Origin of the sequence: Arthrobacter sp. B1805, assembly GCF_002929745.1 — a bacterium.
In the GTDB taxonomy this organism is placed as follows: domain Bacteria; phylum Actinomycetota; class Actinomycetes; order Actinomycetales; family Micrococcaceae; genus Arthrobacter_D.
Map to the genome: position 1 here is coordinate 57344 of NZ_PJIQ01000012.1, position 55045 is coordinate 112388.

Genomic DNA, 55045 nt, shown 5'->3' on the forward strand with positions numbered 1-55045 from the left:
CGTGCCGGGAAGATCCACCGCCATGGACAACCGGTAGGCGGGGATTCGGTCGCCGAAGCCGATGGCACCCCACAGGGCGGAGACGACGACGCACTGTTCCCGCGCCTTGCGCTTCTGTGCCGCTGTCATTCCGGCGTAGTCGAGAGCGTCGTACAGGACCCCGGAGTAGACGTCGTGCGCGGGCGCGGCGGGTACCTCGTCGAGGATCACGTTGCGCCTGACATCTGCTGCAAGGGACTCGCCGACGCCGAGGATCGAATGCGCGTCGTTTGCGCTGCTGGCCTCAGCCAGAGCGGTGAGCACCGCGCGCCTGGCGCTGAGCAGTTCGGGAAAGTGCAGGTCCTCCAGCCGCAGCGGCTCGCCCTTGCGGGCTTCGGTCTTACCCTCGGACGGCGGAAGCAGGATCAGCACTGATCAACTCTATCCAACTCGGGCACCCCGCCCGAGCGCTGTGCGCCAGAAGCTCCGGGTCCGCCTAGAATGGACGACGGATGGGTCGACCAGGCGGTCGCGTTGGATGGTGTGCAAGCATCGATTCCACCGAGGAACGTCCGGGCTCCGCAGGGCAGGGTGGTGGGTAACGCCCACTCGGGGTAACCCGCAGGCCAGTGCCACAGAAAAGAAACCGCTGTCCGCAGCAGGCCTCGGCCCACGCACGGGCAGTAAGGGTGAAAAGGTGGTGTAAGAGACCACCAGCGTGCCGGGTGACCGGCATGGCTCGGTAAACCCCACCCGGAGCAAGGCCAGACAGTGCGCGTTATCAGGGCTGCCCGCCCGAGTGCACGGGTAGGCCGCTGGAGGGCGTCGGCAACGGCGTCCGTAGATGGATGGCCGCCACTCGCGCGACGGTAACGGCGCGCGATGACAGAACCCGGCGTATCGGTCGGCCCATCCCATAATCCCTGCGGCGTCATGAAGCGGCCCCCCGTACCCGGTCTCAAGAGGTAGGGGGACCGCCCGGCGTCTATAGCCGCCTCAGGAGGGCATCGACCGCGATACTGCTGGGGGAACGACCGCGGGAAACCCTCCCGGAGACTATCTTCCGCCCACCCTCGTCGCGCGGCAACGTAATAGCTGCGGCTAAGCCATCGGTGAAATCGGGAACTCCGCGGGACCAGCCGATCATTGCTGAAGCGAACAATTATCGGTGTGCGGCGTGCGTTGGTCAAGGGGCCGTGAGAAGGAGCCGATCATTGGACTGCTCGGGCCGGTCCTCCTAGTCGTGCTCGGCTAGGGTGATCGGATGAGCGCTGGGGGTACCGGGACGAAACACCTGCTGGTGCGCAACCACAACTTCCGGGCACTGATGGTCTCCAGCACGTTCGGCGTGCTGGGGAACGCAGTCGCAGCCGTAGCACTGCCTGTCATCGCTGCGGTAGAACTCGACGCCAGCAATTTCGAGGTCGCGGCCCTCGCCGGCATGACGTTCCTGCCGTGGCTCCTTTTCGGGCTTGCCATCGGCGTGTGGGTGGACAGGCTGCCGCGCAGGCCCGTGATGCTGGCGTCCCTTGCCGCGCGCGTCGTCGTTCTCGCGCTCCTGCCGCTCGGGTACTGGCTCGGTTTCCTCAGCACGCCACTGCTGTTCGCGGCGGCCTTCCTCGCCGGTATCGCGTCCGTCTTCTTCCAGTTGGCCGACGCAGCCCTCGTGCAGCAGGCCGTCACACCCGATGAGCTCATGGAGGGGAACGGCCTGATCACCGGTTCAGGAGCGGCCGCGGACGCGGCGGGCCGGTCGGTTGCAGGATGGTTGACGACGATGGCGGGAGCCTCCAACACGCTCGTCGTCCAACTGGCGACGTCGGTCGTCTCCCTCATCGCCATCCAGCGCCTCGACGTGAAGGAGATCGTGCAGCCTCACACCGAACGGCGGATCCTCCACGACATGTGGGCGGGGCTCCGCTACACCTTCAGCACGGCTCCGCTGCGGGCCATCCTCCTCAACGCCGCCCTCTGGAACCTGGGCGGCAACATCGCGGCCTCCCTGCTCGTCCTCCTCGTGCTGAGGACCCTGGGGGAGTCGGAGGTGTGGCTGGGATTCCTGTTGGCGGCTGCCTCCGCCGGCGGAGCGGTCGGTGGTATCACCGCCCACTCCATGGGGGAGCGCTTCGGATCAGGACCCCTCTGGCGGTGGTCCATGGTGCCGGGTGTCTTCGGCTATGCCTCGTTGCTGATGCTCACTCCCGGGTGGGGCATGCTCTGGGGAGTCCTCGGCATGTTCGTGATGGGCGCAAGCATCGCCTGGAACATCGTCGTCGGCTCGAGTTTCCGTCAGCGCGTGTGCCCGCCGGGGATGATGGGCAGGTTGGGGGCTGCCTCAAGGACCGTGAGCTGGGGCATGCTTGCCCTGGCCAGTTTGCTGGCAGGCGTCCTGGCAGAGACGCTCGGCATTCGTGAGGCCGTGCTGATCGGCGTACTGATCGCCTCCCTCGCCCCCCTCGTCGCCCTGGTGGGACCACTGCGGGGTGTCAGGAGACTGGAAGACCTCGTCGAGGCACCCGGGCCACACCTCGGGACTCCCGAGAAAGGCCTCGGTACGTCAGGGAGAGCATGACGGCGCTCCCGCGCCTGGTTCTGGTCGGCCTGACCTAGTGGCCGAAGGGATCCGGATCGACCCCGGGCATCCACGTCAGCCCCGGCACGCCCCACCCCTGATTCTTCATCGCCTTGCTCGCTTTCCGCGCCTGGCGATTGTTCAGCCTGTCGACGTAGAGCTTGCCGTCCAGGTGGTCGTACTCGTGCTGCATGCACCGGGCGAACCACCCTGTCGCCTCGAATCCGACCGGAGCGCCATGACCGTCGAACCCGGACACCCGGACCCATTCGGCGCGCTTGAGCGGAAAGGCTTCTCCGGGCACGGAGAGGCAGCCCTCGGACTCCTCCTCCGGATCGGGATCCGAGCCGGGGACCTTGGAGGTGACGAGCGTCGGGTTCACGAGCACGCCGCGGGGGGCGACGCCGTCGTCGTTCTCCATCGCGTAGACGAAGACGCGCAGTCCCACACCGATCTGCGGCGCGGCGAGACCGACGCCGTTGGCGACGTCCATCGTCTCGAACATGTCGGCGATCAGGCTCCGCAGCTCATCGTCGAAGGCCTCGACGAGCTGGGCACGCCGGTGCAGAACTGGTTCTCCCATGATGGTGATGGGGTGGACAGCCATGGAACTTACCTCTTCTGGGTTGAACGGTCGGCGATCGACCGCCCGATCGACTCGCGCATGATCTCGCTGGTGCCGCCGAAGATGGTCAACAGCCGTGCTGCGAGGAAGGCCTGCGATACCGGGTACTCGAGGATGTAGCCGTACCCGCCGTGCAGCTGCAGGCACCTGTCGGTGATGGATTTCGCCCGCTCACTCGCCCACAGCTTGGCCTGCGCTGCAGCCGTAGGCGTCAGTGAACCGGAGTTGAACGCGAGCACCGCGGCGTCGACGAAGGTCTCCGTCACCTCCACCTCGGTGAGGATGTCGGCGAGGACATGGCGGGTGTTCTGGAAGTCGAGCACCCGCTCACCGAAGGCGCTGCGCTCGGTCACGTACCTCAGCGTCTGCTCGTAGGTGGCGCGCGCGAGGGCGGAGGAGGCGACGGCGATTCCCAGCCGGCCCTGTGGAATCTGCTCGAGGCTGTAGCGCAGTCCCTGACCGACCTCACCGACGAGGTCACCCCCCGGGACGCGCACGTTGTCGAAGAACAGTTCGGCCGTGTCCGATGCCCGGAGTCCCATCTTGTCCAGCTGGCGGCCGGGAGTGTAGCCCTCACCTTTGCCCACCAAGAAGAGCGAGAAGGAATCGCTCGATCCACGGCCTGTGCTGCCGTCGGTACGAGCGAGCACCAGGGAGGCATCGCCGCTGATTCCATTGCCGATGAAGACCTTCTGGCCGGTGATCAACCAGTCGTCGCCGTCGCGGACGGCCCTGGTGCGGATGCCCCGCAGATCGCTGCCTGCTCCCGGTTCGGTCCAGGCGCACGACGTGACGATCTCGCCGGAGACCATACCGGGCAGCCAGCGTTCCTTGAGGTCGTCCGAGCCGTGAGCGAGCAGGTGCGGCAGGACGAGATCGTCGTGCAGGTGGAAGGCCAGTCCTACCGCGAGGTGGTTACTGCGGGCGAACTCCTCGTCGAGCACCGAACGGAAGCGGTAGTCGGGCATACCCGCGCCGCCGAACTCCTCCGGTACGGCCAACCCGAGAAGCCCCTGCTCCCCGGCGGCAGTCCAGACCGACCGGTCCATCATGTGGCGCTGGTCCCACCCCGCGTAGTGGGGAGCGACGGCGCGATCGTTGAACTCGCGGGCGACGTCGCGGAAGAGTTCGTGATCCTCTTCGAACACTGTGCGTTCCATGGCAGGGATCCTTCGTTGCAGTCAGCCGGAGGAGTTCAGACAGTGGCGGACTGTCATCCGGGCGTGGGCTTACTGGGGCCGGAAATGCGTATGCCGTCCCGGACGGTCTCCGGGACGGCATACGTGGTCAGGATTTCCCTGACGACTGAGGGTGAGTAACGGGGGTTGAACCCGCGACCTCCTGGACCACAACCAGGCGCTCTGCCAACTGAGCTATACCCACCAAGTGTCTCCGCTGTCCGGCCCGTCGGATCGCTCCGTCGAAGCTGTCTGCGGAAGGCAGCGGATACAAGTTTACACACTTTTTCGTGTGCTTCCGACCGCCCGCCGGGGTGGGTGGCAGCGGCGGTCAGGAAGCGATCGTCCGGGCTATGGCCCTGCTCGTGGCCGAGTCCGGTCCGGGAGCAGGAACGAAGACTGCTGCACGGTAGTAGCGCAGCTCCCTGATGGAGTCCTCGATATCACCCAGCGCCCTGTGTCCGCCGGTCTTCGCAGGAGCCTGGAAGTAGGCACGGGTGTACCAGCGGCGTGCGAGTTCCTTGATGGTGGACACGTCGATGATGCGGTAGTGCAGGTAGTCGACGACGAGCGGCATGTCGCGGACGAGGAAGTTGCGGTCCGTTCCTACGGAATTACCCGCGAGCTGCGCCTTTCGAGGCTCCGGGACCCACTTCCGGATGTAGCTGAGAACCTGTTCCTGCGCGTCCTCCATCGTGATGCCGCCGTCCAGTTCCTCGAGCAGGCCCGAGGTGGTGTGCATGTCCCGGACGAAGTCGCCCATCTGGGCGAGAGCTTCGGCGGTGGGTTTGATCACGACGTCCACACCGTCTCCCAGGATGTTGAGCTCGGAATCGGTCACGAGGACGGCCACCTCGATCAGGGCGTCGTTGACGAGGTCCAGTCCCGTCATCTCGCAGTCGATCCAGACGATGTGTTCATTCGATATCGGCATCAGACCAATGTACCGCTCGGCTCTGACCCCGCGGCGCCGCCCCAGGCCGTGCGCTTCCTGGTCCCGCTCCATGTCAGGGGCCGCCTGTCGATGCCGATCCCATAGCCTGCCCATACGGTGCAGGCGGAGGCCCGGTGCTAATATTCGAACAGTTCGCTCAGGGCTGCGGGGAGATCTGGGTGACCCTGCTGCTTCCGGCAAGGGTGCCGCACCGCGGACGCCCGACGTCCACCGCATGACGGTGGAAGGTCTGAGAACGAGGGCGTTCCACGCCGACTCCTGCTTGCCGAAGATTGGATTTTCCAGATGCCCGCCCAGGTCCCGCTCACCGAGATCGAGACGCAGCCGGGCCCCAACCGACCCAATGTCGCCGTCCTCCAGGGATTCATCGGGTCCCTGATGATGTGGATGGGATCGCTCGGGGTTGGTTGGCTTTCACTCGCCTCCGCCGAACTGCGCCGTCATCCGATCATCATCTGGCTCCGCTTCGAACCCGCCGGGGCCGTGCTGTCCGTCCTGGTCCTGGCGCTGGGCGGGATGCTGCTGATCCGGGCGTGGCTCCGGCTCGGTCAACGGTTGAACGGCTGGTCCGACGAGACACGCCCCTATCTCCTGAAGGCCATCGTCGCTTGGACGATCCCACTCGCAGCAGCGCTTCCGCTGTTCAGCAGGGACGTGTTCGCCTACATCGCGCAGGGCCAGGTCATGGTGGCCAAACTCAACCCCTACGTCGACGGCTATTCGCAGATCTCCAACTACCTGCAGATCGGTGCCGATGATCTGTGGGCTCAAAGCCCCACCCCCTATGGGCCGGTCTTCCTCTGGATCGAAGAGGGCATCGTCAGGATCACCGGAGGACACCCCGACACGTCGATCATCCTGTTCAGGGTCGTCGCGCTGATCGGGGTCGCGCTGTGCGTCTATTTCGTCCCGAAACTTGCCGAGCTGCACTCCATCAACGCCAACCGGGCGCTCTGGCTGACGGCAGCCAACCCACTCTTCCTGATCAACTTCGTCGCCGCGATCCACAATGACGCCCTGATGATCGGCCTGGCGCTCGCGGGTCTCTACTTCGCCGCAGCCAAACGGCCCGTGCTCGGCATCCTGCTCATCACCCTGTCCGTCGGCATCAAGCCGATCACATTGATCTTCCTGCCGTTCGTGGGGCTCATGTGGGCCGGCAGGGGGGCGTCCTGGCCGCGGCGATTCCTCTACTGGTTCCTGACGGCAGGGCTGTGCCTCGGGATCCTGTGGATCATGGGCCTCGTGAACACCTTCGGATTCGGTTGGGTCGGAGCGCTGAGTACCCCGGGAAGCGTGTGGATCTGGTACGCGCCGATCGGTTTCATCGGACTCGTCATCGCTACGCTCGGCGACGCGCTCGGCCTCCGCGGATGGGACCTCGCCAACGCGTTCCATACCCTTGCGCGGGTTGCGTCCCTCGTGATCATCGCGTTCCAGGTCCTCCGCGGCGACCACAGCCGGCTCGTGCGACGGCTGGCGTTCTCCCTCGCCGCGATCGTCATGCTGGCACCCATGATCCAGTCCTGGTACGTCGTCTGGCTCATCCCGCTCTTCGCGGTGACCGGTATCCGCGACGACTGGCAGGTCAAGTTCCTCTACGTCACCGTCGCCTTCTTCATGGTCTACGCGATCTCGGACCAGCTCGACATCTTCCCCTACTTCGACCTGAGTCTCGCGATGGCGCGCCAGCTCGCTGCTGTCGCCGCCCTCGGCTTCGCGCTGTATCTCGTCTTCCTGGACCGCAGTACGAAGGTATTGTTCCGTCGTCGTTACCAGCCCCTCGCACCGGGGCAACTGCACTGATCTCGGTCGGTCCGGTCGGCACGCAGGAGCCGGAGCCGCACAGATGCGGCATGCATGACACCCGCGGAGCGGCAATACTAAGCAGATGACTGATACTGGAACGACGACGTACAGCGGCGAGTACGAGATCACCGCCTGGGACGCGGAAGCCTATTCGGCGCCGGGCAGCACCGGGGAGCTGTCCAGGGTCAGGGCGGAGAAGGTCTTCGAGGGAGACATCAGCGGCACCAGCACCGCCGAACTCCTGATGGCGGGGAACGACGTCGGCGCCGGTTACGTGGCGTCCGAACAGTTCGTCGGGTCGGTCGGGGACCGGAGCGGAACGATGACCGTCCAGCACTGGGGGGTCGCGGAGGGGGCGGAAGCAGCGAGTTCGGGGCACATCATTCCCGGATCGGGAACCGGCGGACTCAGCGGCATCTCGGGCAAGGCCATCTACTCCCAGGACCCGGACGGCCAGCACCGCCTCGAGCTCAAAGTGGTCTTCACCGCGGACGAGTAGTGGGGTTCCGGGCGCCTCACCGAACAGTGCGCCGCTCGTGGTAACCGCGGATAGTAAACTGGGTGAGCTGCCTCCGTAGCTCAGGGGATAGAGCAGGGGCCTTCTAATCCTCTGGTCGCAGGTTCGAATCCTGCCGGGGGCACAGCACGAGGGCCGGACGCCGATGCGTCCGGCCCTTCGCATTCCTCGGCCTGGCGCCCGAGCGCAGGGTTTCAGGGACGGTTGCCTGTGTCGAAGCGTTCGTCGTAGACCCGCTCTGCCTCCTGAAGAAGTCCGTCATGCAGCTGACCGAGCGGCTTCACCTCGGCAAGTAGCGGCTCACAGTCCGGACCGCGGCCGACGCAGGACCCGGTGAGCACCCAGGGGTACCTCTCCTCGTCCTCCGCCAGATGCCGGTACTGGCAGATCTGCCGAGCCAGCCAGTCCTCGATGGGGCGGGTCCACCACTGCTCGGGTGTGAGCGGGTTGACGGACAACCCCGGCAGCGCGAGCCCGCTCTCGCCGTCCTCGCTCGCCGAATCGCGGTCTGCCTCGTAGCCGCAGGAGTAGCGGAGGTACACAGTCTCCGCGCCCTGTACGAGAGCGGCCAGTTCCTCGAGCGAGCCGATCACGCGGTCGTCGGCTCCGATGATGTCGTGACGTGATGCAGTTTCCATCCCTCCACGCTAGGGAAACGGGCGGCATCAGCTCAAGGGACTATTGCTGGGAGCCGGTTGCTTCCCCTCCGGGCTTCCGTGGCCTAGCCAGCCGGAGCGTTGTCCACATAGGGGTAAGCGGCGCCGACCGTGTCCGACGTGCGGCGAAGACTGGACCGAGGCCGGCACGTATCGCCGCCCTTCGGACCTACGGAAGGACAGAACATGACTGACATCATCACCGTGCGGGGCTACGTCGCCACGGAGGTACGGCTCTCCCTGGCTCAGAGCGGTCTTCCGATCACGGGATTCCGCATGTGCTCCACAGAACGCCGATTCGACAGGGAGACCAACGCGTGGGTGGACGGCCACACGAACTGGTACTCGGTGTCGATGTTCCGGCAGCTGGCGACCAATGCCGGAGCCAGCATCAAGAAGGGTGACCGCGTGATCGTCACCGGGCGCCTGCGGATCCGTCCCTGGATCAACGCGGACGGACGGACGGGCACCTCGGTCGAGATCGATGCGGACACCGCCGGCCACGATCTCATGTGGGGTACCGCGAACTTCAGGCGGACGACGGCGGACCGGAGCGAGGCGCTTCCCGGTGCAGGTACTGATGATCCCTCCGGCCTTCAGGCCGGCAGCGGCGTGCCGGACGGCGACGTCCCGGACACCGTGGACCCCGCAACGGGCGAGCTCTACGAGACATCGCACGGTCCAGGGCTGGGTGAAGCGCCCGCGATCGGTGAAGGTAGCAGGGATCGCGACGGCGCCCTGGACCCGGAGGCCGTACCGTTCTAGCCGGGTCGGACGGAGGAGGAACGGGAGGATCACCCAGCGCGGCAACGGCGGCAGCACGGACGCGGGGGAGCGGCGCGCGTGGCAGGATGAAACGCGTGACTAGTGCCGCTCTCCCCGAGCAGAACCCCCGAAGGCTCAGCCTGGAGAGGGTTCTGGCCGTGCTGGTGACCGGCGCCCTCCTCGCGTTGACGTCGTGCACGGCAACCCCTGGCCCCGCTCCTCTGTCTACTGCAGGCAGCGGTGCCTCCTCGGTGGCAACCCCTCCGGTCGAAGGGGCGGGCGGGTCGGAGTCGACGGCCGCGGCCGACGAGACGCCGTCGGACGCCGCAAGAATCGCCGCCGCCGTCGAAGGCGCGCTGCGGACGCTGGCAAGTGCGCAGGCCTCGGTGACGAGCGCCGAGGTACGGACAGCGATCGAGCAGGGTTTCGCTGATGCCGGATCCGTGCCCGACTCCGTGGAGGTGTCCATCGACCGCACGCCGACAGGGCTCGATGTCGACTCCATCCAGGGCGCGGGCCGTGCAGGAGAGACTTGCATCGTCGGGGAGGTCCGTGAGGGAACGGTGTCGGTGACGCTGCTACCGGCTCTGGCCACCGGTCTGTGCTTCGTCGGCGACCAACGCTAGCGGGCTCGTAGCTGCGGGCTGGGTGCTTCCGAGGAGTGCACTCCGCCTTCTGAGCATTCGTCCCGCGTGCAGCTGTTCCTGCCGGGCGGATTCCCCTGGCTGAGCTCCTGCGACCGGGGTGTCGGCCGGCCCCGCGAATGTGAGAACACGGTAGCCAACCACTAGCCTTAGAGGCATGGCGGAATTTATCTACACAATGACCAAGGCCCGCAAGGCCGTTGGCGACAAAGTTATCCTCGACGACGTCAGCATGTCGTTCTTCCCGGGCGCGAAGATCGGCGTGGTCGGACCCAATGGCGCGGGTAAGTCGACCATCCTGAAGATCATGGCGGGCATGGACACGCCCTCCAACGGCGAAGCGCGCCTGAGCCCCGGTTACACGGTCGGCATTCTCCTGCAGGAACCGCCCCTGAACGAGGAGAAGACCGTGCTCGGCAACGTCCAGGAGGGCGTGGGCGAGATCTACGGGAAGATCCAGCGGTTCAACGAGATCTCGGAAGAGATGGCCAGTCCGGACGCGGACTACGACACGCTCCTCGATGAGATGGGCAAGCTGCAGGAAGCCATCGACGCCGCCGATGCGTGGGATCTCGACTCCCAGCTCGAGCAGGCGATGGATGCGCTGCGGTGCCCGCCGCCGGACGCCGACGTCCGCGTCCTCTCCGGAGGTGAGCGTCGCCGGGTCGCCCTGTGCAAGCTCCTCCTGCAGAAACCGGACCTCCTCCTCCTCGACGAGCCCACCAACCACCTCGACGCCGAGAGCGTGCTCTGGCTCGAGCAGCATCTCAAGTCCTATGCCGGTGCAGTCCTGGCTGTCACCCACGACCGGTACTTCCTCGACCACGTCGCCGAGTGGATCGCCGAGGTCGACCGCGGCCACCTCTATCCGTACGAGGGCAACTACTCGACCTACCTCGAGAAGAAGCGCGCCCGACTCGAAGTCCAGGGCAAGAAGGACCAGAAACTCTCGAAGCGCCTGAGCGATGAACTGGAGTGGGTCCGGTCCAACGCCAAGGGACGCCAGACGAAGTCGAAGGCTCGCCTCAACCGCTACGAGGAGATGGCTGCGGAAGCCGAGCGCACCAGGAAACTCGACTTCGAGGAGATCCAGATCCCGCCGGGCCCGCGCCTCGGCAGCCAGGTCATCGAGGCACACAACCTGCGCAAGGGCTACGACGAGCGCATCCTCATCGACGGACTGTCCTTCTCGCTGCCACGCAACGGCATCGTCGGTGTCATCGGTCCCAACGGCGTCGGCAAGACCACCCTGTTCAAGACCATCGTGGGGCTCGAGCCGCTCGACGGCGGGGAGCTCCGCATCGGTGATTCGGTCAAGATCTCCTACGTGGACCAGTCGCGGGGAGGTATCGACCCGAACAAGTCGCTGTGGGAAGTCGTCTCCGACGGCCTTGACTTCATCCAGGTCGGACAGGTGGAGATGCCGTCCCGCGCCTATGTCTCGGCCTTCGGTTTCAAGGGCCCGGACCAGCAGAAAAAGGCGGGGGTTCTCTCCGGTGGAGAGCGGAACCGGCTGAATCTCGCCATGACGCTCAAGCAGGGCGGCAATCTGTTGCTGCTCGATGAGCCCACCAACGACCTCGACGTCGAGACGCTCTCGAGCCTCGAGAACGCGCTGCTCGAATTCCCGGGCTGCGCCGTTGTCGTCTCGCACGACCGGTGGTTCCTGGACCGGGTGGCGACCCACATCCTGTCCTACGAAGGCACGGAGGAAGACCCGGACAACTGGTACTGGTTCGAGGGCAACTTCGACGCCTATGAGGAGAACAAGGTGGAGCGCCTCGGCGCCGACGCCGCGAAGCCGCACCGCGTCACGCACCGTCGCCTCACACGGGACTAGCATCACCGGACGACAGGAGGGACACGGCTCGAAGCCGTGTCCCTCCTGTCGTCCTACCCTTCATCCAGCGGTACTCGCGCGCGAGGGCGAGTGCCGCGCTCCAGGCTCAGGCGGGCGGGATCCTGACCATGCCCTCCTGCGCGACACTGGCGACGAGGTCTCCGTTGCGGCTGTAGATGCGACCTGCGGCGAGCCCGCGCGCCCCGGACGCGCTCGGAGAACTCTGCACGTACAGCAGCCATTCGTCCACGCGCACCGGGCGGTGCCACCACATCGCGTGATCGAGGCTCGCGACGCTCATGCCGGGCTGGATCCAGCTCAGGCCGTGGGGACGCAGTATGGACTCCAGCAGCGTGTAGTCGCTGGCGTAGGCGAGGGCGGCGCGATGGACGTTCGGGTCATCGGGCATGGGTCCCAGGCTGCGCATCCAGACCGCGTTCCGGGGTTCCCGCGAACCTTCGTTCGAGAGATACAGCGGTGCGTCGATGTGCCGGATGTCGAAGGGGCGGTCATACGCCCAGGCGCGTGCTACCGGATGATCCAGACCGCCGAGGATATCGGCTGTCGATGGCAGGCTCTCGGGGTCGGGCACGTCGACGGGCATCGGATCCTGGTGGACGATACCGCCGTCGGGCTCCTGGAAGGAAGCGATCATCGACAGGATGGGCACACCGTTCTGGTAGGCGTGGGTCCGGCGAGCCGAGAAGGAACGCCCGTCGCGCAGGCGCTGCACGCCGAAGGTGATGGGTTGATCCGCGTCACCCGCACGCAGGAAATAGGCGTGCATGGAGTGCACGTCCCGCGTCCGGTCCACGGTTCGCATGGCCGCGATGAGTGACTGGGCGAGCACCTGACCGCCGAAGACGCGGCGGCTCGGCTGGCGCGCGGAGCCGCCGACGAAAATCTCCTCGTCGGTCTGCGCTCCCTCCGCGCTGCTGAGGTCGAGCAGGTCCAGGAGTGCTGCCGTCGGATCCTTCCTGGGCTCTCGTACCGCCGGTGCTTCAGGTGTTGGCGCTTGTTCTGCCATCGTCGGGTGTCTCCTCGTGGAACAGGTGCTGTGGAAGGGGAGGGCGAGCGTCGACCGGACCAGCCATCGCGGACACTCCAGGCACCTACTGACAGTAGACGGAGCCGTATATGCGCTCAAGGCGGGTGTACACCGGCGCACATGGCCTTGCTCACACTGCGCGCCCTGAGGGCGCCCGAATGGCACCGGCCCGACGGCGTCTGGAAGGATGGCTTCATGCCCCCGGTCCACACCATTCCCCTCCAGTTGCGATTCGGCGACGAGGATTCCTACGGACACGTGAACAACGTGCGTTTCCTGCAGTTCCTGGAGGACGCGCGGGTGCTGCTGATGAGTGAGTCGCAGCCGGGGGGATCCTTCATGGACCTCGTCGACCCTGACCACTACACCCTCGTCGGCCGGCAGGAGATCGAGTACCGGGCTCCCTTGAACTTCAGCACCACGCCTGCGGCCGTCGACCTGTGGGTCACCGACATCGGCGGATCGAGCTTCGAACTGGGCTACGCCGTGCGGGATCAGGTGGTGCTGGAAGGCAGCACCACGAGTGCGGTCGCTGCGACCACCATGGTCCTGGTCAGCCGCAGCACCGGGCGCCCGGTCCGTCTGTCGGAGAGCCAGAAGGACATCCTCTCGACCTGGCGCGGACCGGCTGTGGCCTTCCGTCGCCCGCGCGGCAGGTAGCGCGCCGTGCCGACCCCCTCGCTGCGCTTCGGAGACAAGCAGACGGTCGCCGACTTCCAGACGTTCACTGCCCGGGCGCGGGCCACCGAGGACGGCGGCATGCGGCTGCTCACGGCCGGTCCCGTCCTGGCGGCCTATGTCTGCACGCTTCGTCCCACGGTCCTCGGTGAGCCGGTTCCGGCGGTGCTCGGACTGCGGACCATGGCACTCGGCGCCGGGGCGAATGTCGACGTGACGGTGTCGCTGGGGTCGGTCCTCGACCGACTGGCCCGGATGGGGGACGACGACGTCGAATTCCCCGTGCCGACCGTGACCGCGACGGAGAACTGGGCCGGGGTCCTGCCGCCGCGGTCCGGATGGGTGCACGAAGGGATGGTGCCGTGCGATGCGCTCGAGCAGGCGGCGAAGGACGGTATCGGGGCCGTGGCACGAGGCCTTCCCGATCGGGCGGGCGCGCCCCTCGTGAGCAGCGTCCGGGCCGCGGTCTGGGGACGCCCGCTGGAAGGGGTTCCCGGATCGGTGGCGGCAGGAGCTGCTTTCGGTGCGTTCAGCCTGGGATTCCTCGAGCCGGGAGCGGACGCGACGATCCGCACGAACGGACGCTGGTCCCGCGTGAGTACCGGCCGCGGGCACATCCTCGTGCGCGCTGCTGCCATCTTCTGAGTTCTTCGAGGACCGGCGTGCATCGGCCCCGTGTGGCGTATGGCCCGGACGAAGCGCACCATCGGTGCATGCTGGTCGGACCGGTCGGTGGGCAGACCTCAATCCGCGGCGTTCACCATCGAGTGTGCAGCGCGATCGAGGTAGTCCCACAGGGTCGCCTCATGCAGGGGAGCCAGGTCCAGGGAATCGACGGCGGCACGCATGTGCAGGAGCCACCGGTCCCTCGCCTCGGGCCCGACGCGGAAGGGCATGTGCCTCATGCGGAGCCTCGGGTGTCCCCGCTGCTCCCCGTAGGTCTTCGGCCCGCCCCAGTACTGCTCGAGGAAGAGCAGCAGGCGTTCCTTCGCAGGGCCGAGGTCCTGCTCCGGATACATGGGACGGAGGACGTCGTCCCGCGCCACGCCGTCGTAGAAGGCGTCGACGAGCCTCACGAACGTCTCGTGGCCGCCCACCGTGTCGTAGAAATTGTCCGTGTACTGGGGCTGGGTGAAACCCTGGCCCGCGGCGACGAGGCGCTCGACGGGCAGCGCTGCCCGCGCTCCCGGGGGCTGCGCAAGCAGGGGCGGTTCGCCCGATGGCGCGGCGGAACCGGCGTGCTGCGCGTCCTCGCCGGAGTTCGTCTCACGGGTGGGGTGCTCGGACGAACTCATGACTGCCCCTCCGCCGCCACCTGTGCAGGTGCAGGTTCCGGCGGCGCCACGTAGTTGCCCTGCGACCTGTTGCCCACCTTGGTGATGTCCCCGTTCCGGACGTACCAGATGGCTCCGTTCTCGTCGACCATGCGGGTGATCCGCAGCCCGAGCGACTGCACGACGCCCACCGTGTCACCGACCTCGATCGTGTCGCCGATCCCGTACTGGTCCTCGATCGTGATGAAGAATCCCAGGAAGGCATCCCGGATCACCTCGCGTGCACCGAAACCGATGGCGATACCGACGATGCCGACGCTCGCGAGGATCGGACCGATGTTGAAGCCGAGGGTATCGATGGCCATGAGGGTCGCGACGATGGCGATGGTCCCGGCAGCGACGCTCGACATCAGGCCGCCGATCGTCTCCGCCCGCTGGACGCGACGAGCACTGTCGAAGGGACGGAGCACAGGCTGCGCCCACTTGAAGTGCGGCTTCTTGAAGACGCTGTAGCCGTCCTGGACGCGCTTCACGGAGCGCGCGATGAGGTAGCGGACAACGAGCCATAGGAGCACGGCGCCGATCAGGATGATCAGCGCGCCGATGACCTGGCCGCCATAACCGAGGGAGGGAAGGAATGTCATGGGGATCGCTTTCATGCAGGGGATCCGGGGGAGTCCGCCACAGGGAGCCGGAAGGCGCGGGGACGCCTTAACAGGCTACAGCGGCGGGCGCGGCCCGACGACGGGGGCGTGCTCGTCACGAGTGCTGCGGGGTGCGGCCGGATGTCGGCTCGTGGTGCACGGGGAAGTTCACGGACCGGGCGATGAAGCACAGCCGGTTCGCCTCCCCGTGCAGCGAGTCGGCCAGTGAGGCCTGGCTCTCGTCCTGCAGCTCCACGTGGGGGCGCAGCACGACGCCGGTGAACTCACCGCTGCCGTCCCGGTTGAGACGCAGCGAGCCGGTCGCCGTGTCGCGGTAGCCCGTCACGATCACACCGTTCTTCACGGCGACGTGGAGGTAGGACAGCATGTGGCACTGCGCGACGGCGGCCAGCAGCAGCTGTTCGGGATTCCAGCGCTCCTTCGTGCCGTGGAAGGTGGGATCGGCGGTCCCGAGGAGAAGCCCCGGGCCGTCGACGTCCACCTCGTGGTCACGGCTGTAGGACCGGTAGCCGGACGTGCCGGAACCGAGGTTGCCCGTCCAGCGGATCCGTGCCGAGTAGTGGTGCTCCTGCAGATTCATGGATCGACCCTAGTACGCATTCGGGACACGCCGGGACCGGCACGGAGGGGGACAGCGACGTCGTCCTCCTCCGCGCCGGTCGACCTGCTACCTGTCGGCCGCCTGCGCCCTGAGGGCGCGCTCGATTCCGTCCCGGCTTTCCAGGACCAACCGGCGGAGGGATGGCGATGCCTCCCCGAGCTCCGCGAGGAACGCGTCGGTCCGGTCCAGCGTCGCCTGGGTCGTCAGCAGCGAGGGATAGAGACCCACGATGATCTGCTGGGCGATCTCGTGCGTGCGGGTGGCCCAGACGTCCTGGATCGAGGCGAAGTACTTCTCGACGAAAGGCTCGAGGAGTGTGCGCTCGTGCACCCGCGAGAAGCCCGCGATCATGGAGCGTTGTGTCGAGTTCGGCAGGTCGGCGGAATCCACCAGTGCGGACCAGGCCGCTTCTTTGGCCTCGGGTGTCGGAACGGCCGCACGTGCTCCGGCGGCCGCGAGCTGACCCGTCGCCGTCGTATCGCGGGCGAGTTCCGCATCGATCTCGGACTGACCGTACCGGCCGCCCGCCACGAGACTGGTCAGCAGCTCCCAACGAAGGTCCTGGTCGACGCTGAGGCCGGCAGGAACGCGCTCGCCGGTCAGGAGTGCCTCGACGGTGTCGAGGTGCCGGGCGGTGCGGGCGTGGGACGAGAACGCCTTCGTGAACTGCAGTTGCGCGTCCGACCCGGCCTCGGCATCCAGCGCGAGGTCGAGGAGGCTGTCCGCGGCTGCATCGCCCATCGCCTCGCGATCGTCGGGATTGACGTAGAACGCGAGCGTCGAGGCCAGCTGACGGAGCAGGACGAGCACGACGGAGGAGTCCGATTCCGCGCCGATGTTCTGCAGCACCAGCTCCACGTAGTCACGCGCAGGCGTCTCGCCGTCGCGGGCTGCGTCCCAGGCCGATGCGAGGACGAGCGTACGCGGGAGTGACTCCCTGAAGTCCTTCACATGCCGCACCGAGGTGCGGAGCGAGGCAGGGTCGAGTCGGATCTTCGCGTAGGCGAGGTCGTCGTCGTTCAGCAGCACGAGCGCCGGCTGCCTGCGGCCTACTAGGTCCTCGACCTCCGTGCGCTCGCCGTCGACGTCGAGCTCGACCCGGTGCGTGCGCACCAGCGCGCCGTCGTCGTCGTGGTCGTAGAAACCGACGGCGAGGCGGTGCGGGCGGATCGTGGGGAAGGCCTCGATCGCGGTCTGCAGGATGGCGAACGAGGTGATGGTGCCGTCGCCGTCCGTGCTGAACTCGGGACGCAGCGTGTTGACTCCCGCGGTCTCGAGCCAGAGCGCGGACCAGGCCTTCAGGTCACGGCCGCTGGCCGCCTCGAGCTCGGACAGGAGATCGACGAGTTCGGTGTTCCTCCAGGAGTGCTTCGCGAAGTACTGGCGCACGCCCTCCATGAACTTGTCCTGTCCCACCCAGGCCACCAGCTGCTTGAGCACCGACGCGCCCTTCGCATACGTGATGCCGTCGAAGTTGACCTGCACGTCCTCGAGGTCGTTGATCTGCGCCACGATGGGGTGCGTCGAGGGAAGCTGGTCCTGCCGGTAGGCCCAGCCCTTCTCGAGGATGGCGAAGGTCGTCCATGACTGCGTGAACTCGGTCGCCTCGGCCGCGGCGAGCGTGGACATGAATTCCGCGAACGACTCGTTCAGCCAGAGGTCGTTCCACCAGCGCATCGTGACGAGATCCCCGAACCACATGTGTGCGAGCTCGTGGAGGATCGTGATGGCACGGCGCTCGATCGTCGCGTCCGGCACGCGGGAGCGGAACACGTAGGTCTCGAGGAAGGTGACGGCACCGGCGTTCTCCATCGCGCCGGCGTTGAACTCGGGGACGAAGAGCTGGTCGTACTTCGCGAAGGGGTACGGAGTGCCGAACTGTTCCTCGTAGAACTCGAAACCCTGGCGCGTCAGCGCGAAGATGTTCTCCGCGTCCATGTACTGCATCAGCGACTTGCGGGCGAAGACGCCGAGCGGGATCGTCCGGCCGTCGGAGCTCGTCAGCTCGCTGCGCACGGACTGGTACGGCCCGGCGATGAGCGCCGTCACGTAGGAGGACATGACCGGCGTGGGGTCGAAGTACCACGTCGAGTTCGCTTGGGCGTCAGCGTCGGAACCGGCCTGCACAGGTTCGGGCGTGGGCGCATTGGAGATCACATCCCAGTGCGAGGGCGCCGTCACGGCGAAGCGGAACGTCGCCTTCAGGTCCGGCTGCTCGAACACCGCGAAGACCCGGCGCGAATCGGGCACCTCGAACTGCGTGTAGAGGTAGACCTCGCCGTCCACGGGGTCGGTGAAGCGGTGGAGCCCCTCTCCGGTGTTCATGTAGAGCATGTCCGCCTCGACGACGAGGGTGTTGCTGGCGGAGAGCGCGGGGAGCTGTATCCGCACGCCGTCGGCGACCTCGGCTGCGTCGAGCTCCACCCCGTTCAGTTCGACGCGGTGCACGGTGTCGGTCACTGCGTCGATGAAGGTCGAGGCTCCCTGCCGGGCGTCGAAGGAGACGACCGTCGTCGACCGGAACGCACGGTCACCGCGCGTCAGGTCGAGGGTGACGTCGTAGGAGTGGACAGAGAGCAGTTCGGCGCGCGTGCGTGCTTCGTCGCGCGTCAGGTTCAGACCGGGCAAGGATCGCCTCCAGGGTGGGTTGCGGGTACGGCGCGTGTGATGCGGCTTACGCGCGATTCGTATTCTCTCATCCGATGCGGCGCCGTCATCCGCTTGGTCTCCATCTGGCGACGCGCACTAGGCTGGGACCGTCCTGCCGCCGGGCGGACGTCACACCCCATCGCCGGTTCGTCCGGTGCCATCCACGCCAGACAAAGGAACAGATCGCCATGCGCGTCCACCTCGCCACAGACCACGCCGGCATGGAGCTGAGCGCCCACCTGCTCTCGCATCTCACCGCAGCGGGATACGACGTCGTCGACCACGGACCGACGTCCTACGACCCCGAGGACGACTACCCCTCGTTCTGCATCAACGCGGCGGAGGCTGTCGTGGCCGACCAGGCGCAGGGCACCGAGGCACTCGGGATCGTTCTCGGCGGCTCGGGGAACGGCGAGCAGATCGCAGCGAACAAGGTGCGTGGAGTGCGGGCAGCACTCGCCTGGAACCTGGACACCGCGCGCCTCGCGCGCCAGCACAACGACGCGAACGTGATCGCCGTCGGTGGCCGCCAGCACTCGGTCGAGGAGGCGACGGCGATCATCGAGGCCTTCCTCGCCGAACCGTTCAGCGGCGCCGAGCGACACGCGCGGAGGATCGCGCAGATCGCACTGTACGAGGAATCCGGGCGCGTTGCCTGAGGGCCATTCGGTCCACCGGCTCGCGCAGCAGTTCAGCTCGGTCTTCGTCGGTGAGCGACTCGCGGTGTCGAGTCCCCAGGGCCGTTTCTCCGCTGGTGCCGCGCAACTGGATGGCGCCACGCTGCTCAGCGCCCTGGCCCACGGGAAGCAGATGTTCCTGCGGTTCGACAACGACCGCGTGCTGCGCGTGCACCTCGGCCTCTACGGCGCGTGGAGCTTCGGCGGCGACGCGACGTTCCGCGGCGCTTCGAGCATCGGTGCTCCGCGCAGGGTGGGTGAGACGGAGCAGGCCTCCGACGAGGGCGAGCCCGGCGGGACGGCGTCGTTCAGCGGCCCGCCCGCTCCCGTCGGAGCCGTCAGGGTACGCCTTGTCTCCGCTCACGGCTGGGCCGACCTGCGCGGCCCGACCGCGTGCGAGGTCATCAGTCCGGCGGAGGAAAAGGCGGCACGGGCGAAGCTCGGCCCCGATCCGCTTCAGGCCGGGTCGGACGGGTCGGTCTTCGTCCGGAAGCTGACGTCGAGCGTGACGCCGGTCGGCATCCAGCTGATGAACCAGTCGGTCGTCGCGGGGATCGGGAACGTCTACCGCGCCGAGGTGCTCTTCCTGCAGGGCATCAATCCCTGGCGGCCCGGCCGGCAGGTCCGCGAGGACGAAGCGGCCGCCATCTGGACGGACACCGTGCGGCTGATGAGGGACGGCGTGCGCGAAGGACGCATCGTGACGACGACGGCCGAGGCGAGGAACGGACGCCCGAAGCGCTCAGCGCCGCACTACGTGTACAAGCGCACCGGAGAACCGTGTCGACGCTGTGGAACCCCGATCCTGACCGGGGAGATGGCTGCGCGCAACGTGTACTGGTGCCCTCGGTGCCAGGCGGAGTGACGGGAGTGCGCACCACCCTTGGAGCAGGGGCTTAAAGCACATCACCCGGACGGCGGGTCCGGGTGACGGTGGCCTCACGGCCGGAAGAGGGGATGACGGGAATCGAACCCGCGTAATCAGTTTGGAAGACTGAGGCTTTACCATTAAGCTACATCCCCGCAGAGGGTCCTCGCGGAGCCCCTCGGAACGCATATAACTACACCACAGCTGCCACGCTATCGCCAAATGTGCGCGGCGGGCGCAAAGATGCGTAGACTGTCACTCGCACTTACGGGGTGTAGCTCAGCTTGGTAGAGCGCCTGCTTTGGGAGCAGGAAGTCGCAGGTTCAACTCCTGTCACCCCGACTCTGTCGTGTGATGAAGAAAACGCCTCCACTGCAGAACCAATCCCCATCATTTCAGGAGTCCTACGCTGTGAAGAGCGCTGTTGAAACCCTTTCCCCCACCCGGGTGAAGCTGAACGTCGAGGTTCCCTTCGAGGAGCTGAAGCCCAGCATCGACGAGGCCTACAAGACCATCGCCACCCAGGTCCAGGTTCCGGGATTCCGCAAGGGCAGGGTTCCCCAGCAGCTCATCGACCAGCGTGTCGGCCGCGGCTACGTCATCGAGACAGCCATCAATGACGGCCTGAACGGCTTCTACCAGAGCGCTGTCCAGGAGACCGGAATCCGTCCCCTGAGCCGCCCCGAGGTCGAGATCACCGAGGTCCCGGATCCCGCCAAGAAGGACGGCCAGCTCACCTTCACGGTCGAGCTCGATATCCGCCCCGAGATCGAACTGCCCGACTACAAGGGCATCGAGGTCACCGTGGATCCCGTGGCCGCCTCCGACGAGGACATCGATAAGGCGATGGACGAACTCCGTGGACGCTTCGGTACCCTCACAGCGGTCGACCGCCCTTCCCAGGACGGCGACTTCCTGACCATCGACCTCACCGCGTCGGTGGCCGGTGAAGAGGTCGACTCGGCCCAGGACCTCTCCTACCAGATCGGCTCCGGAACCATGCTGGAAGGCATGGACGAGGCTGTCACGGGCCTGTCGGTCGACGAGAGCGCCATCTTCGAGACGAAGCTGGCCGGTGGCGAGCACGCCGGCGCAGATGCGCAGGTCACCGTCGTCGTCAAGGCCGTCAAGGAGCGCGAGCTTCCCCAGGTCGACGACGAATTCGCGCAGCTCGCTTCCGAGTTCGACACCGCGGAGGAACTGCGGGCCGACCTCGCCAAGCAGGCATCGGAGTCGAAGCTGATGGACCAGGGCGTCGAGGCGCGCGACAAGGTGCTGGACAAGCTCGTCGAGCTCGTCGCGGTACCGGTTCCCGACAGCGTGATCGAGGAGCAGCTCGAGCAGCACTTCAACGGTGAGAACGCCCACAGCGCCGGTGAGGACCACGACACCGAGGAGCACCGGGCGGAGATCCGCACCAACACGGAGCGCGCCTTCCAGAACGAGGTCATCCTCGATGCCGTTGCGGAGAAGGAAGAGGTCGGCGTCAGCCAGGCCGAGCTGATCGACTACATCGTGTCCACCGCGGGCCAGTACGGCATGGAGCCCAACCAGTTCGCCCAGATGCTGGACCAGAGCGGCCAGGTCCCGATGATCGTCGGCGAGGTCCGCCGCCGGAAGGCGCTGGCCAAGGTCCTCGAATACGCAACCGTCACGGACACCAACGGTGCAGCCGTGGACCTCACCGAGTTCGTGCGGCCCGCCGGGGATGAGCCCGAGACCATCAGTGCGGACGACGTCGAGACCGAGCAGGACGTGGCAGAGGATATCCAGGCCGGTGAGCCGGAGGCCGCCGCATCGGCCGAGTCGGCAGAGGCCGCGGATGCTCCTGCAGGGCAGGAAGTCGCTGAAGCGCCGAAGAAGAAGACGACCAAGAAGAAGGCAAGCGCCGAGTAGTTCGCCCAGCCTCCACCAGCGGTGCCGCAGCCTCCGGGCAGCGGCACCGCTGGTGCGTTAACGGGCCCTCTCGGCGATCGGCAGCTCGGGAAGGACGGGCGTCGGGGACCGTTCCCGCCACCGTGCGCCGTCAGCGAACAGTTCCGCGCGTGGGAGCAATTCGGGAGCGCAGCGGGTTAGTGTCCAAGGAGAGACAAACGGACGGGTCGGCCGGAGTGGCAGCGGCCCGCCAGAGTGAGAGGTTAACGTCGATGGCAACCGAACCAAGCACCCCGAGGATGGCCGGCCCCGAAATGGGCGGCCGTGACGAGTACATCTACAACAGGCTCCTCAAGGAGCGCATCATCTGGCTCGGTTCAGAGGTCCGCGACGACAACGCGAACGTCATCTGCTCGCAGCTGCTGCTGCTCTCGGCGGAGGACCCCGAGCGGGACATCTACCTCTACATCAATTCGCCCGGCGGCTCCGTGACCGCGGGCATGGCAATCTACGACACCATGCAATTCATCCCGAACGACGTCGTGACCGTGGCGACCGGCCTCGCCGCGTCGATGGGTCAGTTCCTGCTGTCCTCCGGCACCAAGGGGAAGCGCTACGCGACTCCTCACGCCCGCATCCTGATGCACCAGCCTTCCGGCGGCATCGGCGGAACGGCGACGGACATCCGCATCCAGGCAGAGCTCATCCTGCACATGAAGCGGGTCATGGCCGAACTGACGGCGGAGCAGACGGGCCAGACCGTCGAGCAGATCCTGAAGGACAACGACCGCGACAAGTGGTTCACGGCCCAGGAAGCGCTCGAGTACGGCTTCTTCGACCACATCTCGGCGCACTCGGGGTCCGTCTCCGGTGGCGGCGGAACCGACCAGACGCCGTAGTCCGCGCCCAGCCCCTTCCTCGATCAGTCGTCCTACAGGAGACACCATGAACCACGATTTCCAGGCAGCAGCGGGATCCAAGGCGCAGAACCTCCCGACCAGCCGCTACATCCTTCCCCAGTTCGAAGAGCGCACGCCGTACGGTTTCAAGCGCCAGGACCCTTACACGAAGCTGTTCGAGGACCGCATCATCTTCCTCGGCACACAGGTCGACGACGCGTCGGCGGATGACGTCATGGCCCAGTTGCTCGTCCTCGAGTCCACGGACCCGGAGCGGGACATCACGCTGTACATCAACTCGCCCGGTGGATCCTTCACCGCCATGACGGCGATCTACGACACCATGCAGTTCATCCGTCCCGAGGTGCAGACCGTATGCCTCGGCCAGGCGGCGAGTGCCGCCGCGGTGCTGCTCGCGGCCGGTGCCCCCGGCAAGCGCCTGGCACTTCCCAACGCGCGGGTGCTCATCCACCAGCCCGCGCTGTCCGGCGGCCAGGGTGGCCAGGCCTCCGACCTGGAGATCCAGGCCAATGAGGTCATGCGCATGCGTACCTGGCTCGAGGACACGCTGGCCCTGCACTCGGGCCGCAGTTCCGAGCAGGTGAACATCGACATCGAGCGCGACAAGATCCTCACCGCTGCGGACGCAGTCGAGTACGGCCTGGTGGACGAGGTCCTGACGTCGCGCAAGATCACCCCGCCGAAGATCAACACCCCGTAGACGTGACGGCGGGTCCGGGGCCCAGACGGTCCCGGACCCGCAGCACAGCAGGGTCATCGCCCGTGGCGCCGCAAGGCACCACGGGCATTTTGATACCGGCTCCGAGGTCCTCGTGGCCTAGAGTGGACATAGCAATCGCGAAATACCTAAGGGGATTGAACCATGGCTCGCATTGGTGAGAGCACGGATCTACTCAAGTGCTCTTTCTGTGGGAAAAGCCAGAAGCAGGTCCGGAAGCTGATTGCAGGCCCCGGCGTGTACATCTGCGACGAGTGCATCGACCTGTGCAACGAGATCATCGAGGAAGAGCTCTCCGAGGTGGCTGATCTCGGAACCTTCGAGCTGCCCAAGCCCCGCGAGATCTTCGACTTCCTGCAGGAATACGTCGTGGGCCAGGAGCCTGCCAAGCGGTCCCTCGCGGTCGCCGTGTACAACCACTACAAGCGCATCCAGTCGGGCAACGGCCCGCGTGCCGCCGGTACCCTCGCCGATGCCGCCGAGACCGAAGACGTCGAGATCGCCAAGTCGAACATCCTGCTCATCGGCCCCACCGGTTGCGGCAAGACCTACCTCGCGCAGACCCTGGCCCGTCGGCTGAACGTCCCGTTCGCCGTCGCGGACGCCACTGCGCTGACGGAAGCCGGGTACGTCGGCGAGGACGTCGAGAACATCCTGCTCAAACTGATCCAGGCCGCGGACTACGACGTCAAGAAGGCCGAGCAGGGAATCATCTACATCGACGAGATCGACAAGATCTCGCGCAAGAGCGAGAACCCCTCGATCACGCGTGACGTCTCGGGTGAGGGCGTCCAGCAGGCACTCCTGAAGATCCTCGAGGGAACAGTGGCCTCCGTGCCGCCGCAGGGCGGGCGCAAGCACCCCCACCAGGAATTCATCCAGATCGACACCACGAACGTCCTCTTCATCGTCGCCGGAGCCTTCGCCGGACTCGAGGAGATCATCGGATCACGCGCCGGACGCAAGGGCATCGGTTTCGGTGCGCCGCTCAGCTCCCTCAAGAACGAGGAGGCGAGCTACGGCGACGTCATGCCCGAGGATCTGCTGAAGTTCGGTTTGATTCCCGAGTTCATCGGACGACTTCCAGTCATCACCACCGTCACGCACCTGGACCGTCCTGCTCTCATGCAGATCCTGACGGAGCCGAAGAACGCCCTGATGAAGCAGTACCAGAAGATGTTCCTGCTCGACGGCGTCGAACTCGTCTTCGAGCCCAAAGCGCTCGAAGCGATCGCGGATCTCGCCCTCGATCGCGGGACCGGTGCACGAGGCCTGCGGGCGATCATGGAGGAGGTACTCCTGCCGGTGATGTTCGATCTTCCCAGCCGGGAGGACATCGCCACGGTCGTCATCACGGACGATGTCGTCGCCAAGCGCGCCGAGCCAACGCTCATCTCGCATGAGGTGGTTGCAAAGCGTCGCAACAAGTCCGCCTGACGCGCGGATGAGGAGGGGCCCGGCCGTCTGGCCGGGCCCCTCCTGCGTCGGCGGCAGTGTCAGACGCTCGCTGCCACCGGCGCGCTGGTATCGGCCGCAGGGTAGGACGGCGGGTGGACGGCGGCCATTTCCTCCATGACGCGCACGACCTGGCAGCTGTAGCCGAATTCGTTGTCGTACCAGACGTACAGCACGAGGTGGACGCCGTCGGCGATGGTCGCGAGTCCGTCGACGATGCCCGCACGGCGTGAGCCGACGAAGTCGGTGGAGACGACCTCGGGGCTGTCGATGTAGTCGACCTGCTTGCGCATGCCGGAGTGCAGGGACATCTCGCGGAGGTACTCGTTGACCTCCTCCTTCGTGGTCGCTTCCTTGAGGGTGAGGTTGAGGATGGCGATGGAGACGTCGGGCGTCGGGACGCGGATGGAGCTCCCGGTGAGCTTGCCGGCCAGTTCGGGCAGGGCCTTGGCCACGGCTGTGGCTGCTCCCGTCTCCGTGAGCACCATGTTCAGGGCGGCGGAGCGGCCGCGGCGGTCACCCTTGTGGAAGTTGTCGATGAGGTTCTGGTCGTTCGTGAAGGAATGCACGGTCTCGACGTGGCCGTGGACGACTCCGTAGCGGTCGTTGATCGCTTTCAGGACAGGGGTGATGGCATTGGTGGTGCAGGAGGCAGCGGTGATGATCCTGTCGCTGTCCTCGATGGTGGCGTGGTTGATCCCGTGGACGATGTTCTTCAGGGCTCCCTTGCCGGGTGCCGTGAGGAGGACCTTGGCGACCCCGGTGCTCCTGAGGTGCTGGGAGAGGCCCTCCTCGTCGCGCCAGCGGCCGGTGTTGTCGACGACGAGGGCGTCGGTGATGCCGTAGGCGGTGTAGTCGATGGTGGCGGGGTCGTCGGAGTAGATGACCTGGATGCGGGTGCCGTTGGCGGTGATCGTGTTCGTGGCTTCGTCGACCTGGATGGTGCCCTCGAAGGATCCGTGGACGGAGTCCCGGCGGAGCAGGCTGGCGCGTTTGCTGAGGTCGTTGGCCGATCCGCGGCGGACGACGACCGCGCGCAGGCGGAGCCCGTGCCCGCCGCCGGCCTTCTCGATGAGCAGCCGGGCGACGAGGCGACCGATGCGGCCGAAGCCGTAGAGGACGACGTCGGTGCTGGTCCGCTCGTCACGACCGCCCTGCCCGACGATGCCGGCCAGCTCTGCCCGGAGGAATTCCTCCAGGGTCCTTTCGTCACCGGCGGCGAATGCCTGGTCGTAGGCGAGACGGAGGCGCCCGATGTCGATGGCGGCGGCTCCGAGGTCGAGATCGGCCAGGACCCGAAGCAGGGGAGCTGTGTCCTCGAGGCGGAGTTCCTCAGTGGTGATGCGGCGGGCGAAGCGGTGCGCCTTGAGGATGTTCATCGTGGACTTGTTGATGAGGCTGCGTCCATGGATGCTCGTCACCACGTTGTTGGTGCGGTACAGGTGCCCGATGAGCGGGATCATGGCCTCCGCGAGTGCCTCGCGTTCGAGCCAGGTGTCGTGGGTGTGGGCGTTCTCCGTCCGGTGGTGCTGCAAGACTGCGTCCCTTCGAGCACCGGGAGCGCCGGTGCGAACTCATCCAGCCCGATGCCGACGCAGGGATAGCGCCAGGCATCGTCGACTGGTCGTGTTCCTCCATTACACCGTCTCGGTGCGCACGGCACCAATCCAATCGGAATAGCCCGGTGACGGGCACGGTTGCACCGGAAAAGGCCTCGGCCTCCCAACGTCGCAAGGAGTACCGCATGAGCGAGTCCACTACAGTCAAGAAAGCTGATTTCTGGTTCGATCCCCTGTGCCCCTTCGCATGGATCACCTCACGCTGGATCGGGGAGGTGGAGCAGGTCCGCGACATCTCCGTGGACTGGCATGTGATGAGCCTCTCCGTCCTCAACGAGGGACGGGACCTGCCGGAGGAGTACCAGGCCATGATGCTGCAGGGCTGGGGACCCGTTCGCGTCATCATCGCCGCCCGGGAGCTCCACGGCGAGGAGTACATCAAGAAGCTGTACGACGCTATGGGTACCCGCATCCACATCGGCCAGGACAAGGACTTCGACGCCGTCATCCGTGAATCGCTCGAGGAAGTGGGTCTGCCCTCGGACCTCGCGCGATACGCCCATTCCGACGACTACGACGAGCAGCTCCGTGCCTCCCACAAGGACGGCATTGACCGCGTCGGCGACGAGGTGGGAACGCCCGTCGTAGCCTTCAACGGCACGGCATTCTTCGGACCGGTCCTGACGAGGATCCCCCGCGGCGAGGAGGCCGGCCGCATCTTCGACGGCGCCGTGCTGTTGGCGGAGTTCCCGGAGTTCTTCGAGCTGAAGCGCTCCCGGACAGAACGACCGACGTTCGACTAGGACCCCGCTCTGGACTGCGGATCCCACCGTAGCCCGCCGTAGCCCGCACAGGACACGGAAGGGACCCACCGACCGGTGGGTCCCTTCCGTGTGCGGGGCACTACTCGACTGCGCGGGGAACTACTCGACCGGCTGGGGGACCAGTTGCACGGCGGAGACGCTCAGGGCGCCCTCGCCCTCCGCGAGCTGGAGGTCCCTCGCATTGCCCGCTGCGAGCAGGTCGGCCAGACCCGCGCGCACCTGCTCCACCTGGGCAGCTGGCGCCGTCACGACGGCGGTCTCCACCTCGGTGCGCTGTTTGACCTTCGCCTCGGACTTCGCCTTCCGGATGCCGCCCAGCGCCAGGGCGACGGAGGTCAGGACGTGGGGGTCGGCCGTGCCCGGCAGCGCCCCCAGAGCTTCGGCGCTCGGCCATGCTGCCCGGTGCACCGAATCCTGGCGCCACCAGCTCCAGACTTCTTCTGTCGCGAACGGGAGGAACGGTGCGAAGAGGCGCAGCAGGGCGTCGAGGGTCGTGGCCAGGGTCGTCTGGACGGACTGCGTCTCCGGGTCGCCCGCGTCGCCGTAGGCCCGGTCCTTGACCAGTTCCACGTAGTCGTCCGTGAAGGTCCAGAAGAAGGACTCCGAGAGCTGCAGGGCCCGGGCGTAGTCGTACTTCTCGAAGGCGGCCGTCGCCTGCTCGGTCACGGTACGCAGCTGAGCGAGCAGCGAGAGGTCCAGGGCGTTCGAGACACGGCCGAGTGCGCCTTCGCCGACGGACGCCTCGGTGACGCCGAGGTTCAGGACGAACTTGGAGGCGTTCAGCAGCTTGATGGCCAGGCGGCGGCCGATCTTCATCTGGTTGATCTCGTAGGCGGTGTCCGCACCGAGTTTCGCCGAAGCGGCCCAGTAACGGACGGCGTCAGCGCCGAACTGTTCCAGGACATCCGTCGGGACCACCACGTTGCCCTTCGACTTCGACATCTTCTTGCGGTCCGGGTCGAGGATCCACCCCGAAAGGGCTGCGTGCTTCCACGGCACGGAGTCCTGCAGGGCGTCTGCGCGCACGGCGGTCGAGAAGAGCCAGGTGCGGATGATGTCGTGGCCCTGGGGGCGGAGGTCGAAGGGGAAGACCTTCGCGAACAGGTCCTCGTCGCGGCCCCAGCCGCCGACGATCTGCGGTGTGAGGGATGACGTCGCCCAGGTGTCCAGCACGTCGTTGTCCCCGATGAAACCGTTCGGCTGATTGCGGGCCGACTCGTCGAAACCGGGAGCGGGATCGGCGGCAGGGTCGACCGGGAGCGACTCGGCGGCAGGAAGGATGGGGTCGTCGTACTCCGGTTCGCCGTCGGCGTCCAGGCGGTACCAGACGGGCACGGGCACGCCGAAGAACCGCTGTCGCGAGACGAGCCAGTCGCCGTTCAGGCCCTCGATCCAGTTCTCGTAGCGCGAGCGCATGAAGGACGGGTGGAACTCGATCTCGCGCCCGCGCTGGATCAGGGCGTCCCGCTTGCCGGCGTCGCGCCCGCCGTTGCGGATGTACCACTGGCGGCTCGTGACCACTTCGAGGGGCTTGTCGCCCTTCTCGTAGAAGTTGACCGGGTGCATGATCTTCTTCGGTTCGCCGTCCAGGTCGCCACTGTCGCGCAGCAGGGCGACGACGGCCTCCTTGGCGCTGAAGATCGTCTTGCCGGCCACCTGCGCGTAGTTCTCGCGCGCTCGGTCGGTGGCGATCCATTCGGGCGTCTCGGAGCGGATCCTGCCGTCGCGACCGACGACGGCTCGCGTCGGCAGCTGCAGTTCGCGCCACCAGGTGACGTCCGTCAGATCACCGAAGGTGCAGATCATGGCGATGCCACTGCCCTTGTCCGGCTTGGCGAGGGGGTGTGCCTTGACCTCCACCTCGACGTCGAACAGAGGTGACGTCACCGTGGTGCCGAAGAGCGGCTTGTAGCGCTCGTCGTCGGGGTGGGCAACGAGGGCCACGCACGCCGGCAGGAGTTCGGGTCGGGTGGTCTCGATGTGGATCTGTTCGCCACCTGCGCAGTGAAAGGCGATGCGGTGGTATGCCCCGGGCTGCTCGCGATCCTCGAGTTCGGCCTGCGCGACAGCCGTGCGGAAGGTGACGTCCCACAGCGTCGGAGCTTCGGCGAGGTAGGCGTCGCCCGCCCGCAGGTTCTCGAGGAAGGCCCGCTGCGAGACGGCACGCGAGGTGTCGTCGATGGTGCGGTAGGTCAGGTTCCAGTCCACCGAGAGCCCGAGCGTGCTGAAGAGGTTCTCGAAGACCTTCTCGTCCTCGACGGCCAGTTCCTCGCAGAGCTCGATGAAGGTGCGGCGGGATACGGCGTCGAAGTCGCGCTGGTTCTTGGGCGGCTCGGCGGGCGGCCGGTAGTCGGGGTCGTAGGCGACGCTGGGATCGCAGCGGACGCCGTAGTAGTTCTGGACCCTGCGCTCGGTCGGGAGCCCGTTGTCGTCCCAGCCCATCGGATAGAAGACGTTGGCGCCCCTCATCCTCTTGAAGCGGGCCATGACGTCCGTCTGGGTGTAGGAGAACATGTGCCCGACGTGGAGGGACCCGGACGCCGTTGGCGGGGGAGTGTCGATCGAATAGACCTCGCCGCGCGTCGTGTCGCGGTTGAAGGCATAGGTGCCGTCCTCGCGCCACTGGCGGGACAGCCTCTCTTCGAGCCCCTCGAGGGCGGGCTTGTCGGGAACGGAAACGGACTGGGAGGAGGGCGTGTCTGTGCCCTGGGTCGTATCGGCCATGCCCCCATTGTTCCCTACGGCGGGACGATGACGTTCCGGAGGTCAGTGGCCCGCACCGAGTTTCCCGCCGAGGCGTTCGCGCATCCTCGACGAGGCTTCGTTGAGGCCGACGATCTTCACGTCGGTGCCGTGGGTGCGGTACTTCTCCTGGATGGCGTCGAGGGCGGCGATGGTCGAGGCATCCCACAGGTGGGAACCGTGCAGGTCGATCGTGACGCGGTGGGGGTCAGTGGCGTACTCGAACTGGGTGTAGAGGTCGTTGGAGGACGCGAAGAACAGCTCCCCGTCCACGGTGTACGTGGCGTGGCGGTCACCGTCTACGGTGTCCTCGGTCCGTTCGACCGTGACGAAGTGCGCGACGCGGCGTGCGAAGGCGACCATGGCGACGAGGACGCCCACGCCGACGCCGATGGCGAGGTTGTGGGTCCAGACCGTCACGACGACGGTGGCGAGCATGACCGTGGTCTCGCTCTTGGGCATTCGCTTGAGGGTCGTCGGCCGGATGCTGTGCCAGTCGAAGGTGGCGATGGACACGAAGATCATGACGGCCACGAGGGCCGCCATGGGGATGAGGGCCACGATGTCCCCGAGGGCGACGACGAGGATGAGCAGGAAGACGCCGGCCAGGAAGGTCGAGATGCGCGTGCGCGCCCCGGAGGCCTTCACGTTGATCATCGTCTGGCCGATCATGGCGCAGCCGCCCATGCCGCCGAACAGGCCGGTGATGATGTTCGCGGCTCCCTGACCCCAGGACTCGCGGGTCTTGTTCGATCGGGTGTCGGTGATGTCGTCGACGAGCTTGGCGGTCATGAGGGATTCGAGCAGCCCGACCGCTGCCAGCGCGAGGGCGAACGGAGCGATGATCTGCAGTGTCTCGAGGTTCAGCGGCACGTTCGGGAAGAACAGCGACGGGAGGCTCTCGGGCAGTTCGCCCTTGTCCCCGACAGTGGGCACGAGAACGTTGGCGAGGACCGCGAACACGGTCAGGACGACGATCGCGACCAGCGGCGCCGGGACCGCCTTCGTCAGACGAGGGAGGCCGAAGACGATCAGCAGGCCGACGGCGACCATCGGGTAGACCATCCACGGAACATCGATGAGCTCGGGGACCTGGGACAGGAAGATCAGGATGGCCAGGGCGTTCACGAAGCCGACCATGACCGAGCGCGGGATGAACCGCATGAGCCGTGCCACGCCGGCGAGACCGAGGATGACCTGAAGAATCCCGCCGAGGATGACCGCGGCGATGAAGTAATCGACGCCGTGGCTGGCGACCAGGGGTGCGATGACGAGGGCGACGGCACCGGTGGCGGCCGAGATCATGGCGGGGCGGCCGCCGAGGAACGCGATGGAGACCGCCATCGTGAAGGACGCGAACAGACCGAGCCGCGGATCGACTCCGGCGATGATCGAGAAGGCGATCGCCTCGGGGATCAGGGCCAGTGCGACGACGAGCCCCGCGAGGACTTCCGTCTTCAGGAGTCGCGCGTCCTTCAGCGTCCGGACGACGGACTGCCTCTCGACCGGGGTCAGGGCAGCAGGGCCGGTGGGAGTCCGTGGAGTGGTCATCATGTTATGTCCTCGGGGTGCGGGGCTGCGTCGTGCCGGCGTCGGAGCGCCGCGGGACGATGGCTGCTGCTGTGCAGGGAGCGCGCCCGCCTGAGCCGGCGCCAGGTTCAACCCTAACGTAACGGTAGGGTTGTCACGACGAGAGAGGGTCGGTGTCAAGCAGGATGATGGGGTGATGCAGACCATGCACATCGGAGAACTTGCCGAACGGACCGGATTGTCGCTGCGGACCATCCGCCACTACGACGAGGTCGGCATCCTGCCCGCCTCCTCCCGCTCCGAGGGTGGATTCCGGCTGTACACGGAGGACGACGTCGAGCGCCTGCTGCTCATCCGCAGGATGAAGCCCCTCGGATTCTCGCTCGAGGAGATGCAGGCCCTGCTGGACGTCACGGACCAGTGGGACACGGAGACGGACCCTGACCGCAGGGAGCTGCTCCGCGCGTCCCTCGACGCCTTTCGGGCCTCGGCCGCGGAACGGCGGGAGAAGCTGGTGCAGACCCTCGCCCGCGCCGACGAGTTCATCGACCGGTTGAACAGGTACTGACACCTCCTGCGGTCGGGAAGCCCTTCCACCCGATGCTTGATGACCGGACCTTACGCGCGCGTCAGCGCCCCATCGCTACAGTGGCTCCATGACCCAGATTCCCGCCCAGCTCGGCGCACCCGTGACACCAGCCCCATCCGCCCTCCGTGCCGTCGTCACGGGAGCCAGTTCCGGAATCGGCGCGGCCACGGTGCGCGCCCTGCGCCGGGCCGGCTGGGACGTCGTCGCCGCAGCCCGGCGCGTCGACCGCCTGGAGGCCCTCGCCGAGGAGACCGGCGCGGTTCCGATGGTCCTGGACGTCACGGACCAGGTCTCCGTCGCCGCCTTCGCCGCAGAGGTCGCGGCGGCCGGCCCCGTCCATGCCCTGGTCAACAACGCGGGCGGGGCGTTCGGCACCGAACGTGTCGCCGAGGCGAGGACCGAGGACTGGGACTGGATGTACAACGTGAACGTGCTCGGCTCCCTGCGGATGACCCGCGCGCTTCTGCCCGCATTGCGCGACGGCGGCCAGGGCAGCGTCCTGTTCCTCACCTCCACCGCGGCGCTCGCGGCCTACGAGGGCGGTGCGGGATACTGCGGGGTCAAGGCAGCCCAGGAGTCCATGGCACGCTCGCTGCGGCTGGAGGAGGCGGAGCACAACATCCGTGTCATCGAGGTGTCCCCGGGCATGGTGCACACCGAGGAGTTCTCACTCAACCGGCTCGGCGGTGACCAGGGCGCCGCCGACAAGGTCTACGAGGGCGTGGCGCACCCGCTCACCGCGGACGACGTCGCCGACGCCGTCGCGTTCACCCTCAATGCGCCCCACCACATGAACATCGATCAGCTCGTGCTCCGGCCTCTTGCCCAGGCGGCGAACCACAAGGTGCTGCGCTCCCCGCAGTAGCGGTCATCGAGCCCGCGGGGACACGACGAGGCGCACCGAGTAGTTGTCCATCGTGCCGGGCAGAGGTCGGGACGGGTCGAGGGTCTGGCCCTGGGCGAGCTCGACGTCGTTCCCGCTGACCAGCGAGGCCAGCGCCGCACTCGTCAGGAGCAGCACCAACTGCTTGCCCGGGCAGACCACCGGTCCGTCGCTGAACGGGACGAGCGGCCAGCCGTCGTCCTCGTCGGTGAGCCAGCGTTCCGGCCGGAAGCCGTGCGCGTTGCGCAGGGACCGGTCATCCCTGTGGAAGTAGGGCGAGTAGATGAGGATGCCGCACTGCGCCGGCATCACTCCGTGGTCCCACTCGACGGGCGCGGTGGTCTGGCGGAGGATCATCGGCGTCGTGGGCCACAGGCGCAGGGACTCGAGGACGCTTGCCCGCAGGTAGGGCAGGAACCGCCGCCCGGAGGTATCGCCGTCGACCTCGCGTCTCGCCGTCGCCATCGCTTCGGCGTGGGTCGCGAGGACCGTCAGGGTGCGGAAGGTCGCCATTCCTGCCGGATCGAAGGCGAAGAGCCACTGGGGCACCTGCTGCGAGGGCTCGGCGCCGTCCCCCGCGGGTGCTGCCGCCAGGACGGCCGCAAGGCTCCCGGGCTCCGCGTTCGCCAGCTCGTCCGAGATGCGCTGGAGGAACCGCGCGCGCGTCCTTCTCCGCACCGGTCTGAGGAAGGCCCAGTTGCCGTCCTTCCGCAGGCGGATCACCATCGCCGTGAGTTCCTTGTCGTGCCGTGCGTGGTCGCCGAAGACCACGCGGCGCACCACGCGGTACCAGGCGTCGAGGAAGTCGTCCCAGGGCAGCGAGCCGCTGCTCGCGGCGCCGGCGAGCAGCTGCTGCATCTCCTCCTCCACGATGGGGACGAACCGGTCGGCGAGGTGGTGCACCGGATGGCCGGTGTCGAGGACCTGTTCCTGGAGGGCGCGGCGCACCGTGCGCACGGGACCCCGCGAGATCAGGACGTTGGCGGGCTGGAAGTGCGACAGTGCCGCTTTCTTCTCGCTGGTCGCGGGCGAGAACGGCTCGGGTGATCGGGCCAGGACGGTGGTGACGTCGTCGGGCGCCAGGATCACCGCCTGCTTGCGGATCGGCAGTTTCAGCATCAGGGGGCCTGCCGGGTACTTGGCATGGACCTTCCTGACGATGTCGACGGCCTTCGCGTCGAGCTCGAGGCGGGCCGCGAGCCCGACGACGCGCGGCCGCCTGATGATGGGTCCCTTTGCGACGGTGGGCAGGAAGACGCCCAGCAGCAGCCGCGCGGTATCCAGCGCGGACGCGGTGGGAAGGGTCGAGGGAGGCATGCAGGGTCCGTCCTGTTGCTATCGGATGCTTCCCACCCTGCCAATCCCCGGCTCCGACCACAACGCTTTTCCGCGTCCCTCCCAGCGGCGCCGCCGTGCGGGTGCCGCTGTCGGCAGTGCCGTCGCGCTTTCGACAACGATTTCGCGCCGGGGCTAGACTTGGGGCATCAGCATCGACCCGGCAATCACCGGCGAGCTTCCGGAAGAAAGGCCCAGCCCCTCGCGGGCGGCCCGTAGAACCGGACGGGGCGGCCCGTCACAGCCTGCGAACGAGCGGCAGCCCCGATCGTCGCGTCCTGGCAGCAGGTGCGCGGCGGACGACGGCGGCAAGTGAGGTGGTACCGCGGGTCCAGAACCCCTGCGGCCGGTCAGGCAACCGGCAGCGGGCGGAATGGGCGCCCGTCCTCACGGCAGGATTCCTGCACCACCCGACGCCGCCGTACACAGGATGAGAATCATGCCGCAGATCTACCCCAAAGCAGTGTCGCCCGACGACAACGGACGTTCCTCCGGAACCAGCGCGTCCCCGCGGTTCCCCGAGCTCGAGGAACGCGTCCTGCGCTACTGGCAGGAGGACGGCACGTTCCAGGCCTCCATCGACGCGCGTGACGCCGGGGTCGATGGTTCCAACGAGTTCGTCTTCTACGACGGACCCCCGTTCGCGAATGGCCTGCCGCATTACGGCCACCTCCTCACCGGGTATGCCAAGGACCTCGTGGGCCGGTACCAGACGCAGCGCGGCCACCGCGTGGAGCGGCGCTTCGGCTGGGACACGCATGGACTGCCGGCCGAACTCGAGGCCATGAAGCAGCTCGGTATGACCGACAAGCAGCAGATCGTGGCCATGGGTATCGACAACTTCAACGACGCCGCCCGGGCCTCCGTCATGAAGTACGCGGGGGAGTGGCGCGACTACGTGACCCGCCAGGCGCGCTGGGTCGACTTCGACAACGACTACAAGACCCTCAACCCCGAGTACATGGAGTCCGTGCTCTGGGCGTTCAAGACCCTCCACGACAAGGGCCTGACCTACAACGGCTACCGGGTCCTGCCCTACTGCTGGAACGACGAGACCCCGCTCTCCAACCACGAACTCCGGATGGACGAGGACGTCTACCAGGACCGCCAGGACCAGACCGTCACGGTGACCTTCCCCATCCTCGCCGGCGAATCGGCCCTCTCGAAGGATCTCGACGGCGTGCAGGCCCTCGCCTGGACCACGACGCCGTGGACGCTGCCCACCAACGCGGCGCTCGCCGTCGGGCCCGACATCACGTACGTCGTCCTCGATGGGCAGCGCGACGGCGAGGCCGGCCGGTTCCTGATCGCGGAGGACCTCCTGGGGAACTACGCCAAGGACCTCGGATTCGCGGACGCCACGGCAGCGCGCGAGGCCGTCACGTCCCGGCACCTCGGGACCGAGCTGGAAGGACTCACCTACCAGCCGCTGTGGGACTACCTCGCCGATCCCGAGGAGGGTGGCTACCGCAACGCCTTCCGCATCCTCGTGGCGGACTACGTCACGACGACGGACGGCACGGGCCTCGTCCACCAGGCACCCGCCTACGGCGAGGAGGACCAGAAGGTCTGCGAGGAAGCCGGCATCCAGGTGATCCTCTCGGTCGACGAGGGCGCGAAGTTCCTGCCGATGTTCGGTAAGGGGCCCCTCGCGGAGATCGTCGGGCTGCAGGTCTTCGAGGCGAACAGACACATCACGCGCGTGCTGAAGTCCGAGGGCCGGCTGGTGCGCCAGGCGAGCTACGTGCACAGCTACCCGCACTGCTGGCGGTGCCGCAATCCGCTCATCTACCGCGCCGTGTCCTCGTGGTACGTCGAGGTGACCAAGATCCGCGACCGCATGGTGGAGCTGAACCAGGACATCACGTGGATCCCCGGCAACGTCAAGGACGGCCAGTTCGGGAAGTGGCTCTCCAATGCGCGCGACTGGTCCATCAGTCGCAACCGCTTCTGGGGGAGTCCCATCCCCGTGTGGCAGTCCGACAATCCCGAGTACCCGCGCACCGACGTCTACGGTTCGCTCGCGGAGTTGCAGGCGGACTTCGGGCGGCTGCCGGTGAACAAGCAGGGCGAGGTGGACCTGCACCGTCCGTTCATCGACGAGCTCACGCGGCCCAATCCCGACGATCCGACGGGACAGTCGACCATGCGCCGCGTCGAGGACGTGCTCGACGTGTGGTTCGACTCCGGCTCGATGCCGTACGGCCAGGTGCACTACCCGTTCGAGAACGAGCAGTGGTTCGACACCCACAATCCGGCCGACTTCATCGTCGAGTACATCGGCCAGACGCGCGGCTGGTTCTACATGCTGCACATCCTGTCGACGGCGCTGTTCGACCGACCCGCGTTCCGCAACGTCATCAGCCATGGCATCGTCCTCGGCTCCGACGGCCAGAAGATGTCGAAGAGCCTGCGGAACTACCCGGATGTGTCCGAGGTCTTCGATCGCGACGGCTCGGATGCCATGCGGTGGTTCCTGATGGCGTCGCCCATCCTGCGGGGCGGCAACCTCGTGGTCACGGAGCAGGGCATCCGGGAGGGCGTGCGCCAGGTCATCCTGCCGCTGTGGAACGTCTGGCACTTCTTCAGCCTCTACACCAATGCCGCCGACGGCGGCGAGGGCTACGAGGCGAAGACCGTGACGCCCGAGGCGGCAGCGCAGCTGAAGGAGCCGATCGACCGCTACATCCTGGCGAACACCGGCAACCTCGTGCGCGATCTCACGGAGTCCCTCGATGCCTTCACCATCAGCGACGCCTGTGAGTCCCTGCGGCGCTACCTGGACACGCTCACCAACTGGTACGTCCGTCGGAGCCGCCAGCGCTTCTTCGACGAGGACACCGATGCGTTCGACGTCCTGTACACCTGCCTCGAAGCGGTCTGCCGCGTCGCAGCGCCCCTTCTTCCCCTCGTCACCGAGGAGATCTGGCGCGGGCTCACGGGAGGACGGTCCGTCCACCTCACCGACTGGCCGGACACCGCGTCGTTCCCTGCCGCTCCAGAGCTCGTGGAGCAGATGGACCGCACGCGGCAGGTGTGCTCCGTAGGATCCAGCCTGCGGAAGGCTGCGAACCTTCGGGTGCGGCTACCGCTCAGGGAACTGACCGTCGTCGCCCCCGGCGCCGCCGATCTCGCCGGACAGTACTCCTCGATCATCGCGGACGAGCTCAACCTCAAGGGCGTCCGGCTGGTCGATTCGGCCGACGCCGAGCCCGCCGAGTTCGGCATCTCGCAGCGTCTCGTGGTCAACGCGCGCGCCGCCGGTCCGCGGCTGGGGAAGAACGTGCAGACCGTCATCAAGGCGTCGAAATCAGGTGACTGGCACGTGGACGACGACGGCGGTGTCACCGCCGGAGGCCTCCTGCTCGAGCCGCACGAATACACGTTGGACACCGTGGTGGAGGGAAACGACGCAGCCTCCAAGGCCGTGACGGTCCTGCCGGGGGGCGGGTTCCTCGTCCTCGACACGGAGGTCACGGATGAGCTCGCGGCGGAGGGCACGGCGCGCGACGCCATCCGCGCTATCCAGCAGGCCCGCCGGGACGCGGACCTCGACATCAGCGACCGCATCACCACGACGATCGGCGTCGCGCCGGACCAGGTTCCGGCACTCGAGGCGAACGCGGACCTCATCAGGGCGGAAACCCTGACCGTGGAGCTCAGCATCACCGCCGTCGAGGACGCGGGCAACGAATTCAGCATCACCGTCGGGAAGCAGGAGCAGCAGCATGGATGACACGAACGGTACCGGCAGCGAAGGAGGACCCGCCCTTGACGCGTTCTCCGTGGAAAGCGTCTACGCCGAACTGCTGAGCCGTGCGCCCGAGAACAGGATGGAGCCCCGGATGGCTCCGCTGCATCGGGCCATGGAGATCCTCGGTGAACCGAACAAGGCGTTCCCGATCATCCACATCACGGGTACCAACGGCAAGACGTCGACGGCGCGCATGATCGAGAATCTCCTGCTGGCGCACGACCTGCGGACGGGCCGCTTCACGAGCCCGCACCTCTCCCGTGTCACGGAGCGCATCAGCATCGACGGTGAGCCCGTTGCGGATGAGACGTTCGTGCGGGTGTGGGACGAGATCAAGCCCTACCTCGACATCGTCGACGGCGAACTGCTGGTCGCCGCCGAACCACGCCTGACCTACTTCGAGTGCGTCACCATCCTCGCGTTCGCTATCTTCGCCGACGAGCCCATCGACGTCGGCGTGATCGAGGTCGGGCTCGGGGGCATCACGGACGCCACGAACGTCGGGGACGGCCAGGTGGCCGTGGTGACGCCGATCTCCCTGGACCACACGGACCTGCTCGGAGACACGGTCGAGGACATCGCCCTGGAGAAGGCCGGCATCATCAAGCCGGGCTCCTTCCTCATCAGCGCGATTCAGCCTCGCGATGCTGCCCAGGTGCTCCTCGAGCGTGCCCGCGAGGTGGGCGCGGAGTTCCGGTTCGAAGGCGTCGAGTTCGGTGTCGAGTCCCGTATGGTCGCCGTCGGGGGCCAGGTGGTGTCGCTTACCGGACTTGCCGGCCGCTACGGCGAACTGCTGGTGCCTCTGCACGGCGAGCACCAGGCGGAGAACGCCGCCGTGGCCGTCGCGGCGGTTGAGGCCTTCCTGGGCGGCGGGGAACGCGAGCTCGACACGGTGCTCGTGCGCAACGGCCTGCGTGCCGTCACCTCTCCCGGTCGCCTCGAGGTGGTCCGTACCGCCCCGAGCATCGTCGTGGACGCAGCACACAATCCGGCAGGGGCCCGTGCCGCGGCGAAGGGGATCCACGAGGCCTTCGACTTCAGCAGGCTCGTGCTGGTCATCGGGGTCCTGCAGGACAAGGATGCGGAGGGGATCCTCGCAGAGCTGCACGAAGAGCTCGGGGGCATCCTGGAGGACGTCTGCCTCACGCAGTCGACGTCGCCCAGGTCCGTCCCGGCCGCGGACCTCCTGCAGGCCGCGCTCTCGGCCGGTTTCGCGGAGGAGAACATCAACATCGCCCCGAGTCTGGACGACGCCCTCGAGTGGGCAGTGATGAAGGCGGAGGAGAACAACGACCTTGCGGGAGGCATCCTCGTGACCGGTTCCATCACGGTCGTCGGCGAAGCCCGCACGCTCCTGGGGAAGTAGGCGAGGCATGGCACGCATGACCAGAGCCCAGCGCGAGTGGCGCCCCGGCATGCCGAAGAAGCGGCGCTCGACGAAGATCATGTTCGCGTCCACCGTCCTCCTGTTGGAGGCGTTCGTCGTGTTCTTCGCGACTCTCGCTGTCTTCGGCCTCAGGCGCGACGAGATATCGCCCGCCGTCATCCTGACCTCGGGGATCGTCCTCAGTGTCGTCCTCATCCTCACGTGCGCCGTGCTGACGAGGAAGTGGGGGATCGGCCTCGGGTGGGTGCTCCAGCTCGTTCTCATCGCGAGCGGGTTCCTCGAGCCGGCCATGTTCGCCGTCGGCCTCGCGTTCGCCGCGACCTGGCTGTTCGGTATCCGGCAGGGTATCCGGGTGGACCGCGAGAACGTGGAGCGTGACCGCCTCCAGGCCGAGTGGGAGAAGGCCAACCCCGAATAGCGGCGCCGCTTTTAGTAGAGTCGACGGTGATACCCGACCACCGCGCCATGCGTGGCGCCCACCCAGGAGTTTCCATGAGCACTGAGCGCACCCTTGTCCTCGTCAAGCCCGACGGCGTGTCCCGCGGACTGACCGGCACGATCCTGTCCCGCATCGAGGCGAAGGGCTACACCATCGCCGAGCTGAAGCAGGTGCGGGCTACCCGTGAACTGCTCGAGGAGCACTACTCGGAGCACGTCGGCAAGCCGTTCTTCGAACCGCTCGTCGAATTCATGCTCAGCGGCCCGATCGTCGCAGCGGTCTTCGAAGGCCAGCGGGTCATCGAGGGCTTCCGCTCGCTCGCCGGGACGACGGAGCCGACGACCGCAGCGCCGGGCACCATCCGGGGCGACTTCGGCCGCGACTGGGGTGTGAAGGTCCAGCAGAACCTGGTGCACGGGTCCGACTCGGCCGAGTCCGCAGAGCGCGAGATCGGCATCTGGTTCGCCTAGAGGCGACTCCTGATCAGTTGCCCCGGGTCATGTGCCCGGGGCAACTGTCTTGGTAGGTTAGGGCGATGATGACCTATCGCAGACTGGGTTCCTCCGGACTCAGCGTTTCCACCGTCGGGCTCGGCTGCAACAACCTCGGAAGGGCCGGCACGACCTCCGAGTCGCAGGAGGGCACGGACGCCGTCGTGCATGCTGCCATCGATGCCGGCATTACACTCTTCGACACCGCGGACATGTACGGCAGGGCCCCCGGGGTCAGCGAAACCCAGCTGGGCAAGGCCCTCGGCGCCCGGCGCGACGACGTCGTGCTGGCCACCAAGTTCGGTCTCGACATGGGCGGGGAGAACGGTCCGGACTGGGGCGCCCGAGGCTCCCGGCGCTACATCGTCCGCGCGGTCGAGGCGTCCCTGCGCCGCCTCGGGACGGACTGGATCGACCTCTACCAGTACCACGCCCCGGATGCCCTGACCCCGATCGAGGAGACGCTCGCAGCCCTCGACGACCTCGTCACGAGCGGCAAGGTGCGCTACCTCGGGCACTCCAACTTCGCAGGGTGGCAGATCGCGGAGGCCGAGTTCACGGCTCGCAGCGGCGGCTACACACCATTCATCTCCGCCCAGAACCCGTACAACCTCCTGGATCGCCGGCTCGAGCGCGAGGTCGTCCCGGCCGTCGAAGCCTACGGGCTCGGAGTCCTGCCCTACTTCCCGCTCGCCAACGGTCTCCTCACCGGCAAGTACCGGCGCAACGAGGTACCAGCCGGGAGTCGGCTGACGCACTCCCGGAAGAACGTCCTGGAGACGGCGGACTGGGACCAGCTCGAGGCATTCTCGGCGTTCGTCCGCGAACGGGACCTCACCGAGGTGCAGGTGGCGTTCTCCTGGCTCGCGGCCCAGCCATCGGTCGGATCCGTGATCGCCGGCGCCACCTCGCCCGAGCAGGTGCGCCAGAACGCGGCAGCTGCCGCCTGGTCGCCGTCGAACGAGGATCTCGCGGAACTGGACCGAATCTTTCCGCGGCCTGCGGGGTGAGTCGCCGTTTCGCGTGCGGCATCGCACCTGGAACGGCGAGCGGGTAGTTCCGACGCGAAGGCTTCCCAGCCCCTGTCCGGGCTGGGGAGCCTTCTCGCCGCAGGTGGTGACGGCTGCTGCCGACCACTGCGGAGACGGGTCAGGCCTGGTGGAAGGTCTTCCCCAGGACGCGCTCGGAGGCGCCGACCCTGTCGAGGTAGGGCGTGATGCCGCCCAGGTGCATCGGCCAGCCGGCCCCCATGATCATGCACAGGTCGATGTCCTCGGCGGACGCGACCACCCCTTCGTCGAGCATGCGGCCGATCTCGTCGGCCAGCGCGTCCTGGGTGCGCATCAGGACTTCCTCGGCGGTGGACGGCCTGTCCCCGCGTTCGAGCAGGGCGAGGGTGGAATCGGGAACGGCGTAGCTGCCGTCCTCCTGCTTTTCCCAGAGACCCTTGATACCTGCGTCGATGAGCTTCCGTTGATTCGCCGAGACGTGGAACCGGTCACCGAACGCGGCGTGCAGCGACTCCTGCACGTGCTGGCCGACGGGCAGGCCCACCAGCGCGAGCAGCCGGAAGGGTGTCATGGGCAGGCCCATGGGGCGCAGCGCGCCGTCCGCGGTCTCCGCGTCCGTGCCCTCGTCGAACACAGCGGTGATCTCGCCGAACATACGGCCGAGGATCCGGTTCACCACGAAGGCGGGGGCGTCCTGCACGAGGACGGCGTTCTTCTTCAGGCCCTTCGCGAGGACGAAAGCCGTGGCGAGCACGGCGTCGTCCGTCTTCGGGGCGCGTACCACCTCGAGCAGCGGCATGGCGGCCACGGGGTTGAAGAAGTGGAAACCGACCACGCGCTCCGGGTGCACCAGATCCGCGGCCATCTCCGCTACCGAGAGCGACGACGTATTGGTCGCGAGGATGCACTCGGGGGAGACGACAGCCTCTACCTCCGCGAAAACCTGCTTCTTGACCGACATCTCCTCGAAGACGGCCTCGATCACGAAATCGGCGTCGGAGAACTCGTCCTTGGACACGGAACCCGAGACGAGCGCTTTGGTCCGGTTCGCGGCGTCCTGGGTGAGCCGCTTCCTGCCGAGCAGCTTGTCGATCTCAGCGTGGACATACCCGACGCCCTTGTCGACGCGCGCCTGGTCGACGTCGGTCATGACGACGGGCACCGTGAGCTGGCGTGCGAAGAGGAGGGCGAGCTGGCTTGCCATGAGGCCGGCCCCGACGACGCCGACCTTGGAGACCGGACGGGCCAGCTTCCGGTCGGGCGCTCCTGCCGGGCGCTTGCCGCGCTTCTGCACGAGGTCCAGGAAAGCGTAGACGGTGGCATGGAACTCGGGCGTCTGCATCAGTTCGGCCAGGGCAGCGCATTCCGCCGCTGCCGATTCCTTCTGCGTGAAGGTCAGGCCCGCCTCGAGTAGATCGAGGACCCGCGACGGCGCCGGTGCTGCGTTGCTGGTCTTCGCCTCGACGAAGGCCCGTCCGGCCGCGACGGCGCCGGTCCAGGCGGCGTCGTCGTACCGTGCGAGCTCGGCGCGGCGCTGCCCGACGGCGTCGGCCTCGCCGCCGGTGAGCACGCGGGCAGCCCAGAGCAGGGACTGCTCGATGAAGTCCGCCGGCTCGAAGAGGGCATCGGCGATGCCCAGTCCGTACGCGGAGGTGCCGTCCAGGCTGCGGTTGTTGCTGAGCGGGTTCTCGACCATAACCTTGACTGCGTTCGCCGGCCCGATGAGGCGCGGCAGTCGGTAGACGCCACCCCAGCCCGGCACGAGGCCGATGAACGCCTCGGGCAGGCCGATCCCGTTGGCGCCGGTGGACACCGTGCGGTAGTTCGCGGCGAGGGCGATCTCGAGCCCGCCGCCGAGCGCCACGCCGTTGATGAAGGCGAAGCTGGGGACGCCCAGGTCGGCGAGCAGGCTGTACGCCTCATGGCCGAGTTCGGCCATGAGGCGGCCGAGGTGCTCGGACTTCACGCTCTTGACGGTGCTGAGGTCGGCGCCAGCGACGAGGAAGTAGGGCTTGCCGGTGACGGCGACAGCGGAGATCTCGCCCCGGGCAGCGCGTTCCTTCAGCCCTTCGAGGGTGCGGCCGAACTCGATGAGGGTGTTGGGTCCGAGTGTGGTGGGCCTGGTGTGGTCGAGGTCGTTGTCCAGGGTGACGAGCGCCAGGATGCCGGCCCCTCCGGGAAGGGTGATGTCCTGGACGTACGAGTGCGTGACGATCTCGTCGGGAACCAGTGCTGCCAGTTCGTCGTAGCGGTCGAAGCTCATGCTGCATCCTGTCCGTAGTGTCCGTGGCGGGGGTTCTCCCAGATGACGGTGGCACCCATTCCGAGGCCGATGCACATCGTGGTCATGCCGTAGCGCACCGTCGGGTCCTCCTCGAACTGGCGGGCGAGCTGGTTCATCAGCCGGATCCCGGAGGACGCCAGGGGGTGGCCGACTGCGATGGCGCCTCCGTAGCGGTTCACGCGCGGGTCCTCGTCGTCGATGCCGAAGTGGTCGAGGAAGGACAGCACCTGCACGGCGAAGGCCTCGTTGATCTCGAAGAGGCCGATGTCGTCGATCTCGAGCCCGGCCTGACGCAGGGCCTTCTCGGTGGCAGGAACGGGTCCGATCCCCATCACCTCCGGCTCGACGCCCGCGAAGGCGTACGAGACCAGGCGCATGCGCACGCTCAACCCCAGCTCGGCCGCGGCGTCCGTCGATGCGAGAAGGGCGGCGGTGGCGCCGTCGTTCAGGCCTGCTGCGTTGCCGGCCGTGACCCGGCCGTGGGCGCGGAACGGGGTGCGGAGGGAGGCGAGGTCCTCCAGGGTGGTGCCGGGACGCGGCGGCTCGTCGACGGAGTTGAGCGTCCAGCCTGAACCGGGCCTCCGGCCGGCGACGGGTACGAGGTCGGGCTGGATCTGTCCGGCCTCGTACGCGGCGGCGAGCTTCTGCTGGCTGCGGACGGCGTAGGCGTCCGTGCGGTCCTTGGTGATGGCCGGGAAACGGTCGTGCAGGTTCTCGGCCGTGTTGCCCATGTTCAGCGCCGCAGGGTCCACGATCCGCTCGGACTGGAAGCGCGGGTTCGGGTCGGCACCGGCGCCCATCGGATGGTTGCCCATGTGCTCCACTCCGCCGGCGATGACGACGTCGTACGCGCCGAAGGCGATACCCGACGCCGTCGTGGTCACGGCGGTCATGGCCCCGGCGCACATGCGGTCGATCGCGAAGCCGGGAACGGTGCGGGAAAGCCCGGCGAGGAGGGCGGCCGTGCGGCCGATCGTCAGCCCCTGGTCCCCGGTCTGCGTGGTGGCGGCGATGGCGACATCGTCGATTCGCTCCGGAGGCAACGAGGGGTTGCGGCGCAGGAGGTCACGGATGCACTTCACGACCAGGTCATCGGCCCTCATACCCGCATAGATGCCCTTGTCACCGGCTTTGCCGAAAGGGGTCCGCACTCCGTCGACGAAGACGACGTCGCGCGATGCGCTCCTGACGGGCGTGCTGCCTGTTTCTGGGCTCACCTGGTGCTCCTCTTCGAGATGTTGGTCCGCGACTATGTTACTGGCGAGTAACATAGCGTGCAACACCCTCGCGAGGAGTCGGGGATTGCCGTCGAAGGGGTTTGCTAGGCGGGCTGGTTCTGGGGCGGCAGGGCGGCGATGATCGGGTGGTCGAACCCGGTGTTGCCGACCTTGGCCGCTCCGCCGGGTGAACCGAGGTCGTCGAAGAACTCCACGTTCGCCTTGTAGTACTCGGCCCACTGCTCCGGGGTGTCGTCCTCGTAGTAGATCGCCTCGACGGGGCACACGGGCTCACACGCGCCGCAGTCCACGCATTCATCCGGGTGGATGTAGAGCGATCGCTCGCCCTCATAGATGCAGTCAACAGGGCACTCCTCGATACAGGCCTTGTCCTTGACATCCACGCATGGCTGCGCGATTACGTAGGTCACTTCCCACGCCTTTCCTCGAGCTTCGGGAACCGGGCTCCGACACTCTCATCCGTCGGTCCGCACACACTGTACTGCCGTCGTCCCCGGGCCGCCGAGCGCGGTCATCGAGGGCTGTTCCATGACGGGGTGCGTCCCCGTATTACTGCGTGAGACCCACGGTGAAGGGCCTCGGTAACGCTTCATCGGGCATCGGCCATGTCGCCGTACTGTCCCTGTATGACAAGTTCACCAGCAGCCGCTGCGGACACCCGGACCAGGCTCGGCGCAACGAAGACCGGCAAGCCGAACGGGCAGTGGAAGGTCGACGGAACCGCCCCGCTCAATGCCAACGAGGCGTGGAAGCAGCAGGACAGCGGCCTGAACGTACGCGAGCGCATCGAGCAGGTGTACTCCCGCCAGGGATTCGACTCGATCGAGAAGACCGACCTGCACGGGCGTTTCCGGTGGTGGGGTCTCTACACGCAGCGGAAACCCGGCATCGACGGCGGAAGGACAGCAACCCTCGAACCGCACGAGCTCGAGGACAAGTACTTCATGCTGCGGGTCCGCATCGACGGCGGTTCCCTCTCCACTCACCAGCTGCGGGTCATCGGTGGGATCTCGACGGACTTCGGACGTGGAACAGCGGACCTGACGGATCGTCAGAACATCCAGCTGCACTGGATCCGGGTCGAGGACGTACCCGAGATCTGGCGCCGGCTCGAGGCCGCCGGTCTCTCCACCACCGAGGCGTGCGGTGACGTCCCGCGCGTGATCCTCGGTTCTCCGGTCGCCGGTATCGCCGCCGACGAGATCATCGATCCCACACCGGCCATCGAGGAACTGGCACAGCGTTTCATCGGCGATCCCGAGCTGGCCAACCTGCCCAGGAAGTTCAAGACCGCCATCACGGGCCATCCCAGCCAGGATGTGGTCCACGAGATCAATGACGTCGCTTTCGTGGGGATGATCCACCCGGAGCTAGGAGCGGGGTACGACCTCTGGGTGGGCGGCGCCCTCTCCGTCACACCACGGTTGGCGGAGCGCCTGGGCGCCTTCGTCCAACCCGAGCAGGTCGCCGACGTCTGGGTCGGCATCACCAGGATCTTCCGGGACTACGGCTACCGACGGCTGCGGACCAAGGCCCGTCTCAAGTTCCTGCTCGCCGACTGGGGAGCGGAGAGGTTCAGGGACGTCCTCGAGGAGGAATACCTCGGGTACCGGCTGGCCGACGGCCCGGCGGCAGCGAAGCCTTCCACTCCTGGTGACCACGTCGGCATCCACCGGCAGAAGGACGGACGGTACTTCGTCGGAGTATCGCCCGTCGTCGGACGACTTTCCGGCTCCACCCTCACCTCGCTCGCAACCCTGCTCGAGGAGCACGGATCAGAGCGGCTGCGCACCACCCCGCACCAGAAACTCGTCCTGCTCGACGTTCCCGAGGACCGGCTCGACTCGCTGGTCACAGGGTTGGAGGCCCTGGGGCTCTCCGCGAAGCCCTCGGTGTTCCGTCGTTCGTCCATTGCGTGCACAGGGATCGAGTTCTGCAAGCTGGCGATCGTGGAGACCAAGGTCACGGCGGCGACGGCGGTCGCCGAGCTCGAGACGCGGCTCGCGGACCTCGCGGAGTCCGGGCTCCTGCCGGAGAGGCTCTCGCTGCACGTGAACGGCTGCCCCAACTCCTGCGCCCGAATCCAGACGGCCGACATCGGGTTGAAGGGCCAGCTGCTGCCCGATGGCAAGGGTGGCCAGTCTCCCGGCTTCCAGGTCCACCTCGGGGGAGGTCTGGCCTCCATGGACCGTGAGGAAGCCGGCCTGGGGCGCACGGTTCGCGGTCTGAAGATCACCGCCGACGACCTCCCGCAGTACGTGGAACGACTGGTGCGCCGCTTCGTCGCGGACAAGCACCCGTCGGAGACTTTCGCCGAGTGGGCACACCGAGCAGAGGAAGGAGCACTGCTGTGACGGGTCACGATCGCACCAGCGAGGAGCTCCGGGCACTCGCACTGCAGGGCAACGAGGAACTGGGTTGGGACTCACCGGCCAACGACGTCGTCGCCTGGGTCGCGCGGGAGTTCGGCGTTGCAGCCACGGCGGTGGCCAGTTCAATGGCGGACGCTGTCCTGCCCCACCTCGTCTCGCAACAACTCCCGGGCGTCGACGTCCTGTTCCTGGAGACCGGGTACCACTTCCCGGAAACCCTCGCCACGCGCAACGAAGTGGCGGGAAGCCTCGACGTCAACCTCGTGGACGTCCTTCCCGCGCTCACGGTCGAGGAGCAGGACCGCCGCTACGGCAGGGATCTCTTCGGTACCGACCCGGCGTGGTGCTGCGCGCTGCGGAAGATGGATCCGCTGAAGAACGCACTGGCAGGCTACGACGTGTGGTTCACCGGGGTACGGCGCGACGAAGCTCCGACACGCACCACCACACCCCTCGTCACGTGGGACACCCAGCACGAGCTCGTGAAGGTGAATCCGCTGGCCGCCTGGAGCTTCGACGACCTCCTGGAGTACGCCCGGTCGCACCAGGTACCGGTCAACCTGCTGCTGTCCAACGGCTACCCCTCGATCGGCTGCCGTCCCTGCACGCGTCCGGTGGCCCCGGGAGAAGACCCGCGAGCCGGCCGCTGGGCAGGACTCGCCAAGACAGAATGCGGGATACACCAATGAGCACTGCAATCGGGAATCGCCTGCTGTCGAGCCTGGACGCCCTCGAGTCCGAAGCGATCCACATCCTGCGCGAGGCATCCGCCGAATTCGAGCGACCCGCCCTGCTGTTCAGCGGCGGGAAGGATTCAGTGGTGATGCTCCACCTCGCGGCGAAGGCGTTCTGGCCGGGTCGGGTGCCCTTCCCCGTGCTCCATGTCGACACGGGGCACAATTTCGCCGAGGTGATCACCTTCCGCGACGAGACCGTGGAGCGGCTGGGGCTGCGGCTCGTCGTCGGATCGGTGCAGGACTACATCGACGACGGCCGGCTCTCCGAACGCGTCGACGGTACCCGGAACCCCCTGCAGACCCAGCCGCTCCTCGATGCCATCAGCACCAACCGGTTCGACGTCGTCTTCGGCGGCGGCCGCCGGGACGAGGACAAAGCCAGGGCCAAGGAGCGCATCCTGTCGCTGCGCGACGAGTTCGGCCAGTGGGACCCCCGGAACCAGCGCCCCGAACTCTGGCGGCTCTACAACGGGAGGCACACCGTGGGCCAGCATGTGAGGGCTTTCCCCATCAGCAACTGGACCGAGCTGGACATCTGGCGGTACATCGAACGGGAGGGCATCGCTCTCCCGCCGCTGTACTACGCCCACGCGCGTGAAGTGTTCCGCCGCGACGGCATGTGGCGCGCCGTGGGGGAGGTGTCCCGACCCGAACCCCACGAAAAGGTGCAGGTGCGGACCGTCCGCTACCGCACCGTGGGCGACATGTCCTGCACCGGCGCGGTCGAGTCCGACGCCGCCAGCGCCACCGACGTGGTACGGGAAGTGGCCCTGAGCACCATCACGGAGCGCGGCGCCACCCGTGCCGACGACCGCATCTCCGAAGCCGCCATGGAAGACCGAAAGAAAGACGGGTACTTCTGATGACCCTCCTCACCGAGAATGTTCCGGACCTCGCCACCGGCTCGCTGTTCCGGTTCGCGACGGCAGGCTCCGTGGACGACGGGAAGTCGACGCTCGTGGGACGGCTGCTGCATGACAGCAAATCGGTCCTGGCCGACCAACTCGACGCCGTCGAACGGGCCTCGGCCGAACGAGGGTTCGGCGGTGCGGCGGTGGACGGCGTCCAGCAACTCGACCTCGCCCTGCTCACCGACGGACTCCGCGCCGAGCGCGAGCAGGGCATAACCATCGACGTCGCCTACCGGTACTTCGCGACGGCGAAGCGTTCCTTCATCCTCGCCGATTGCCCGGGACACGTGCAGTACACCAGAAACACGGTGACCGGGGCCTCGACCGCGGACGCCGTCGTCGTACTCATCGACGCCCGGAAGGGAGTGCTCGAACAGACGCGACGCCATCTCGCCGTCGCCCGGCTCCTGCGCGTGCCCCACCTCATCGCCGCGGTCAACAAGATCGACCTCGTGGACTACAGCGAAGCCCGCTTCCGCAGTGTGGAGGCAGAACTCCAGCGTGCGGCCGCAGAGCTGGGGGAGACGAGCCTCACTGTAGTGCCCGTGTCCGCGCTGCGAGGTGACAACATCGTGAACCGCTCGGAGCGCACACCCTGGTATGCGGGTCCGTCACTCCTCGAGATCCTCGAGCGCCTGCCCTCGCTCACCGATCTCGAGACCGGAAGCGAGTCCTTCCGCTTCCCGGTCCAGACTGTCATCCGGCCACAGGGTGCCCTGGCACCGGGGCTCGACCCCGACGAGTACCGGGACTATCGCGGCTACGCCGGCCAGATCGTCGCCGGCACAGTCCGTGTGGGAGATGCTGTCGCTGTTCTTCCTGGTGAGCGGACGACGGTGGTCTCAGCGATCGATGCCGCGGGTGAGCAGCTGGACGAAGCCTTTGCGCCGCAATCCGTGGTGCTCAGGCTGCGGGAGGACCTCGACATCGCGCGCGGTGATCTGATCGCCGAGGCCGGAACACACGGGGGCAGCAGCCGGGACATCCAGGCGTCCCTGTGCTGGCTCTCGCCCAAGGCACTCGAACCCGGATCGCTGGTGCTGATCAAGCACGGCAGCTCGACGGTGCGCGGCAGGATCTCGGAGATCCTCGGTCGGCTCGACCTCGACACCTTCACGGACCAGCCCGCCGCGCGGCTCGGCCTCAACGACATCGGAACCGTGCGCCTGAGGGTCGCTTCCCCGCTGCCGGTTGATGCCTATGCCGCATCGCGCCATACCGGCTCGTTCCTCGTGATCGACCCGGGGGACGGCAACACCCTGGCCGCAGGTCTCGTGACCGGCTCCGATCCTGCGTCGGTGGGCCCTGCAGGCGCCCGATCCGCTGGGGGTCCCGATGTCTCCTGAAGCCACGGGACCGATCAACGAGAACCTGGCCCGACGCCGCTCGGGACGCGGGCGCGTCCTGAAGAGCCGGGCGGTGGAGACAGCCCTCGGGGCTTGCCTGGTCGCCACGGTGGCGGCAGGTGCCGCCGTCGCGGCCTACGCCTCCTCGCAGCAGGTAACCTCGACCGCTTCTGGTCCGCAGGTGGCCTCGGCGGCGGATGAACTCCGCCTCGGCTATTTCGGCAACCTGACCCACGCTCCTGCCCTCGTAGGCCTCGAGACAGGGATGTTCGAGGACGAGCTCGGTGATACGAGCCTCACCGCGCAGGCTTTCAACGCCGGGCCCGCTGCGGTCGAGGCCCTGAACGCCGGTGCCCTCGATGCCGCCTTCATCGGGCCGAACCCGGCCATCAATTCCTATATCCAGAGCGAGGGCGAGTCCCTGCGCGTCGTGGCCGGGGCCACGTCCGGAGGAGCGCAACTCGTCGTGCGACCCGGTATAGGGACCGCAGATGATCTCCGCGGGGCAACGCTCGCGACACCGCAGTTGGGCAACACGCAGGACGTGGCACTGCGTACCTGGCTGGCCGATAACGGTCTGTCGACCGGCACCGGTGCCACGGGCGATGTCCTGATCACTCCGACGGAGAATGCCCTCTCCCTGCAGCTCTTCGCCAACGGCGACCTCGACGGCGCATGGGTGCCCGAGCCGTGGGCCTCCCGCCTCGTCCTCGAAGCAGGCGGTACGGTCCTCGTCGACGAAAAGGACCTGTGGCCCGGAGGGCGGTTCCCCACCACGCTCCTCGTGGTGTCCTCGACCTATCTCGCCGATCACCCGGAGCAGGTCGAAGCCCTGCTGCGCGGAGAACTGCGAGCACTGCAGTGGCTGGCGGCGAACACCGGTGGAACCGGGGCTGCCGGAACTGCCGGTGATGCCGCCGACGTGCTCAACCGGAGCCTCGAAGCGGCACAATCGAAAGCACTGCCCGACGCCGTACTGAACCGGGCGCTCGGCAGGCTCGAGTTCACCCAGGACCCGCTGGGAGGATCCTTGGAACAGCTCCTGGCTGATGGAATAGCTGCTGGTACGGCCCAGGAGTACGACATCGGGGGAATCCTGGACCTCACACTCCTCAATCACGTGCGGGCGGAATCCGCACTTGATCCGGTGTTCGCGACCGGATCAGGAGAGGGCTGAGGAAACGCCATGCTCGAGCCTCCCAGCATCACCGTCAGGGGATTGTCCAAACAGTTCTCGCACCAGGCTCCACTGGTCCTGGACGGCGTCGATCTCGAAGTGGCGACGGGTGAGTTCATCACCCTCCTCGGCGCGTCCGGCTGCGGCAAATCGACCCTGCTGAACCTCATCGCGGGACTCGAATCGCCGACGACGGGCACCATTGCCGCACCCAGGGCCGCGTTCATGTTCCAGGACCCCTCCCTGTTCCCGTGGCTCTCGGCACAGGGCAACGTGGAGCTGGCGCTCGAACTGCGCGGGGTACCGCGGGCACAGCGGGGCAGCGAGGCAGCGCGCCTCCTCGATGTGGTGCACCTCGCCGACGCCGCACGCAAGAAACCGCATGAGCTGTCCGGAGGCATGCGCCAGCGGGTCGCCCTGGCGCGATCGCTCGCGCAGGACCGGGACGTGCTGCTCATGGATGAACCCTTCGCCGCGCTCGATGCGATCACTCGCGACCTGCTGCACGCCGAGCTGCTGCGGGTCTGGCGACAGACGGGCCGCACCATCGTCTTCATCACGCACAACGTCCGTGAGGCGGTGCTGCTCGGGCAGCGAGTGCTGCTGATGTCCTCGCGGCCGGGCAGGGTCGTCGGTGAGTGGTCCACTGCCGGCCAGGATGCCGTAGCCCTGACGGCGAGCATCACCGCCGAACTGCGGAAGGAGATCCGACGCCATGCAGCCTGAGACGCACGTGTCCGACCCTCACGCCGTGGGGCCGCTGACGCAGCACCTGCAGGATCATCGGTCCGCAACCCGCGCGCCCGGCCTCGACCGTGGGATCGATCCTGGCTGCGATTCAGGCCGCGAACTCGATGCGGGCCTCGATGCACTCCAACAGCAGACAGTTCCTTCCATCCGCTGGTCCGCGCGAGTGACGAAGGCGCTGCTGCCCGTCGCCGCGGTCGCCGCGGTCATCTACTGCTGGCAGATGTATGTGTGGCTGGTGCGGCCGCGTCCCGACGTGCTGCCCGGTCCCGCCGACGTGTTCCTGACGCTGCGCGGGCTCATCGCCGACGGCCAGGCACAGGCTGTCATCCTCACGAGCCTCGAACGAGGCCTGGCAGGGTTCGTCATCGCCGTGCTGATCGCCACTCCGCTGGGTCTGCTGCTCGCCCAGAACGGGCTCCTCCGTGGAGCTTTCGGTCCGATCATCTCCGGCTTGCAGGTCCTGCCGTCGGTCGCCTGGGTGCCGGCCGCCATCGTCTGGTTCGGCCTGAGCGACGCCACCGTCTACTTCGTCGTCCTCATGGGGGCGGTCCCGTCGATCGTCAACGGGCTCATCTCCGGGGTGGATCAGGTGCCCGACCAGTACCGCCGGGTGGGCCACGTGCTGGGTGCAGGACGGTGGGCACTGGTGGTGAAGATCGTTCTTCCGGCGGCGCTTCCCGGGTACGTCGCGGGGCTGAAGCAGGGTTGGGCCTTCTCCTGGCGCTCACTGATGGCAGCGGAGATCATCGCGACGGGCGGCGCGCTCGGGTTCGGTCTGGGCGGACTCCTCGAGCAGGGCCGGGTGTTGTCGGACATGGCGGTCGTCCTGGCTGCTGTCCTGATCATCCTGCTGATCGGGGTGGTGGTGGAACTGATCGTCTTCGGGCCGTTGGAACGCCGTCTGCTCCGTCGCCGCGGGCTACTGGAAGCAGGTACGCGATGACCTACCCCCTCGGACTCCAGCTCGCGGGACGGAAGGTCCTCGTGGTGGGCGGTGGCCCGGTGGCCGCACGCCGCATTCCCGCACTCGCCGAGGACGGGGCCCTCATCACCGTCGTCGCCCCGGACGCGTGCGAGGACATCCGCGAACTCGCCGCAGCCGGAACACTGGAGTGGAAGGCACGGGGCTACCACGTCCGCGATCTCGACGGCGCCTGGCTGGTGTTGGCCCATTCGGGAAGCGACCGCATCCAGGCCGTGATCGCTGCCGATGCCGAGGCCGCGCGCATCTGGTGCGTCAAGGGCGGGGACTCCTACCACTCGACGGCCTGGGTCCCGGCCGTGGCATCGCTCGACGGCGTGACGGTGGCCGTCAACACCCACGGCGACCCGCGCCGGGCGATGGCACTGCGCGACGGCGTGGCCGCCGCTCTCGAGACCGGCGCGCTGCCGCTGAGGAGCCACCGGAGGATCACCGGATCCGGCAGGGTCGCGCTCGTCGGCGGTGGCCCGGGCGGAGCGGGCCTGATCACCTCCCGCGGCCGGCAGCTGCTGGCGCAGGCGGACGTCGTCGTCGCCGACCGGCTCGGTCCCCGGTCCGTGCTCAGCGAGCTCGCGCCGGACGTCCAGGTCATCGACGTCGGCAAGATGCCAGGGCACCACCCCGTACCCCAGTCCGAGATCAACACGATCCTGGTGGAACAGGCACTCCTCGGACATCTGGTGGTGCGACTGAAGGGCGGGGATCCCTACGTCCTAGGCCGCGGGGGAGAGGAGGAGCAGTACTGCCGGGAGCACGGTGTGTCCGTCGAAGTGGTTCCGGGCGTCACATCCGCGATCTCCGTCCCTGCCGCCGCCGGCATTCCCGTCACCCACCGCGGCGTGGCCAAGGGATTCAGCGTCCTGACCGGACACGAGGGCATCACCCAGCAGGTCGGGCTGATCCCGGGAGGCAGCGACCACACGCTGATCCTCCTCATGGGAGTCTCCCTCCTCCGAAGGTCCGCCCGGATCCTCATGGACGGTGGGCGCGCTGCCTCCACTCCGGTCGCCATCATCGAGGACGGCTGGATGCCGACCCAGCGCGTCACCACGGCGACGCTCGCCACCATCGCGGACCGCGCGGAGGCAATCGGCGTGCGCGCCCCGGCGGTCATCGTGGTGGGCGACGTCGTCACGCTCTCGCCCCACTTCATGCCCTGATCGTCCGGCCCTTCCACGCCGCCACCCCTCGCTAGAACAGGAACCTGCTAGTGCCCATCAATGCATCCGACTCCTCGCCCTCCTTCCCGCCTGCTGCGTCCTCCTCCACGCCCTCCTCCGTGCCTGCTGCGTCCTACTCCGCGCCCTCGTCCGCGCCCTCCTCCGTGCCTGTTGCCGTGCCTGTTGCCGCGCCGGCCCGTTCGCTGCGGGTCGCGATCATCGGGGCCGGACCGGCGGGTGTCTATGCCGCCGACATCCTGACGAAGTCGGACCCCGTGCAGGACGGGCAGCTCGAGGTCGAGATCGATCTCTTCGACCGATACCCGGCGCCCTACGGGCTGATCCGGTACGGGGTCGCTCCTGACCATCCCCGGATCAAGGGCATCGTGAACGCGCTGCACAAGGTACTGGACCGGGGCGATGTCAGGTTCTTCGGGAACGTGGACTACGGCACCGATGTCCGCCTGGGGGACCTTCGGGCGCACTACGACGCGGTGATTTTCGCGACCGGGGCGATCAAGGACGCGGACCTGAACATCCCCGGTATCGAGCTCGAGGGCTCGTTCGGCGGCGCGGA

General features: G+C 67.3%; 48 protein-coding genes, 4 tRNA genes and 1 other RNA gene (1 of these 53 only partly in view). 34 read left to right on the plus strand and 19 right to left on the minus strand.

Annotated features, from left to right (window positions below):
* A protein-coding gene (locus CXQ96_RS13425; protein WP_104118524.1) for a YaaA family protein crosses the window boundary here: on the minus strand, window positions 1-411 show its 5' portion. It extends 351 nt beyond the left edge of the window; 411 of the gene's 762 nt are visible here — the first part of the coding sequence; its start codon is at window positions 409-411; its stop codon lies off the left edge, out of view.
* Between the two features lie 81 nt (window positions 412-492).
* Here CXQ96_RS13425 and rnpB point away from each other — a divergent pair.
* Window positions 493-895, plus strand: an RNA gene (gene rnpB / locus CXQ96_RS13430) — RNase P RNA component class A.
* 348 nt (window positions 896-1243) lie between these two features.
* Window positions 1244-2551, plus strand: coding sequence for an MFS transporter (locus CXQ96_RS13435; protein ID WP_104118525.1), 1308 nt, complete (start codon window positions 1244-1246; stop codon window positions 2549-2551).
* A gap of 34 nt (window positions 2552-2585) precedes the next feature.
* On the opposite strand, the gene def is transcribed toward CXQ96_RS13435, so the two are convergent.
* The 4 genes from def to orn form a co-directional block, all read right to left on the minus strand.
* Complete coding sequence (gene def, locus CXQ96_RS13440; RefSeq protein WP_104118526.1) at window positions 2586-3158, minus strand: peptide deformylase; 573 nt, start codon at window positions 3156-3158, stop codon at window positions 2586-2588.
* 5 nt (window positions 3159-3163) lie between these two features.
* On the minus strand, window positions 3164-4336 hold the full coding sequence (locus CXQ96_RS13445) for an acyl-CoA dehydrogenase family protein (protein ID WP_104118527.1): 1173 nt from the start codon (window positions 4334-4336) through the stop codon (window positions 3164-3166).
* 150 nt (window positions 4337-4486) lie between these two features.
* Window positions 4487-4559: transfer RNA gene (locus CXQ96_RS13450), tRNA-His, on the minus strand.
* Between the two features lie 126 nt (window positions 4560-4685).
* Window positions 4686-5288, minus strand: a complete 603-nt coding sequence (orn, locus tag CXQ96_RS13455; protein ID WP_104118572.1) for an oligoribonuclease — start codon at window positions 5286-5288, stop codon at window positions 4686-4688.
* A 306-nt stretch (window positions 5289-5594) separates the two neighbouring features.
* Here orn and mptB point away from each other — a divergent pair, with 306 nt between their 5' ends.
* The 3 genes from mptB to CXQ96_RS13470 all read left to right on the plus strand — a co-directional run bounded on the left by mptB (window position 5595) and on the right by CXQ96_RS13470 (window position 7759).
* The gene (gene mptB, locus CXQ96_RS13460) at window positions 5595-7115 is read left to right on the plus strand and encodes a polyprenol phosphomannose-dependent alpha 1,6 mannosyltransferase MptB (protein ID WP_181036471.1); all 1521 of its coding nucleotides are present in this window, start codon (window positions 5595-5597) and stop codon (window positions 7113-7115) included.
* 85 nt (window positions 7116-7200) lie between these two features.
* On the plus strand, window positions 7201-7617 hold the full coding sequence (locus CXQ96_RS13465) for a DUF3224 domain-containing protein (protein ID WP_104118528.1): 417 nt from the start codon (window positions 7201-7203) through the stop codon (window positions 7615-7617).
* Between the two features lie 69 nt (window positions 7618-7686).
* Window positions 7687-7759, plus strand: a tRNA-Arg gene (locus tag CXQ96_RS13470).
* A gap of 70 nt (window positions 7760-7829) precedes the next feature.
* Here the strand turns inward: CXQ96_RS13470 and CXQ96_RS13475 are convergent.
* Window positions 7830-8273, minus strand: a complete 444-nt coding sequence (locus CXQ96_RS13475; protein WP_104118529.1) for a DUF6098 family protein — start codon at window positions 8271-8273, stop codon at window positions 7830-7832.
* 204 nt (window positions 8274-8477) lie between these two features.
* Between CXQ96_RS13475 and CXQ96_RS13480 the strand changes: the two genes are divergently transcribed.
* The 3 genes from CXQ96_RS13480 (at window position 8478) to ettA (ending at window position 11540) form a co-directional block, all read left to right on the plus strand.
* Complete coding sequence (locus tag CXQ96_RS13480; RefSeq protein ID WP_104118530.1) at window positions 8478-9056, plus strand: single-stranded DNA-binding protein; 579 nt, start codon at window positions 8478-8480, stop codon at window positions 9054-9056.
* A 95-nt stretch (window positions 9057-9151) separates the two neighbouring features.
* A complete protein-coding gene (locus tag CXQ96_RS13485; protein WP_146070900.1) occupies window positions 9152-9682 on the plus strand; it encodes a hypothetical protein in 531 nt (176 codons plus the stop codon).
* Window positions 9683-9857: 175 nt separating this feature from the next.
* Entirely contained in the window at window positions 9858-11540 is a 1683-nt protein-coding gene (gene ettA / locus CXQ96_RS13490) for an energy-dependent translational throttle protein EttA (protein WP_104118532.1), read from the plus strand.
* Between the two features lie 106 nt (window positions 11541-11646).
* Here ettA and CXQ96_RS13495 read toward each other — a convergent pair whose 3' ends face one another.
* Window positions 11647-12567, minus strand: coding sequence for an acyl-CoA thioesterase II (locus CXQ96_RS13495; protein ID WP_104118533.1), 921 nt, complete (start codon window positions 12565-12567; stop codon window positions 11647-11649).
* Window positions 12568-12708: 141 nt separating this feature from the next.
* Between CXQ96_RS13495 and CXQ96_RS13500 the strand changes: the two genes are divergently transcribed.
* Together CXQ96_RS13500 and CXQ96_RS13505 are read left to right on the plus strand one after the other, a co-directional pair.
* Window positions 12709-13248, plus strand: coding sequence for a thioesterase family protein (locus CXQ96_RS13500; protein WP_258059122.1), 540 nt, complete (start codon window positions 12709-12711; stop codon window positions 13246-13248).
* Between the two features lie 6 nt (window positions 13249-13254).
* Window positions 13255-13911, plus strand: coding sequence for a hypothetical protein (locus CXQ96_RS13505; RefSeq protein ID WP_104118535.1), 657 nt, complete (start codon window positions 13255-13257; stop codon window positions 13909-13911).
* Between the two features lie 98 nt (window positions 13912-14009).
* On the opposite strand, the gene CXQ96_RS13510 is transcribed toward CXQ96_RS13505, so the two are convergent.
* From CXQ96_RS13510 to pepN, 4 genes are all read right to left on the minus strand, one after another.
* Window positions 14010-14438 carry a globin gene (locus CXQ96_RS13510; protein ID WP_181036472.1) on the minus strand — a complete coding sequence of 143 codons (429 nt, stop codon included), beginning with the start codon at window positions 14436-14438 and terminating at the stop codon, window positions 14010-14012.
* Between the two features lie 119 nt (window positions 14439-14557).
* Window positions 14558-15184, minus strand: a complete 627-nt coding sequence (locus tag CXQ96_RS13515; RefSeq protein WP_104118574.1) for a mechanosensitive ion channel family protein — start codon at window positions 15182-15184, stop codon at window positions 14558-14560.
* Between the two features lie 115 nt (window positions 15185-15299).
* Window positions 15300-15785 (minus strand): OsmC family protein, encoded by a 486-nt coding sequence (locus tag CXQ96_RS13520; protein WP_104118537.1) that lies wholly within the window; start codon window positions 15783-15785, stop codon window positions 15300-15302.
* Between the two features lie 87 nt (window positions 15786-15872).
* Window positions 15873-18425, minus strand: coding sequence for an aminopeptidase N (pepN, locus tag CXQ96_RS13525; protein WP_104118575.1), 2553 nt, complete (start codon window positions 18423-18425; stop codon window positions 15873-15875).
* Window positions 18426-18643: 218 nt separating this feature from the next.
* On the opposite strand from pepN, the gene CXQ96_RS13530 reads away from it, so the two are divergent.
* Window positions 18644-19114, plus strand: coding sequence for a ribose-5-phosphate isomerase (locus tag CXQ96_RS13530; RefSeq protein ID WP_104118538.1), 471 nt, complete (start codon window positions 18644-18646; stop codon window positions 19112-19114).
* Complete coding sequence (locus tag CXQ96_RS13535) at window positions 19107-19997, plus strand: Fpg/Nei family DNA glycosylase (protein WP_104118539.1); 891 nt, start codon at window positions 19107-19109, stop codon at window positions 19995-19997. Before CXQ96_RS13530 ends, CXQ96_RS13535 begins: the two co-directional genes overlap by 8 nt.
* Window positions 19998-20084: 87 nt before the next feature.
* On the opposite strand, the gene CXQ96_RS13540 is transcribed toward CXQ96_RS13535, so the two are convergent.
* Window positions 20085-20155: transfer RNA gene (locus tag CXQ96_RS13540), tRNA-Gly, on the minus strand.
* A gap of 113 nt (window positions 20156-20268) precedes the next feature.
* On the opposite strand from CXQ96_RS13540, the gene CXQ96_RS13545 reads away from it, so the two are divergent.
* From CXQ96_RS13545 to clpX, 5 genes are all read left to right on the plus strand, one after another.
* Window positions 20269-20342: transfer RNA gene (locus CXQ96_RS13545), tRNA-Pro, on the plus strand.
* A gap of 69 nt (window positions 20343-20411) precedes the next feature.
* Window positions 20412-21896: a trigger factor gene (tig, locus tag CXQ96_RS13550; RefSeq protein WP_104118540.1), complete on the plus strand. Its 1485-nt coding sequence runs from the start codon at window positions 20412-20414 to the stop codon at window positions 21894-21896.
* 251 nt (window positions 21897-22147) lie between these two features.
* The gene (locus CXQ96_RS13555) at window positions 22148-22774 is read left to right on the plus strand and encodes an ATP-dependent Clp protease proteolytic subunit (protein ID WP_308662895.1); all 627 of its coding nucleotides are present in this window, start codon (window positions 22148-22150) and stop codon (window positions 22772-22774) included.
* Between the two features lie 46 nt (window positions 22775-22820).
* On the plus strand, window positions 22821-23495 hold the full coding sequence (locus tag CXQ96_RS13560) for an ATP-dependent Clp protease proteolytic subunit (RefSeq protein ID WP_104118542.1): 675 nt from the start codon (window positions 22821-22823) through the stop codon (window positions 23493-23495).
* A gap of 162 nt (window positions 23496-23657) precedes the next feature.
* Entirely contained in the window at window positions 23658-24950 is a 1293-nt protein-coding gene (gene clpX / locus CXQ96_RS13565) for an ATP-dependent Clp protease ATP-binding subunit ClpX (RefSeq protein ID WP_104118543.1), read from the plus strand.
* Window positions 24951-25009: 59 nt separating this feature from the next.
* Here clpX and CXQ96_RS13570 read toward each other — a convergent pair whose 3' ends face one another.
* Window positions 25010-26503: a glyceraldehyde-3-phosphate dehydrogenase gene (locus CXQ96_RS13570; RefSeq protein WP_104118544.1), complete on the minus strand. Its 1494-nt coding sequence runs from the start codon at window positions 26501-26503 to the stop codon at window positions 25010-25012.
* Window positions 26504-26712: 209 nt separating this feature from the next.
* Between CXQ96_RS13570 and CXQ96_RS13575 the strand changes: the two genes are divergently transcribed.
* Window positions 26713-27330 carry a DsbA family protein gene (locus CXQ96_RS13575; protein ID WP_104118545.1) on the plus strand — a complete coding sequence of 206 codons (618 nt, stop codon included), beginning with the start codon at window positions 26713-26715 and terminating at the stop codon, window positions 27328-27330.
* 120 nt (window positions 27331-27450) lie between these two features.
* Here CXQ96_RS13575 and valS read toward each other — a convergent pair whose 3' ends face one another.
* Together valS and CXQ96_RS13585 are read right to left on the minus strand one after the other, a co-directional pair.
* Window positions 27451-30075: a valine--tRNA ligase gene (gene valS / locus CXQ96_RS13580; protein WP_104118546.1), complete on the minus strand. Its 2625-nt coding sequence runs from the start codon at window positions 30073-30075 to the stop codon at window positions 27451-27453.
* Between the two features lie 42 nt (window positions 30076-30117).
* Window positions 30118-31644 (minus strand): SulP family inorganic anion transporter, encoded by a 1527-nt coding sequence (locus tag CXQ96_RS13585; RefSeq protein ID WP_104118576.1) that lies wholly within the window; start codon window positions 31642-31644, stop codon window positions 30118-30120.
* A 175-nt stretch (window positions 31645-31819) separates the two neighbouring features.
* Between CXQ96_RS13585 and CXQ96_RS13590 the strand changes: the two genes are divergently transcribed.
* Together CXQ96_RS13590 and CXQ96_RS13595 are read left to right on the plus strand one after the other, a co-directional pair.
* Window positions 31820-32191: a MerR family transcriptional regulator gene (locus CXQ96_RS13590; RefSeq protein ID WP_104118547.1), complete on the plus strand. Its 372-nt coding sequence runs from the start codon at window positions 31820-31822 to the stop codon at window positions 32189-32191.
* Between the two features lie 88 nt (window positions 32192-32279).
* Window positions 32280-33077 (plus strand): SDR family oxidoreductase, encoded by a 798-nt coding sequence (locus tag CXQ96_RS13595; protein WP_104118548.1) that lies wholly within the window; start codon window positions 32280-32282, stop codon window positions 33075-33077.
* A gap of 3 nt (window positions 33078-33080) precedes the next feature.
* Here the strand turns inward: CXQ96_RS13595 and CXQ96_RS13600 are convergent, their stop codons facing one another.
* Window positions 33081-34412, minus strand: a complete 1332-nt coding sequence (locus CXQ96_RS13600) for a cytochrome P450 (protein ID WP_104118549.1) — start codon at window positions 34410-34412, stop codon at window positions 33081-33083.
* 457 nt (window positions 34413-34869) lie between these two features.
* Between CXQ96_RS13600 and ileS the strand changes: the two genes are divergently transcribed.
* From ileS to CXQ96_RS13625, 5 genes are all read left to right on the plus strand, one after another.
* Window positions 34870-38166, plus strand: a complete 3297-nt coding sequence (ileS, locus tag CXQ96_RS13605) for an isoleucine--tRNA ligase (RefSeq protein WP_308662899.1) — start codon at window positions 34870-34872, stop codon at window positions 38164-38166.
* Entirely contained in the window at window positions 38159-39550 is a 1392-nt protein-coding gene (locus CXQ96_RS13610; protein ID WP_104118551.1) for a folylpolyglutamate synthase/dihydrofolate synthase family protein, read from the plus strand. Before ileS ends, CXQ96_RS13610 begins: the two co-directional genes overlap by 8 nt.
* 7 nt (window positions 39551-39557) lie before the next feature.
* Window positions 39558-39989, plus strand: coding sequence for a DUF4233 domain-containing protein (locus CXQ96_RS13615; RefSeq protein WP_104118552.1), 432 nt, complete (start codon window positions 39558-39560; stop codon window positions 39987-39989).
* 74 nt (window positions 39990-40063) lie between these two features.
* Window positions 40064-40480, plus strand: coding sequence for a nucleoside-diphosphate kinase (gene ndk, locus CXQ96_RS13620; protein ID WP_104118553.1), 417 nt, complete (start codon window positions 40064-40066; stop codon window positions 40478-40480).
* Between the two features lie 65 nt (window positions 40481-40545).
* On the plus strand, window positions 40546-41511 hold the full coding sequence (locus tag CXQ96_RS13625) for an aldo/keto reductase (RefSeq protein WP_104118554.1): 966 nt from the start codon (window positions 40546-40548) through the stop codon (window positions 41509-41511).
* A 139-nt stretch (window positions 41512-41650) separates the two neighbouring features.
* Here CXQ96_RS13625 and CXQ96_RS13630 read toward each other — a convergent pair whose 3' ends face one another.
* From CXQ96_RS13630 to fdxA, 3 genes are all read right to left on the minus strand, one after another.
* Window positions 41651-43774 carry a 3-hydroxyacyl-CoA dehydrogenase NAD-binding domain-containing protein gene (locus tag CXQ96_RS13630; protein ID WP_104118555.1) on the minus strand — a complete coding sequence of 708 codons (2124 nt, stop codon included), beginning with the start codon at window positions 43772-43774 and terminating at the stop codon, window positions 41651-41653.
* A complete protein-coding gene (locus CXQ96_RS13635; RefSeq protein WP_104118556.1) occupies window positions 43771-45012 on the minus strand; it encodes an acetyl-CoA C-acyltransferase in 1242 nt (413 codons plus the stop codon). Before CXQ96_RS13635 ends, CXQ96_RS13630 begins: the two co-directional genes overlap by 4 nt.
* A gap of 104 nt (window positions 45013-45116) precedes the next feature.
* Window positions 45117-45443 (minus strand): ferredoxin, encoded by a 327-nt coding sequence (gene fdxA / locus CXQ96_RS13640; RefSeq protein ID WP_049829022.1) that lies wholly within the window; start codon window positions 45441-45443, stop codon window positions 45117-45119.
* A gap of 216 nt (window positions 45444-45659) precedes the next feature.
* On the opposite strand from fdxA, the gene CXQ96_RS13645 reads away from it, so the two are divergent.
* From CXQ96_RS13645 to CXQ96_RS13685, 9 genes are all read left to right on the plus strand, one after another.
* On the plus strand, window positions 45660-47387 hold the full coding sequence (locus CXQ96_RS13645) for a nitrite/sulfite reductase (RefSeq protein ID WP_104118557.1): 1728 nt from the start codon (window positions 45660-45662) through the stop codon (window positions 47385-47387).
* Entirely contained in the window at window positions 47384-48094 is a 711-nt protein-coding gene (locus CXQ96_RS13650; RefSeq protein ID WP_104118558.1) for a phosphoadenylyl-sulfate reductase, read from the plus strand. The genes CXQ96_RS13645 and CXQ96_RS13650 overlap by 4 nt, the downstream gene beginning before the upstream one ends.
* Complete coding sequence (gene cysD / locus CXQ96_RS13655; RefSeq protein WP_258059123.1) at window positions 48091-49005, plus strand: sulfate adenylyltransferase subunit CysD; 915 nt, start codon at window positions 48091-48093, stop codon at window positions 49003-49005. The genes CXQ96_RS13650 and cysD overlap by 4 nt, the downstream gene beginning before the upstream one ends.
* On the plus strand, window positions 49005-50399 hold the full coding sequence (locus CXQ96_RS13660; RefSeq protein ID WP_104118560.1) for a sulfate adenylyltransferase subunit 1: 1395 nt from the start codon (window positions 49005-49007) through the stop codon (window positions 50397-50399). The genes cysD and CXQ96_RS13660 overlap by 1 nt, the downstream gene beginning before the upstream one ends.
* Window positions 50389-51576 (plus strand): ABC transporter substrate-binding protein, encoded by a 1188-nt coding sequence (locus CXQ96_RS13665; protein ID WP_104118561.1) that lies wholly within the window; start codon window positions 50389-50391, stop codon window positions 51574-51576. The genes CXQ96_RS13660 and CXQ96_RS13665 overlap by 11 nt, the downstream gene beginning before the upstream one ends.
* A 9-nt stretch (window positions 51577-51585) precedes the next feature.
* Window positions 51586-52302 carry an ABC transporter ATP-binding protein gene (locus CXQ96_RS13670; RefSeq protein ID WP_104118562.1) on the plus strand — a complete coding sequence of 239 codons (717 nt, stop codon included), beginning with the start codon at window positions 51586-51588 and terminating at the stop codon, window positions 52300-52302.
* Window positions 52292-53269, plus strand: a complete 978-nt coding sequence (locus CXQ96_RS13675) for an ABC transporter permease (protein ID WP_104118563.1) — start codon at window positions 52292-52294, stop codon at window positions 53267-53269. Before CXQ96_RS13670 ends, CXQ96_RS13675 begins: the two co-directional genes overlap by 11 nt.
* Window positions 53266-54468, plus strand: coding sequence for a uroporphyrinogen-III C-methyltransferase (cobA, locus tag CXQ96_RS13680; protein ID WP_104118564.1), 1203 nt, complete (start codon window positions 53266-53268; stop codon window positions 54466-54468). The genes CXQ96_RS13675 and cobA overlap by 4 nt, the downstream gene beginning before the upstream one ends.
* A gap of 164 nt (window positions 54469-54632) precedes the next feature.
* Window positions 54633-55045, plus strand: a 413-nt coding sequence (locus CXQ96_RS13685; RefSeq protein WP_181036473.1) for an FAD-dependent oxidoreductase, incomplete at its 3' end; no start/stop codon positions are given.

What these genes read in the sequence shown, in the direction of transcription:
- CXQ96_RS13435 (WP_104118525.1), top strand. Translation starts at nt 1,244, where the DNA reads ATGAGCGCTGGGGGTACCGGGACGAAACACCTGCTGGTGCGCAACCAC.
- def (WP_104118526.1), bottom strand. Translation starts at nt 3,158, where the DNA reads ATGGCTGTCCACCCCATCACCATCATGGGAGAACCAGTTCTGCACCGG.
- CXQ96_RS13445 (WP_104118527.1), bottom strand. Translation starts at nt 4,336, where the DNA reads ATGGAACGCACAGTGTTCGAAGAGGATCACGAACTCTTCCGCGACGTC.
- orn (WP_104118572.1), bottom strand. Translation starts at nt 5,288, where the DNA reads ATGCCGATATCGAATGAACACATCGTCTGGATCGACTGCGAGATGACG.
- mptB (WP_181036471.1), top strand. Translation starts at nt 5,595, where the DNA reads ATGCCCGCCCAGGTCCCGCTCACCGAGATCGAGACGCAGCCGGGCCCC.
- CXQ96_RS13465 (WP_104118528.1), top strand. Translation starts at nt 7,201, where the DNA reads ATGACTGATACTGGAACGACGACGTACAGCGGCGAGTACGAGATCACC.
- CXQ96_RS13475 (WP_104118529.1), bottom strand. Translation starts at nt 8,273, where the DNA reads ATGGAAACTGCATCACGTCACGACATCATCGGAGCCGACGACCGCGTG.
- CXQ96_RS13480 (WP_104118530.1), top strand. Translation starts at nt 8,478, where the DNA reads ATGACTGACATCATCACCGTGCGGGGCTACGTCGCCACGGAGGTACGG.
- ettA (WP_104118532.1), top strand. Translation starts at nt 9,858, where the DNA reads ATGGCGGAATTTATCTACACAATGACCAAGGCCCGCAAGGCCGTTGGC.
- CXQ96_RS13495 (WP_104118533.1), bottom strand. Translation starts at nt 12,567, where the DNA reads ATGGCAGAACAAGCGCCAACACCTGAAGCACCGGCGGTACGAGAGCCC.
- CXQ96_RS13500 (WP_258059122.1), top strand. Translation starts at nt 12,709, where the DNA reads ATGGCCTTGCTCACACTGCGCGCCCTGAGGGCGCCCGAATGGCACCGG.
- CXQ96_RS13515 (WP_104118574.1), bottom strand. Translation starts at nt 15,184, where the DNA reads ATGACATTCCTTCCCTCCCTCGGTTATGGCGGCCAGGTCATCGGCGCG.
- CXQ96_RS13520 (WP_104118537.1), bottom strand. Translation starts at nt 15,785, where the DNA reads ATGAATCTGCAGGAGCACCACTACTCGGCACGGATCCGCTGGACGGGC.
- CXQ96_RS13530 (WP_104118538.1), top strand. Translation starts at nt 18,644, where the DNA reads ATGCGCGTCCACCTCGCCACAGACCACGCCGGCATGGAGCTGAGCGCC.
- CXQ96_RS13555 (WP_308662895.1), top strand. Translation starts at nt 22,148, where the DNA reads ATGGCAACCGAACCAAGCACCCCGAGGATGGCCGGCCCCGAAATGGGC.
- CXQ96_RS13560 (WP_104118542.1), top strand. Translation starts at nt 22,821, where the DNA reads ATGAACCACGATTTCCAGGCAGCAGCGGGATCCAAGGCGCAGAACCTC.
- clpX (WP_104118543.1), top strand. Translation starts at nt 23,658, where the DNA reads ATGGCTCGCATTGGTGAGAGCACGGATCTACTCAAGTGCTCTTTCTGT.
- CXQ96_RS13575 (WP_104118545.1), top strand. Translation starts at nt 26,713, where the DNA reads ATGAGCGAGTCCACTACAGTCAAGAAAGCTGATTTCTGGTTCGATCCC.
- valS (WP_104118546.1), bottom strand. Translation starts at nt 30,075, where the DNA reads ATGGCCGATACGACCCAGGGCACAGACACGCCCTCCTCCCAGTCCGTT.
- CXQ96_RS13585 (WP_104118576.1), bottom strand. Translation starts at nt 31,644, where the DNA reads ATGACCACTCCACGGACTCCCACCGGCCCTGCTGCCCTGACCCCGGTC.
- CXQ96_RS13590 (WP_104118547.1), top strand. Translation starts at nt 31,820, where the DNA reads ATGCAGACCATGCACATCGGAGAACTTGCCGAACGGACCGGATTGTCG.
- CXQ96_RS13595 (WP_104118548.1), top strand. Translation starts at nt 32,280, where the DNA reads ATGACCCAGATTCCCGCCCAGCTCGGCGCACCCGTGACACCAGCCCCA.
- CXQ96_RS13600 (WP_104118549.1), bottom strand. Translation starts at nt 34,412, where the DNA reads ATGCCTCCCTCGACCCTTCCCACCGCGTCCGCGCTGGATACCGCGCGG.
- ileS (WP_308662899.1), top strand. Translation starts at nt 34,870, where the DNA reads ATGCCGCAGATCTACCCCAAAGCAGTGTCGCCCGACGACAACGGACGT.
- CXQ96_RS13610 (WP_104118551.1), top strand. Translation starts at nt 38,159, where the DNA reads ATGGATGACACGAACGGTACCGGCAGCGAAGGAGGACCCGCCCTTGAC.
- CXQ96_RS13615 (WP_104118552.1), top strand. Translation starts at nt 39,558, where the DNA reads ATGGCACGCATGACCAGAGCCCAGCGCGAGTGGCGCCCCGGCATGCCG.
- ndk (WP_104118553.1), top strand. Translation starts at nt 40,064, where the DNA reads ATGAGCACTGAGCGCACCCTTGTCCTCGTCAAGCCCGACGGCGTGTCC.
- CXQ96_RS13625 (WP_104118554.1), top strand. Translation starts at nt 40,546, where the DNA reads ATGATGACCTATCGCAGACTGGGTTCCTCCGGACTCAGCGTTTCCACC.
- CXQ96_RS13630 (WP_104118555.1), bottom strand. Translation starts at nt 43,774, where the DNA reads ATGAGCTTCGACCGCTACGACGAACTGGCAGCACTGGTTCCCGACGAG.
- CXQ96_RS13645 (WP_104118557.1), top strand. Translation starts at nt 45,660, where the DNA reads ATGACAAGTTCACCAGCAGCCGCTGCGGACACCCGGACCAGGCTCGGC.
- cysD (WP_258059123.1), top strand. Translation starts at nt 48,091, where the DNA reads ATGAGCACTGCAATCGGGAATCGCCTGCTGTCGAGCCTGGACGCCCTC.
- CXQ96_RS13660 (WP_104118560.1), top strand. Translation starts at nt 49,005, where the DNA reads ATGACCCTCCTCACCGAGAATGTTCCGGACCTCGCCACCGGCTCGCTG.
- CXQ96_RS13665 (WP_104118561.1), top strand. Translation starts at nt 50,389, where the DNA reads ATGTCTCCTGAAGCCACGGGACCGATCAACGAGAACCTGGCCCGACGC.
- CXQ96_RS13670 (WP_104118562.1), top strand. Translation starts at nt 51,586, where the DNA reads ATGCTCGAGCCTCCCAGCATCACCGTCAGGGGATTGTCCAAACAGTTC.
- CXQ96_RS13675 (WP_104118563.1), top strand. Translation starts at nt 52,292, where the DNA reads ATGCAGCCTGAGACGCACGTGTCCGACCCTCACGCCGTGGGGCCGCTG.
- cobA (WP_104118564.1), top strand. Translation starts at nt 53,266, where the DNA reads ATGACCTACCCCCTCGGACTCCAGCTCGCGGGACGGAAGGTCCTCGTG.